Origin of the sequence: Chitinophaga arvensicola (genome assembly GCF_900110835.1) — a bacterium.
Classification (GTDB): domain Bacteria; phylum Bacteroidota; class Bacteroidia; order Chitinophagales; family Chitinophagaceae; genus Chitinophaga; species Chitinophaga arvensicola.
Window position 1 is genome coordinate 2,671,527 of sequence record NZ_FOJG01000001.1, and the last position, 57,671, is coordinate 2,729,197.

At 47.4% G+C, this 57,671-nt stretch carries 46 protein-coding genes (2 of these 46 cut by a window edge); 26 read left to right on the forward strand and 20 right to left on the reverse strand.

The window, feature by feature from the left end; translation table 11 throughout:
* From BMW79_RS11115 to BMW79_RS11125, 3 genes are all read right to left on the reverse strand, one after another.
* A protein-coding gene (locus BMW79_RS11115; RefSeq protein WP_089894592.1) for a SusC/RagA family TonB-linked outer membrane protein crosses the window boundary here: on the reverse strand, nucleotides 1–2,359 show its 5' portion. The gene continues 923 nt to the left of window position 1, outside the view; only the first 2,359 of its 3,282 coding nucleotides appear in the window; the start codon lies at nucleotides 2,357–2,359; the stop codon falls past the left edge of the window.
* Nucleotides 2,360–2,611: 252 nt separating this feature from the next.
* Nucleotides 2,612–3,784 carry a FecR family protein gene (locus tag BMW79_RS11120; protein WP_089894595.1) on the reverse strand — a complete coding sequence of 391 codons (1,173 nt, stop codon included), beginning with the start codon at nucleotides 3,782–3,784 and terminating at the stop codon, nucleotides 2,612–2,614.
* An 88-nt stretch (nucleotides 3,785–3,872) separates the two neighbouring features.
* Nucleotides 3,873–4,472 (reverse strand): RNA polymerase sigma factor, encoded by a 600-nt coding sequence (locus BMW79_RS11125; RefSeq protein ID WP_089894598.1) that lies wholly within the window; start codon nucleotides 4,470–4,472, stop codon nucleotides 3,873–3,875.
* Between BMW79_RS11125 and BMW79_RS11130 the strand changes: the two genes are divergently transcribed.
* The 5 genes from BMW79_RS11130 (at nucleotide 4,466) to BMW79_RS11150 (ending at nucleotide 7,732) form a co-directional block, all read left to right on the forward strand.
* Nucleotides 4,466–5,434 carry an ATP-grasp domain-containing protein gene (locus BMW79_RS11130; RefSeq protein ID WP_143059131.1) on the forward strand — a complete coding sequence of 323 codons (969 nt, stop codon included), beginning with the start codon at nucleotides 4,466–4,468 and terminating at the stop codon, nucleotides 5,432–5,434. The two genes, BMW79_RS11125 and BMW79_RS11130, sit on opposite strands and share 7 nt — an antisense overlap.
* A gap of 82 nt (nucleotides 5,435–5,516) precedes the next feature.
* A complete protein-coding gene (locus BMW79_RS11135) occupies nucleotides 5,517–6,008 on the forward strand; it encodes a DUF4240 domain-containing protein (protein ID WP_089894603.1) in 492 nt (163 codons plus the stop codon).
* Nucleotides 6,009–6,021: 13 nt separating this feature from the next.
* On the forward strand, nucleotides 6,022–6,534 hold the full coding sequence (locus BMW79_RS11140; RefSeq protein ID WP_089894627.1) for a hypothetical protein: 513 nt from the start codon (nucleotides 6,022–6,024) through the stop codon (nucleotides 6,532–6,534).
* Between the two features lie 43 nt (nucleotides 6,535–6,577).
* Nucleotides 6,578–6,943 (forward strand): winged helix-turn-helix transcriptional regulator, encoded by a 366-nt coding sequence (locus BMW79_RS11145; protein ID WP_089894629.1) that lies wholly within the window; start codon nucleotides 6,578–6,580, stop codon nucleotides 6,941–6,943.
* A 90-nt stretch (nucleotides 6,944–7,033) separates the two neighbouring features.
* On the forward strand, nucleotides 7,034–7,732 hold the full coding sequence (locus BMW79_RS11150; protein WP_089894631.1) for a hypothetical protein: 699 nt from the start codon (nucleotides 7,034–7,036) through the stop codon (nucleotides 7,730–7,732).
* 3 nt (nucleotides 7,733–7,735) lie between these two features.
* Here BMW79_RS11150 and BMW79_RS11155 read toward each other — a convergent pair whose 3' ends face one another.
* The 3 genes from BMW79_RS11155 to BMW79_RS11165 form a co-directional block, all read right to left on the reverse strand.
* The gene (locus tag BMW79_RS11155) at nucleotides 7,736–9,691 is read right to left on the reverse strand and encodes a gamma-glutamyltransferase family protein (protein ID WP_089894634.1); all 1,956 of its coding nucleotides are present in this window, start codon (nucleotides 9,689–9,691) and stop codon (nucleotides 7,736–7,738) included.
* 101 nt (nucleotides 9,692–9,792) lie between these two features.
* A complete protein-coding gene (locus BMW79_RS11160; RefSeq protein ID WP_089894637.1) occupies nucleotides 9,793–10,296 on the reverse strand; it encodes a DinB family protein in 504 nt (167 codons plus the stop codon).
* A 35-nt stretch (nucleotides 10,297–10,331) separates the two neighbouring features.
* Entirely contained in the window at nucleotides 10,332–10,742 is a 411-nt protein-coding gene (locus tag BMW79_RS11165) for a Dabb family protein (protein WP_089894641.1), read from the reverse strand.
* 264 nt (nucleotides 10,743–11,006) lie between these two features.
* Here BMW79_RS11165 and BMW79_RS11170 point away from each other — a divergent pair, with 264 nt between their 5' ends.
* From BMW79_RS11170 to BMW79_RS11195, 6 genes are all read left to right on the forward strand, one after another.
* On the forward strand, nucleotides 11,007–12,518 hold the full coding sequence (locus BMW79_RS11170) for a sensor histidine kinase (protein WP_177192122.1): 1,512 nt from the start codon (nucleotides 11,007–11,009) through the stop codon (nucleotides 12,516–12,518).
* Nucleotides 12,519–12,522: 4 nt separating this feature from the next.
* A complete protein-coding gene (locus BMW79_RS11175; RefSeq protein WP_089894647.1) occupies nucleotides 12,523–13,707 on the forward strand; it encodes a DUF4407 domain-containing protein in 1,185 nt (394 codons plus the stop codon).
* Between the two features lie 31 nt (nucleotides 13,708–13,738).
* Entirely contained in the window at nucleotides 13,739–14,443 is a 705-nt protein-coding gene (locus BMW79_RS11180) for a LytR/AlgR family response regulator transcription factor (protein WP_218150301.1), read from the forward strand.
* 82 nt (nucleotides 14,444–14,525) lie between these two features.
* Nucleotides 14,526–15,116: a TetR/AcrR family transcriptional regulator gene (locus BMW79_RS11185; protein WP_089894650.1), complete on the forward strand. Its 591-nt coding sequence runs from the start codon at nucleotides 14,526–14,528 to the stop codon at nucleotides 15,114–15,116.
* 125 nt (nucleotides 15,117–15,241) lie between these two features.
* Nucleotides 15,242–16,117 (forward strand): alpha/beta hydrolase, encoded by an 876-nt coding sequence (locus tag BMW79_RS11190; RefSeq protein ID WP_089894653.1) that lies wholly within the window; start codon nucleotides 15,242–15,244, stop codon nucleotides 16,115–16,117.
* 180 nt (nucleotides 16,118–16,297) lie between these two features.
* Nucleotides 16,298–17,326 carry a sugar phosphate isomerase/epimerase family protein gene (locus BMW79_RS11195; protein ID WP_089894656.1) on the forward strand — a complete coding sequence of 343 codons (1,029 nt, stop codon included), beginning with the start codon at nucleotides 16,298–16,300 and terminating at the stop codon, nucleotides 17,324–17,326.
* A gap of 73 nt (nucleotides 17,327–17,399) precedes the next feature.
* On the opposite strand, the gene BMW79_RS11200 is transcribed toward BMW79_RS11195, so the two are convergent.
* Nucleotides 17,400–18,245, reverse strand: a complete 846-nt coding sequence (locus BMW79_RS11200) for a dienelactone hydrolase family protein (protein WP_089894659.1) — start codon at nucleotides 18,243–18,245, stop codon at nucleotides 17,400–17,402.
* Nucleotides 18,246–18,312: 67 nt separating this feature from the next.
* Here BMW79_RS11200 and BMW79_RS11205 point away from each other — a divergent pair, with 67 nt between their 5' ends.
* Nucleotides 18,313–19,524, forward strand: a complete 1,212-nt coding sequence (locus tag BMW79_RS11205) for an NAD(P)/FAD-dependent oxidoreductase (protein ID WP_089894662.1) — start codon at nucleotides 18,313–18,315, stop codon at nucleotides 19,522–19,524.
* 14 nt (nucleotides 19,525–19,538) lie between these two features.
* Here BMW79_RS11205 and BMW79_RS11210 read toward each other — a convergent pair whose 3' ends face one another.
* Nucleotides 19,539–20,336, reverse strand: coding sequence for a FecR family protein (locus BMW79_RS11210; RefSeq protein ID WP_089894665.1), 798 nt, complete (start codon nucleotides 20,334–20,336; stop codon nucleotides 19,539–19,541).
* A gap of 182 nt (nucleotides 20,337–20,518) precedes the next feature.
* On the opposite strand from BMW79_RS11210, the gene BMW79_RS11215 reads away from it, so the two are divergent.
* Nucleotides 20,519–21,697, forward strand: coding sequence for a proline dehydrogenase family protein (locus BMW79_RS11215; protein WP_089894667.1), 1,179 nt, complete (start codon nucleotides 20,519–20,521; stop codon nucleotides 21,695–21,697).
* A 56-nt stretch (nucleotides 21,698–21,753) separates the two neighbouring features.
* On the opposite strand, the gene BMW79_RS11220 is transcribed toward BMW79_RS11215, so the two are convergent.
* Both BMW79_RS11220 and BMW79_RS11225 read right to left on the reverse strand, forming a co-directional pair.
* The gene (locus BMW79_RS11220) at nucleotides 21,754–23,070 is read right to left on the reverse strand and encodes a RagB/SusD family nutrient uptake outer membrane protein (protein ID WP_089894670.1); all 1,317 of its coding nucleotides are present in this window, start codon (nucleotides 23,068–23,070) and stop codon (nucleotides 21,754–21,756) included.
* Between the two features lie 30 nt (nucleotides 23,071–23,100).
* Complete coding sequence (locus tag BMW79_RS11225; protein ID WP_089894673.1) at nucleotides 23,101–26,097, reverse strand: SusC/RagA family TonB-linked outer membrane protein; 2,997 nt, start codon at nucleotides 26,095–26,097, stop codon at nucleotides 23,101–23,103.
* Nucleotides 26,098–26,417: 320 nt separating this feature from the next.
* Here BMW79_RS11225 and BMW79_RS11230 point away from each other — a divergent pair, with 320 nt between their 5' ends.
* Both BMW79_RS11230 and BMW79_RS11235 read left to right on the forward strand, forming a co-directional pair.
* A complete protein-coding gene (locus tag BMW79_RS11230; RefSeq protein ID WP_089894676.1) occupies nucleotides 26,418–27,239 on the forward strand; it encodes a thymidylate synthase in 822 nt (273 codons plus the stop codon).
* 9 nt (nucleotides 27,240–27,248) lie between these two features.
* Nucleotides 27,249–27,740 carry a dihydrofolate reductase gene (locus BMW79_RS11235; protein WP_089894679.1) on the forward strand — a complete coding sequence of 164 codons (492 nt, stop codon included), beginning with the start codon at nucleotides 27,249–27,251 and terminating at the stop codon, nucleotides 27,738–27,740.
* A 3-nt stretch (nucleotides 27,741–27,743) separates the two neighbouring features.
* Here BMW79_RS11235 and dnaG read toward each other — a convergent pair whose 3' ends face one another.
* Complete coding sequence (gene dnaG, locus BMW79_RS11240) at nucleotides 27,744–29,711, reverse strand: DNA primase (RefSeq protein ID WP_089894681.1); 1,968 nt, start codon at nucleotides 29,709–29,711, stop codon at nucleotides 27,744–27,746.
* 140 nt (nucleotides 29,712–29,851) lie between these two features.
* On the opposite strand from dnaG, the gene BMW79_RS11245 reads away from it, so the two are divergent.
* Both BMW79_RS11245 and BMW79_RS11250 read left to right on the forward strand, forming a co-directional pair.
* A complete protein-coding gene (locus BMW79_RS11245) occupies nucleotides 29,852–34,060 on the forward strand; it encodes a PKD domain-containing protein (protein ID WP_089894684.1) in 4,209 nt (1,402 codons plus the stop codon).
* Nucleotides 34,061–34,180: 120 nt separating this feature from the next.
* Nucleotides 34,181–35,353 carry an acetyl-CoA C-acyltransferase gene (locus BMW79_RS11250; protein ID WP_089894685.1) on the forward strand — a complete coding sequence of 391 codons (1,173 nt, stop codon included), beginning with the start codon at nucleotides 34,181–34,183 and terminating at the stop codon, nucleotides 35,351–35,353.
* 46 nt (nucleotides 35,354–35,399) lie between these two features.
* Here BMW79_RS11250 and BMW79_RS11255 read toward each other — a convergent pair whose 3' ends face one another.
* Nucleotides 35,400–36,011 (reverse strand): hypothetical protein, encoded by a 612-nt coding sequence (locus tag BMW79_RS11255; RefSeq protein ID WP_089894688.1) that lies wholly within the window; start codon nucleotides 36,009–36,011, stop codon nucleotides 35,400–35,402.
* Nucleotides 36,012–36,210: 199 nt separating this feature from the next.
* Between BMW79_RS11255 and BMW79_RS11260 the strand changes: the two genes are divergently transcribed.
* On the forward strand, nucleotides 36,211–37,194 hold the full coding sequence (locus BMW79_RS11260; protein WP_089894692.1) for a pyruvate dehydrogenase complex E1 component subunit beta: 984 nt from the start codon (nucleotides 36,211–36,213) through the stop codon (nucleotides 37,192–37,194).
* Nucleotides 37,195–37,279: 85 nt separating this feature from the next.
* Nucleotides 37,280–40,684, forward strand: coding sequence for a T9SS type A sorting domain-containing protein (locus BMW79_RS11265; protein WP_089894695.1), 3,405 nt, complete (start codon nucleotides 37,280–37,282; stop codon nucleotides 40,682–40,684).
* A gap of 72 nt (nucleotides 40,685–40,756) precedes the next feature.
* Here the strand turns inward: BMW79_RS11265 and cysM are convergent, their stop codons facing one another.
* The 3 genes from cysM to BMW79_RS11280 all read right to left on the reverse strand — a co-directional run bounded on the left by cysM (nucleotide 40,757) and on the right by BMW79_RS11280 (nucleotide 43,094).
* Entirely contained in the window at nucleotides 40,757–41,638 is an 882-nt protein-coding gene (cysM, locus tag BMW79_RS11270) for a cysteine synthase CysM (RefSeq protein WP_089894699.1), read from the reverse strand.
* A 4-nt stretch (nucleotides 41,639–41,642) separates the two neighbouring features.
* The gene (locus BMW79_RS11275) at nucleotides 41,643–42,455 is read right to left on the reverse strand and encodes a serine O-acetyltransferase (protein ID WP_089894702.1); all 813 of its coding nucleotides are present in this window, start codon (nucleotides 42,453–42,455) and stop codon (nucleotides 41,643–41,645) included.
* Between the two features lie 90 nt (nucleotides 42,456–42,545).
* Nucleotides 42,546–43,094, reverse strand: a complete 549-nt coding sequence (locus BMW79_RS11280) for a GrpB family protein (RefSeq protein ID WP_089894705.1) — start codon at nucleotides 43,092–43,094, stop codon at nucleotides 42,546–42,548.
* Nucleotides 43,095–43,197: 103 nt separating this feature from the next.
* On the opposite strand from BMW79_RS11280, the gene BMW79_RS11285 reads away from it, so the two are divergent.
* Together BMW79_RS11285 and BMW79_RS11290 are read left to right on the forward strand one after the other, a co-directional pair.
* The gene (locus tag BMW79_RS11285) at nucleotides 43,198–44,382 is read left to right on the forward strand and encodes a sigma-54-dependent transcriptional regulator (protein ID WP_089894708.1); all 1,185 of its coding nucleotides are present in this window, start codon (nucleotides 43,198–43,200) and stop codon (nucleotides 44,380–44,382) included.
* 1 nt (nucleotide 44,383) lies between these two features.
* Nucleotides 44,384–45,031, forward strand: a complete 648-nt coding sequence (locus BMW79_RS11290; RefSeq protein WP_089894710.1) for an alpha/beta fold hydrolase — start codon at nucleotides 44,384–44,386, stop codon at nucleotides 45,029–45,031.
* On the opposite strand, the gene BMW79_RS11295 is transcribed toward BMW79_RS11290, so the two are convergent.
* Nucleotides 45,032–45,928, reverse strand: coding sequence for a MerR family transcriptional regulator (locus tag BMW79_RS11295; RefSeq protein WP_177192123.1), 897 nt, complete (start codon nucleotides 45,926–45,928; stop codon nucleotides 45,032–45,034).
* Between the two features lie 155 nt (nucleotides 45,929–46,083).
* Between BMW79_RS11295 and lepB the strand changes: the two genes are divergently transcribed.
* From lepB to BMW79_RS11310, 3 genes are all read left to right on the forward strand, one after another.
* On the forward strand, nucleotides 46,084–47,280 hold the full coding sequence (lepB, locus tag BMW79_RS11300) for a signal peptidase I (protein WP_089894716.1): 1,197 nt from the start codon (nucleotides 46,084–46,086) through the stop codon (nucleotides 47,278–47,280).
* 111 nt (nucleotides 47,281–47,391) lie between these two features.
* Nucleotides 47,392–47,880 carry a cytidine deaminase gene (locus BMW79_RS11305; RefSeq protein WP_089894719.1) on the forward strand — a complete coding sequence of 163 codons (489 nt, stop codon included), beginning with the start codon at nucleotides 47,392–47,394 and terminating at the stop codon, nucleotides 47,878–47,880.
* Between the two features lie 137 nt (nucleotides 47,881–48,017).
* The gene (locus BMW79_RS11310) at nucleotides 48,018–48,371 is read left to right on the forward strand and encodes a tetratricopeptide repeat protein (protein ID WP_089894721.1); all 354 of its coding nucleotides are present in this window, start codon (nucleotides 48,018–48,020) and stop codon (nucleotides 48,369–48,371) included.
* Between the two features lie 396 nt (nucleotides 48,372–48,767).
* Here the strand turns inward: BMW79_RS11310 and argS are convergent, their stop codons facing one another.
* The 4 genes from argS to BMW79_RS11330 all read right to left on the reverse strand — a co-directional run bounded on the left by argS (nucleotide 48,768) and on the right by BMW79_RS11330 (nucleotide 53,403).
* Entirely contained in the window at nucleotides 48,768–50,696 is a 1,929-nt protein-coding gene (argS, locus tag BMW79_RS11315; RefSeq protein ID WP_089894723.1) for an arginine--tRNA ligase, read from the reverse strand.
* Nucleotides 50,697–50,804: 108 nt separating this feature from the next.
* A complete protein-coding gene (locus BMW79_RS11320) occupies nucleotides 50,805–51,386 on the reverse strand; it encodes a porin family protein (protein WP_089894726.1) in 582 nt (193 codons plus the stop codon).
* A 103-nt stretch (nucleotides 51,387–51,489) separates the two neighbouring features.
* Nucleotides 51,490–51,975: a GNAT family N-acetyltransferase gene (locus BMW79_RS11325; protein ID WP_089894729.1), complete on the reverse strand. Its 486-nt coding sequence runs from the start codon at nucleotides 51,973–51,975 to the stop codon at nucleotides 51,490–51,492.
* Between the two features lie 66 nt (nucleotides 51,976–52,041).
* Nucleotides 52,042–53,403 carry an OmpA family protein gene (locus tag BMW79_RS11330; protein WP_089894732.1) on the reverse strand — a complete coding sequence of 454 codons (1,362 nt, stop codon included), beginning with the start codon at nucleotides 53,401–53,403 and terminating at the stop codon, nucleotides 52,042–52,044.
* A gap of 259 nt (nucleotides 53,404–53,662) precedes the next feature.
* On the opposite strand from BMW79_RS11330, the gene dnaK reads away from it, so the two are divergent.
* A complete protein-coding gene (gene dnaK / locus BMW79_RS11335; RefSeq protein ID WP_089894735.1) occupies nucleotides 53,663–55,567 on the forward strand; it encodes a molecular chaperone DnaK in 1,905 nt (634 codons plus the stop codon).
* A 153-nt stretch (nucleotides 55,568–55,720) separates the two neighbouring features.
* A protein-coding gene (locus tag BMW79_RS11340; RefSeq protein WP_089894737.1) for a 4-alpha-glucanotransferase crosses the window boundary here: on the forward strand, nucleotides 55,721–57,671 show its 5' portion. The gene runs 653 nt beyond the window's last position; only the first 1,951 of its 2,604 coding nucleotides appear in the window; it begins with the start codon at nucleotides 55,721–55,723; its stop codon lies beyond the right edge, outside the window.

The following is a 57,671-nucleotide window of genomic DNA, read 5'->3' on the forward strand; positions in this document are numbered from 1 at the left end:
CACTCAGACGGCTGTCGAAAAAGCGCCATTCCGTACCCAATTCCAGTGATTTTGTTTTCTCTGGTTTCAGGTTGTTGAAAGGACCAGCCGTTCTCACAGATACATTACCGCCGGTGATCAGCAGGTTATCGGGAGCATTACTCTGGTATGCCAGCGGAGAATTACCTACGATGGCGTATGAACCACGGATCTTACTGTATGTAATAGCAGCAGGCATTTTCAACAGGCTGCTCAGGATCACATTCAAACCTGCAGAAGGGTAGAAGTAGGAAAGCTGGTTGGTAAACGCCAGGTTGGAAGCCCAGTCGTTACGAGCCGTCAGATCCAGGTAAGCCCAGTCTTTATAAGAGATATTCACGCTACCAAATACAGACTGCCACTGACTGTGTTTATTCTGTAAGGTACCGGAATTACGTGCATTGAGTGTTTTGATGTTTTGTATCGTAAAGATATTAGGGAGATATAAGCCTTCCTGTCCTGCTACGATGTAGTCGCCGTTCGTTTTCACATCCCGGATACTTCCACCCACCAGGCCGGTGAAATGGAAGTCATTGGCCGGAATATTGAAGTTGGCAATCAGGTCTCCGTATTGTTGTGTGGTGGTATTGTTGTTGTAGTTGTAACCGCCGTTTTTGGAAGCCAGCGTCGCTTGTGTACCTGCATAGATTTTCTGCTCATACACATCATTGATACGGTCAATGCTTCCTCTTCCCTGTACATTCAACCAGCTATTGATATCATATTTCAGGTTGGCATTCAGGAGTAATCTGTTGCGGCTCAGACTATTGGTATTGCGGTTTAATATCCACCATGGATTCTGCTGAAGATCTTCTGAAAAAGGCCAGTTCTGTACCATCAGGTTATTCCGGGATGGGTCAGGGATTTCAAAATGATCGCGGTATGGGCTGATATCTTTTCCACGTGGGAACAGGTATAAACCGGTGAGTGGGTTGAAATAAAAACCGGATAAAGGCGTATTGTCAATTTTCTGTGTCATGTAATTCACGTCAGCAGAAGCAGTGAGTTTATCATTCAGAAAATGCCCCGTTTCTTTAAAGCTCAGGTTATGACGACCTAATTTATTACCTGCTTCCAGTCCTCTGGCAGAGGTGTTGGCATAGGAGAAATAGCTTTGTGCTTTCTCTGAGCCACCGGCGAGACTGATGGCATTAGTAAAGTTGGTGCCGGTTTGCAGGAAGTCAGATACATTGTCCGCAGCTCCGTTGATCTTGGCGCCCCAGCTTTTGGTAGTGGGATCGGCAGATTGTCCGTAGTTATTCTGGAAATCCGGTTTGTAAGCCGCCTGGCTCATGTTGAAGCCAGAGGAAATATTGATTACGGTACGACCGGCTTTTCCGCTTTTGGTAGTCACAATAATAACCCCATTGGCGCCCTGGCTGCCATATAAAGCAGCAGCAGAAGCTCCTTTCAGCACGGAAATGCTTTCAATATCTTCCGGATTGAGGTTGGAGATCGGATCGCCACCATCGTAGGAACTGCTACCACCGTAGATACTACCGGGTTGCGTGGTGAGGGTGTTATTCATAGGCACACCATCAATCACATACAGGGCCTGGTTGCTACCAAGACCTGATTTGCTACCACGCAGGATTACTTTAGCAGAACCACCTACACCGGAAGCGCTGGAGGAGATAGTCAGACCGGCTACTTTACCATTCAGGGTGTTTACCAGGTTGGCATCTTTCGCTTTGGTCAATTCCAGTCCATCCAGTTGCTGGGTAGAGTAGGTAATGGATTTTTCGGTTCTTTTAATACCGAGGGCTGTTACCACTACAGCGCCCAGCTGGGCGTCCTGTACGGCCAGGGTGATGTTGATATTGGCGTCGCTGCCTACTGTCACCGTTTTGGTTTCGTAGCCAAGGATGCTGACAATCAGTATATCACCAGGATTGGCCTGTAAGGTAAACCCACCTGTTGCATTGGTGAGCGTACCACGGGTAGTGCCCTTTATCTGGATAGACACACCTTGCAGCGGCTGGCCATCATTGCCGGTCACTTTACCCTGTATGGGAGCGGCCTGCACTACGGGAGCAACTGCCGGCTGAGACCTGGGGCTGATCACGATGGTTTTGTCAATGATATTATAGTTATATAATTTATTGTTCAGGCAGGCGTTCAGCACTTCTGTGAGTGTGGCCTGGCTCATGTTAAGATTTACCGGGGGAGCTTTCTCCAGTAATTTCTCGTCATAAACGAATTCGTAACCTGTCTGGCGGCTGATGCTGTTGAAAACATCGTAGAGAGGAAGACGTTTCCCCTTGATGGTAACAGACTGAGAGAATGTTTTGGCGCTCAGATGTAAGGTGAATAACAAAGTCAGTATTGCAGTTAACCGCATAATTAACAGTAATTTTCTTTGCATACGTCCTCCTTTCCCGGGGACTTTGCAAGTACCAAGTAGTTCCATACTTTTGTGTTGTTGGCTTAATAATTCAATTTTCTAAATGATTCAGGGAGTTGGGTTGCCTTCTATAGCCGGGAGCACTGCAATGCTTCCGGTTTTTTTACAACCGGCAGTGGAATTAGTTACGTCTTCATAACCTAAAAAGTTTTAGATGATCAATTCATAAGTGGACAAATAGCGTGTTGATTACTGCGGATCGGTTGGTTTTACGAGGATCCTGTTGTCGTTAATGTCAAAGTGAACCCGTTTTGTTGATGATAAAATCTTTAATAAAGCAGCTGCATTCTCTCTGCGGGAAATGATCCCGGTTAATCGTATATCCGACAGATCGCCTTCGTAGGAGACCTCTATATTATACCATCTGGCCATCTGGCGCATAATGGTTTGTATGCTCGTATTGCGGAACCTGAATTTTCCTTCTTTCCAGGCCAGTGCCTGTTCCATATCTGCCTCTCCGATCTGGAAGTTGTCGTTTCCGGGAGCCAGGCTACCATCAAAGCCGGGTTGCAGGAGACTTTTCACGTTGCCGTGCACCAGTTGAACAGCTCCTGATTCCAGGGTAGTCGTAATCGTTTGTTCATCGGCGTAAGCCATAATATTAAAGCTGGTACCCAGCACCTTTACCTCCATGTCCGACTGGCCTTTTACTTTCACCCGGAATGGTTGCTGTGCATTGGGAGCTACCTGGAAGTACCCTTCTCCGGAAATCTCCACCAGTCTTTCTTTTTCGGCAAAGGCGGTAGGGAAGCGGATACTGCTGGAAGCATTCAGCCATACCTTACTGCCGTCTGCCAGGGTAAGCTGGTATTGGCCTCCCCGGGGGGTGACAACTGTATTATATACCACTGCGGCGCCCGCGCCTTCTGCTTCATACGCCAGCCCCTGACCGGAGTTGGTGATACGGGCATCGCCCTGTTTGGCGAGGTTGCCGGTGTTGGCGCTGTCCAGCGGAATAGTACTGCCATCGGCAAGCACCAGCATGGCCTTGTTACCACCCGGCGCCAGCGGTGGATGCTTTTGCATCGCCACGGGGGCGGAATGCCGTACCCGACTCAGGTAAAATCCGCCTGCCAGTAAAGCGGCGCCCAATATGGCTGCTGCCGCAGCATATTGTTTAAGATACCGGATATGCGTTCTGCGTCCTGGCGATTGGAGGATCCTTTGCAGGATCTCTTCCCCTTCCCCGGTTGCCCAGTTGCTTTGCGGCGCGGTATTATGCAATGTTTGCATAATATCGGCTTTGATCTCCGGTTCGTAGTCATTGCCGGTTACCATTTCCTGTAAACGCAGCAATTCCTCCTGGCTGATCTGGCCATTCTTGTATTTTTCAAGTAATAACTGTACTTCCGTTGTGGACATTATCAGCGTTTTGACAGGTTGATGTAGATAAAGACGAGCGGCGAAATAAAAAGGAGTATCCTGTCTGAAAATTTTTTTTCAAGACGGATTATTTCCGGAAAGTGAGCAGCAGCAACAATATGGGGATAATGTCATTTTGTAAACGGGCCTTTACAAAGGCACGCACGGCATGAAGGGCCAGGCTCATCTGCTTTTTTACGGTGTGCACAGAGATATTCAGTTGCTGCGATACCTCCTCATTGCTCCAGCCCTGTTTCCGGGCGAGGTACACTTTTCTGCGTTCCGGGGGAAGTCCGGATACCGCCTTATGAAGAATATCGTCGTATTCCCGCTGCAGCAGCAGGTGATCGGTATCGTTCTGCGCTTCGGGTTGGTTTTTCAGGTGGAAATCGTAGGCTTTCAGCCTCACTACCTGCTTTTTGAATCCATCGTAGATGTGATTGCGTGTCAGGATAAAGAGATAGTCTTTGAACTGTTTTACCTGGTTCATATCGCCCCGTTTGAGCCAGACTTTCATAAATACTTCCTGCACAATTTCCCGGGCGAGGCTATTGTCTTTCACGTAGAGCATGGCTACTTCATACACCTGCCCGCTGTAATGACGGAACAGGAGGGTATAGGCGTCCCCGTCACCCGTGGCCACTTGTTGCAACAAATCATGTTCATCTATCAGGGAAATGTTTGACAAAGTTCAAAGTTTTGTACCCTTTACAGGGCAATAGACATAGTAAATTTAGGGGACCGGGATTTAATAATAAAATAATTTATACGGGAGGGAGAAGGGAGGAAGGTGTTTTTTTAAGTAAGGAAATTATTGTGTATTTTCAAGGTATGCCAACTTTTAGCCCCGGAATTCAATGGGTGGTTCAGCGGAATCTGACCCACGTCGCAGACTTTAATAATTTACGGTTGTCCTGTGAAGAAGCAGGAATTTATTTTCAGGCTATAGACATTATTCCGTTTTCTCCTGATCTCCCTGTTTTTGATACCAGTCGCAGAAGTATCATTTATGGCTCAACGACTTTTTGCAATTTGGCAGCGACGGACCAGGAATTGAAAACAGGACTTTTTTTTGATGAAGCGCGTTTTTCTATAGGGAATTATTTTCAGCGTTGGGGTAAATATATGTTGAACTACGGTGCAGTGATCACCACTTTTGAGGAGTTGATGAGCCGGGATGTTTTACCTGAGCAACTATTTTTTATCCGGCCGGATGATGACAGCAAATCTTTCTCAGGAGAAATAAAGTCGTTCGGGGAAATCAGCCGATGGTACGAGCAGTTAAAAATGGTGGAAAATACGAACCTCTCGCCTGATAGTGCCATTGTAGTATCGGATCCCTGGCAGATCCGTTATGAATGGCGTTTGTGGATCGTGGAGGGAAAAGTAGTTGCTGCTTCGAAATACCGTACGGATTTTAAGCTGACGAAAGAGCGGGGTTGTCCGGAAGAAGTTATCACGTTTGCAGAAAACCGTTGTGCTGAGTATACACCGCATGATGTTTTTGTAATGGATGTCTGTTTATGCGGTGAGGAGCTTTTTATAGTGGAATGCGGATGTATGAATGCTGAAGGATTTTATCATGCAGATATAGGCGCCATTGTAACGGCTGTCAGCCGCTATTTCGCTGGTTTGGATATAAGGAAATAACAGGGAAATTACTACGCATTTACACTGCGTTTCATGTGCATATATTACACTTAATTCCTGATGATCATTAATTTTTAATCTTATGAATGATTTTAAATTCTGGCAGATTATTGAAGACGCATGGGCAGCTTCTCCGGCTTTACTGGAAATGAGAAACAATGTCCTGAGAACCAATGATGCCATCCTGATTGAAGATCTTACCGGGGAAGTTTATGGTGCTATCACCAATAATATCCGCGATATTTTACGGGGTCTTGACAAGGAGCAGCTGACAGCATTTAATCATATCATGGAACAGAAATTGTTTCAGATAGACCGGAAAGATATCCAGGCCTATACAGACGGATCAGACGATGGTTTTCTTTATTGCAGGTGCTTTATTGTAGGGATGGGGAAAACGTATTATGAGATGATTGAAGAGCATCCTTCCAAAGCTACCTGCGATGCGGAAGCAGAAATTGTAGGGTTTATCGGCTACATCGTTTACCAGGAATTGTTTGCCGAGGAGTTTGAACGGTATACGGTGCACAACATCGAAAGCTGTTCCAATGCCGAAGGCTGGGGGAAAGCGTAGTAAAAACACATATATGGATGAAGAAATTTATGGCATCGATAAAGAACATGCACACCCGAGAGCCATTGCGCTGATCACAGATGACTTTTTCTGGGATTGCGCAGATGAACTGGCGCCCTTCGGGTCAGACGAAGGAGATGAAGCGTTGGCCACTTTCCGCGAATGGCGACGGGCTAATCCTGATACACCCACCATTGAATGTATCAAATGGACCATTATCTCGGTAGGGGAAATGGCGTTCGAAGACTACAATGAAGACCTGCTGGACAGAGACCTGATACGCCAGCTGAAAGAGGACCCCGGCTACGATGATCAACAGTTTATTTTTACGCTGGATGCCTCCATTATTGCCACTGGCTTCGGACAACTGGTAGATGAAGGCACTATCGACGAAGCCAATAAACCACTTATCCACATTGCTCTGGAACGGCAGATTGCCTGGGCGCAGATATCTGAAAGCTGGTCCTATGCAGAACAGCATATCGGCTACCTGAACATCATGAAAAGAGTATTGGACGAAGTATAAGCGGAAATGTTGTTAACTTGTAATGTCTTTACATCCTCCGTTCATGATCACACTCAACGATAAAACATATACCTGCCCGGTAGACGTTACACTCGGATTTATCGGCGGTAAATGGAAATTACTCATTCTTTTCCACCTGCATTATTTTAGCAGGAGAAGCTATGCCGACATCCGGAAAAACCTGCCCGGCGTCTCGGAGAAAATGCTCAGCCAGCAACTCAAAGAATTGGAAAGGGATCACCTGATCGGGAAAAACGTGCTCTCCACAAAACCCTACCGTGTAGAATATTTCCTGGCCCCAGCCGGAAAATCACTCGCACCACTATACGAATTCGCCAGCGAATGGGGTATCAGCTACCTCAAAGAACACGGCATCGATTATATCCAGGATCAGCAGCTGTATAAATAACTGCTCACCGGAATTTCGTATTTTCAGGTAGCGGGGAAGAGCCGTACGATACGGTCTGCTTTATGTCCACCATCATTTAAACCCAACGTTATGAAAAAACTCATCCTGTTATGCACGTTATTCCTGTCCTGCATTGGCTTCATTAAAGCGGAAGACGCTCCGCTGGGCGCCTGGAAATCAGTAGCCGGAGAAGTAACCAGCGTACTTCTAGTAACGCAACACTGGTTTACCATTACCGAATACAATCAGAAAAACTTTATCAGTAGCTACGGCGGTACCTGGAAAGATGCAGGAAACGGGGAAGTGGAAGTCACCATTCATTTCAATACCGAGAACAAATCGCAGGTAGGACAAAATACGAGCACACCCGTAAGCATACAAAACGGGCAACTGATCACCGGTAATCCCGGCGGAGGCACACAGCAATGGACCCGTATTGATGAAGCCACAGGCCCCCTCGCAGGCAGCTGGCAGATCACGTCCCGGGAAAATAACGGCAAAATGAACCCGATCCCCGATGGCGCCAGAAGAACATTAAAGATACTCACCAACACCCGCTTTCAATGGATAGCTATCAACCAGGATACCGGCGAATTCTTTGGCTCCGGCGGTGGTACCTATAAGTTTGAAAACGGTACCTACACGGAAAAAATAGAGTTTTTCTCCCGCGACAACTCCCGCATTGGTGCTTCCCTGTCCTTCAAAGGCAGCGTGTCCGGTAACAACTGGGATCATAGCGGCAAAAGCTCCAAAGGAGATCCCATTCATGAAGTGTGGACCAGGGAATAGGCTTTACCAGCCTATCCCATAGTCTTCCCCATGATTGCTGCTGCCACCCCATAAACTGCCATGTCCGCGATCAATATAAATCGCATTTACAGGCCCGCTGGTGCGTTCACCAAAACTGAGGTGATAACCCATTTGCTCCAGGGCTTTGCGCGTTTTTTCGCTGGTGGTATTATTTAAAAGGATACTTCCGGGTCTTGGCTCCCGGTCTTTGATGGTAGTACCACCGAGAGATAACCATAACTGGTTGGTATTGATGTTGGCAGCCTCAGTCGCCTGTTGAACCGTCATGCCGAATTCCACTACATTCAGGAAAAACTGCAGCAGGTTTTGGTCCTGCGTGTCACCACCCTGCACGCCAAAACATAGATAAGGCTTGCCCTCTTTCAATGCCATGGAAGGGGTCAATGTTACCCGGGGCCGCTTACCCGGCGCAATTACATTAAACGGACATAACGCCGAATCCAGTACAAAGCTTTGCGCCCGCTGACTCATACCAATACCCGTTTTCCCGGCAATACAGGCGGGAAGCCAGCCACCGCTTGGCGTTATAGATACCACCCAGCCGTCTTTATCTGCGGCTTCCACACTGGTGGTACCTCTCCAGAGGCGGTCCATATAAGCACTGTCGGGAATATTGCCGGCATAGAGATTTTCCCCGGTATAAGCTGTTGGCACACCGGCAGGCAGAGAGCCACTACGCATTGCAGCATCGTGTTTAGGTACAAACCCACCCGGCTTCCGCCCGCTGGTAGTGTCTGTCAATGCATTTCGCTCTGTAAGGAAATGCAGGTAGGGATTCGTTTTACCCATAAATGGATACGGATCGCCGGGGCCTGCTGCGGCATCGTTCTGCGCCAGGTTGATCTGTTGGGCCCTTGCCTTCGCATATTCCTTGCTGAGCAAACCTTTGATGGCAGGATCGCGGTTAAACGCAGGATCGCCATAGTAAAAATCGCGGTCCGCGAAAGTAAGGTTCATGGTCTGGTATAGCGTATGAATATAGGCGGTGGAGTTATATCCCATCGATTTGAGATCGAAATTCTCCAGGATGTTTAAGCTTTGCAGTAACATCGGTCCCTGCGTCCATTCCTGCAGTTTGTACACTTCTATGCCTTTGTAATTGACATGAAGCGGCTCTTCTTCCACCGGTTTCCACTTCGCCAGGTCTTCCATAGTGATCAGTCCGCCCTGTTCCTGGCAGCCACGCACAAACTCTTTGGCGATATCGCCCTTGTAAAACCGGTCGTAGGCTGCCATGATGGCCTCTTTGCGTGTTTTGTGTTTACGCAGTGCTTCTTGCTCTGCATCCACCATTTTGGTGAGCGTGGCCAGCAGGTCCCGTTGCACGAATATTTCCCCTGCCTCGGGTGCTTCTCTTTTTTCTCCGGGATGCGTCAGGAACACCGCTTTGCTGTAAGGCCACTCCTGGATATATTTCTTGCCGCGCTCAATGCTGTTGGCAGTTTGTGCTTCTATCGGGTAGCCTGCGGCCATTTCAATGGCCGGGCCCAGTACCTGTTTCAGGCTGAGCGTACCATATTCCGCCAGCATATAGCACAATCCGCCGGCGGTTCCCGGTGTAACGGCGGCCAATGGCCCATATTCCGGAGGAAAATCATATCCTTTCCCTTTGTAAAACGCCGGCGTTGCCCCGGTGGGCGCCACGCCAAGCGCATTGATGGCAATCACTTTCCCGGTTTTGGGATTATAAATCAGCGCTTGCGTTTCTCCTCCCCAGCTCAGCACATCCCACATGGTGCAGGTGGCTGCCAGCATAGCGCAGGCGGCATCTACGGCATTACCGTGCTGCTGAAAAATCATGGCACCGGCAGTGGCAGCCAGCGGCTTGCCCGTAACGGCCATCCAGTTTTTGCCATGTAACGGCGGCTTCTGCGTTTGCTGTGCCTGCATACTGGTGTAACCACCCAGTAAAAGGGAGAGGAAGAATAAGCGTTTCATGGGACTAATGTATAAAAAAGGAGTGTAAAGGAAAGGGGTGGGAAGCGTATTTCACCACAACAGCCGGCAGCGTTGTGCAAAAACGACGGTGAAGCACCTGTTTAACGTCCCTGCTGGTCCAGTATTACTTTTACCGTTACCAGCAATTGACCCGTATGACGCATGGTATGCTCTGCGGCATGAAATAATAATCCAAGTACGGTAGAAGGTAATTGTTTTCTGCCTACGCCCCGGAAGTCGGTCAGGGTGGCTTCTGAAGTAACAGACAACTGCACCAGCGCTTTATGTACCTGTGCATTGAAATGATCCAGTAGTTCATGCAGCGATACACCAGGCTGACCTTCTTCCCCCAGGGCCGCCAGTTGCCGGGCACTCAGCATTTCTCCCCGGGCATAGGTCAGTAAACGGTCCAGTACCCCGCTTACATGCTGGAGGTGAAACCCCGGCGAAGCTACCCCCGCCGGTTTTTCCCAAAGCAATGCCTCCGGGTAGTCCTGCATCAGATCATTTATTTCCAGGTTCGCCTGCAATAACGCATGCGCCACCGGTTGCAGTAATGCCGGTATGTTATCTACCGGCCCGCTCATCCAGTATTCTGTGGCCATAATACTTATTTGTAAACGATCGTAACAGGTAGTATTTATACTTCTACGGCATCATATACTATTACCTTCTCCCATAAATGGCTGCAGTTCTTGATAAACTCCAGGTGAACGGGGTGCGACTGGTAAGTAGCCTGTCCTGCCAGATCGCTGAAAAAGATCAGTTCCGATACGCCCCAGCTGTTATCTACCACATCCCGCTTTTCGGTACTCGCTACCACGCCTACACGCAGCTCCCGTACGGTTTCTATTTTCGACAGGGTTTTTACGCCCGCTACCAGCTTGTCGCGGTCTTCTTTGGAATCCGGATTCTTCAACCAGAAGAATACATGATGTACAATAGGGTATTTCTTTGCCATATTTGTTGAAGGGATTGCTGCGGCAGCGGCTGTACCGGCGGCCAGCGCTGCTGCGGTTCCTAAAAATTTACGTCTGTTGGAAGTGCTCATATTAGCCTGTTAAGGCGATGAAAATAATAAAGATTAGTGATTTATTATAATCGGCCCTTGTCAACCTGACACTTATTAATGCCCGCCACCCGCTCCGCTTTTCCCGGGAGCTGGGCCATGGCCATGCGAACCCCGTTTTTTATGTATTGCCGTCTTTATCTTTGCAGGGATGCCTGGTTTCACACCGTATTCCGGCACATTCGTCCCATTTTATCCCTGCTGCATGGCAACAAATGTTATTATTGCCTTAAATACGTCGTCCTTATGAATCAATTTAAGAAAATTGAATTCGGCATCGTCACCGCCATTTTTGTGTTGCTGCTGTTTTCGCTCCTATATCCCAGTATTGTGTACAATGTATTTGAACTGCAGGATATTTATGGGGCGAAGTTTGCCAGGTATCACCAGGTATTCGATTATTACCTGCATTACCTGCTGCCTTCTATCGGCCGTGTGATGCTGGTATACGTGAGTTTCCTGCTGGTCAATTTTCTGATCGTACCGGAATTCCTGGAAAAAGGCAACTGGGTGAAAGGCGTATTGTTGCTGTTCCCTATCGGGGTGGGCTATTTTATCCTGATGATGGTGGCCGCTTCCTATTATAATGGTTACCTCTTTGGCGTATACGATACGGTGCGGGGTGCTCATACGCATTTCGTAAAGACCGCCTTCATCACCACTATTTTCTCCGCAGTATTGTATGTGGGTTACTATTATTTCCGCAAGGCATTGGTCACATTACTTTATCCGAGGATTAATATTGATCCTGAATTCCGTCGCATGTTAACGGAAATCGCCTGGGCCAGTGGTATTGTAGTGGTATTGTTTTGCCTTTCCTTTAGCGATTCCCGCGACCTGGCCCTGATGATCTTTTTCTTTGGCCCTTCCCAGCTGGCCGTGTTCTTTGTATTGCGTTATAAGGTGTTCCCCACTTTTGTGGACGGACATAAGAATAAAAGCCTGCTGATCAGGGATATTACTTTTATCATTTTAGCCAGCAATGTACTGATGGCGCTGATAGCCCGCGCACTGGTACACCGGCAGGGTGGATGGTTTGCTGCCCTTGCCTTTTGCGGTATCGGTGTGTCTGTACTCGTGGTATTACCCGTGTGCTGGTTACTGTTCCGGTCACAACAGAAGCAGGTAAATACGGTGGTAACCCTGAAAAAGGCATTGGGTCATTCTACTGCCAACCTCGACTTCCTGCGTTCCCAGATCAACCCGCATTTTTTATTCAATGCACTCAACACCCTCTATGGAACTGCTTTGCAGGAAGAGGCCGCCCGTACCAGTGAAGGGATCCAGAAACTGGGCGATATGATGCGGTTTATGCTGCATGACAATCATCTTGAAAAGATTCCGCTGGATAAAGAAGTGGCTTATCTCCAGAATTATATTGCGTTGCAACGTTTAAGGGTATTGTCTTCTCCGGATATCCTGATAGAAGTAAATATTGATGAAAGTCAGTGCCAGCATGAAATTGCACCTATGCTGCTCATCCCTTTTGTAGAGAATGCTTTTAAACACGGAATCAGCTTACGGCACCGCTCCCGTATTGTAATTTCCCTGAGCTGTACGGCCGATCAGATCTTCTTTGACGTGTACAACAGCGTGCATCCCCGGCCGGAGAATGATCCGGAAAGAGAAGGCATGGGTATCGGGTTGAATAATGTGAAAGAAAGATTAACTTTATCCTACCCGCACCGGCATGAATTGAGTATACGACAAACAGCGACCGAATTTTTTATCCATCTGACTATCGACGTTAATAAATAAGTAAATGAAAAAAGAAGCCGAAGTGATACCTGTGCCCGATGGAATGACAAGATTTTTATGGTGGCTGGCCGCCGCCGACGCAGATATCCTGAAAGAATGCAGAACAGAAAAAGAACGGTACCGGATCATCGGGATCTCTGTACTCGTTACCTGGATGTTTGCAACACTGGCCTGGGGATATTTCTTTTCTACCATCGTGAACGATGACATGGTGGTACTCGGACTGGCACTGTTTTTCGGGTTCGCCATCCTGTCGATCGACCGTACCCTCATTGCTGCTATGTCACGCACTAATGGCAACATGAAAGTAATGCCGGTTATTTTTCGTTTAATCCTCGCCATTACTATCGGCTTGTTTATTTCCCAGCCGGTGGTGTTAATGTTGTTTAAGAAAGATATTGATGCCCAGCTGGAACTCAGCAAGCAAACCAAGCTCGATGCTTACCGGGAACAACTGGTAAAGCTCAATGCCGGTCAGATGGCCACGTTACAGCAATCCATGGATCAGGGCAAACAACAGCTGGCACAAAAAGCCGCCGAACTGAAAGTATATAAAGACGGCTACATCAAAGAAACTGACGGCACTGGTGGCTCCGGCAGAATAGGGGAATCGGATATCGCCCGTGTGAAAAAGTCGGCCTATCTCAAATCCGAAGAAGAATACCAGGCCATGCAAAGAGCCTGGGAGCCACAACAGCAACAGCTGCAGGCACAGATGGCAAAAATGCACAGTGTGGACAGTCTCAAGGAAACGGTTTATCTCAGCACCCTTACCAACGGTTTCCTGGCGCAGATAGAAGCCCTGCATGAACTCACAGAAACACATCCTCCTGTAAAGCAACGCTACCGGCTGATTGTATTTATCATTACCCTCATAGAAGTAATGCCTTTGCTCAGTAAAATCCTGATGCCTAAAGGCGAATACGATGAAAAACTGGCTGCCGCCGCCGCTCAGGGCGTGGCCGCTGCCCGCCTGGAAACAGATGCCGGTAAAGAATTGCTGGAACATTACCAGGCCGCCGCACTGGCCGCCGATAAAGAAACGGTCGACCACCTGTTTGAATCTACCCGCGATCTGCGCCGGGAACAGGCCGATGATCTTGTAAAAGACTGGCGTAGCCGGGAAAATGCCCAGTACCAGCAACTCTGGCAGATGGCCAGGAAATTGCTGCTTGGGAAAATCATGTAATCCTCCTCTTACTTACAAGTAAAATAACCATATGAAGCTGACTGCTATAGCTATAGACGATGAACCAGTGGCGTTGGCGGTTATAAAAAATCACGCAGCCATGGTTCCCTTCCTGGAAATGAAGGGCTTTTTCACCAACGCATTTGATGCGATCGACTTTTTGAGCAAAGAAAAAGTAGACCTGCTGTTTCTCGATATCAAAATGCCCGATATCTCCGGACTGGATTTTTTATCAAGTCTGCCACAGCCGCCCATGACCGTATTCACAACCGCCTATTCCGAACATGCGGTGAAAAGCTTTGAACTGGATGCCATCGACTACCTGCTGAAACCTTTTTCCCTGATACGCTTCATGAAGGCCTGCAACAAAGCCAACAGCCTCCTGCAGCTGAAACAGCAGAACGGTTCGCCGGTCAGCAAGGAGCAGCCGGACTATATTTTTGTAAAAAGCGGGTATGAACAGTTCCGCATCGTACTGGAAGATATTCTCTACCTCGAAAGCGCAGGTAACTATGTTAATTTTATCCTGACCGATCGTAAACTCATTTCGCGCCTTTCTATGCAGGAAGCGGTAGATCTGCTTCCCATGGGGGCTTTCACGAGGGTACACCGCTCTTATATCGTGGCCAATAATAAAATAGAGCGGGCCGACCGGAATTCCCTGTACATCAAAAATATTCCCATTCCTATCGGAGCTGCCTATGCGCCCGCCATTGAAAGGATCTTTAATTTTTAAGAATGCTTTTTGAAAGCAATACTTCCTCCCCCGGAATAAATAATTTGTCAAAATAAACCAATTGGTCTAATTTAGTATACCCATGGGCAAAGCAGAAAAAACGCGTCAATTCATCATCGAGCAGGCAGCTCCTCTTTTTAATAAACAAGGAGTGGCCGGCACGGCTATCAGCGATATAATAAAGGCTACAAATCTGGCCAAGGGAGGGATCTACGGTAACTTTTCCTCCAAAGAGGAAATTGTGATGGAAGTGTTTGACTATATCGCAGAAGAAGAAAAGCTGAACCTGCGAAAGGTAACTGCCACGGCCAGTACCTCGGTCGGAAAATTTGAAGCACTGTTTAAATATTACAGCCGTTTTCCCCGGGATCAGCGGGTAGCGGGTGGTTGCCCCATGCTGAATTTCGGCGTGGAAGCAGATGATACCAATCCGGGCCTGAAGAAAAAGGTAAGCGAGCTGGTATTGTACTACGAATCCCGCATCGCTAAAATGGTGCAATACGGAAAAGATAACGGCGAGTTTGAACAGGACTGGGACGAAAGAAAGTTTGCTATAAAGATGTTTACCATGCTGGAAGGCGCTATCCTGGTCAGCAGTGTACTCGGACATAATAAACAGATGCTTGTAGTGCTGGAGGCGTTGAGGGAGGAGATAAAGCAGCATTCGCTGTAAAGAACGGTGCAGCTGACGGAGATGGCTGTTGAAAGACTGGCAAAGTTTTTTTGTCAACCCATTTTTTGAAACCAATCACATGATGTGATTTTTTTTATGACTAATAATAAACCAATCGGTCTAAAATGCAACACCAGGTTTTACCCATGTCATTACGTATGGCCGGCATGATGTTGTCCGCCATGAGTCGTCCGTTTCCGGGCCTTACCGCAAAATTGTTTTACCGGCTGTACTGTACGCCACCCGCATTGAAGCTTCGTGCTGCACATGAGCAGCTACGGCAACAGGCAAGCATGTCCTCCCTGCAGGTAAGCAGTTATCCTTTTGATTACACACCGCTGAAAGTAACCACCTACCGCTGGGGCACTACAGGCCCAAAAATATTATTGCTGCATGGATGGGGTGGAAGCCCGCTTCACTTCAAACAACTCATTGCCTCGCTGGTAGCACAGGGGTACCAGGTGATTTCCTATGATGCACCGGCTCACGGCCTTTCCGGTGGAAAACGCACCAACCTGGTACAATGGATCCATGTACTGGAACAGGTCATACAACGGGAAGGGGAGCTGCATGCTATTGTAGGACATTCCTTCGGCGGACTCAGTGCCGCGCTTACCCTTGCCCGCAGGAATGTGCGTGTACCCCGCCTGCTGATGCTGGGTACGGCATTGAGCGCTCCCGTATTCTTCGACGAGACATTACGCCTCTTCCGCATACATCCGGTAGTTATGCCGGAATTAATGCTGCTGATCAGGCAACGTCTCCGGGAAGACCTCGCAGAAATGGATATGCATCGTTACATCGATCACATCAAGGCAGATAAGATCTGGATGGCATACGATACGACTGATACCCTTGCAAAGGCAACGGAAATAGATGATTATTTACAGTCATATCCCGCCATTCAATCCCTCCGCATCACCGGCGATGGCCACTTCCGCATAATGCGTCACGAAGCCGTGCTGGAAGGCATCCTGGAGGTACTGGCTGCCAAAATTTGAAACGTGCAATAAGTGTCATTATTGATAGGTTTTCCTGCAGCGAAAAATGGGAAGAGTGCCATGCTATTCAGTGCAGGAATCAGTAACATTCCCCTTCTCCCTAAAATATTTCTCTCCTAAACTTGCTTTCCCACATGTAAATGAATATTTTAGAAGAATGAATTCTAAAAACCCACGTATATGAGTAATATGAACAACCGCAGGCAGTTCCTGCGTCAAATGGGATTGTACACCATGGGAATGGGAATGTTGCCCGCTGTACTGGCTGCCTGTAATGAAGGAAAATCTACCCGTAGCAAGGAAGAAGCAGATAGCTCTCATGCATCTAAAGGTGCAGAAGCTGCTGCAAAAGAACTCTTCTTCAAGATTTCACTGGCAGAGTGGTCGTTCCATAAAGCCCTTTTCGCAGGGAAAATGAATCACCTGGATTTTGCTTCCCGTGCAAAGAACGAATTCGGTATTGAAGGTATTGAATATGTAAACCAGTTCTTCAAAGACAAAGCAAAAGACCAGACCTACCTGGCAGAAATGAAAAAACGTGCAGATGACCTCGGTGTACGCAGCGTACTCATCATGTGCGATGGAGAAGGTGAAATGGGCGATCTGGATGTAAAGAAAAGAATGAAAGCGGTAGAAAATCACTATAAATGGATTGAAGCTGCCAAATTCCTGGGTTGTCACTCTATCCGTGTAAACGCAGCAGGAGAAGGTGATCCGGCGGAAGTTGCGAAGGCCGCAGCAGATGGACTCACCAAACTGGCCACTTTTGGAAAGGACCACGACATCGGCGTTATTGTGGAAAACCACGGCGGCATGTCTTCCAACGGCAAATGGCTGAGCAGTATCATGAAAACTGTCAACATGCCTAACTGTGGCACCCTGCCTGATCTGGGCAACTTCTGTATCAAAAGAAGCAAACCCGAAAATAATACCCCCGAAGCATGGGCAAAAACTACCTGCATCGAGGAGTACGACCGCTACCAGGGTGTATCGGAACTGATGCCTTTTGCGAAAGGCGTAAGTGCCAAAACATACGATTTCGACGCCAGTGGCAATGAAGTAACCATCGACTACCAACGCATCCTCAAAATCGTGAAAGACGCAGGATTCACCGGCTTTATGGGTATCGAGTATGAAGGAGAAAAACTGTCGGAAGAAGAAGGCATCAAAAAAACAAAAGAGCTGCTGCTGAAACTCGGCGGAAAGTAATAAACGATAAAATGAGCGGGGAGATAAAACGGCCATGCCGTTTTATCTCCCCGCTATTATTTAAAAAACAGGATTATAATCCAAATGCCTTCTTAAGAAACGGTACTACCAGTCCATAAGCATCCGCTGTAGCCGCACTGTCGAAAATGGGATTACTTGGATTCGCAAATCCATGATCCGCATCATAACGTTTAACCGTGAGCGTTTTCCCTGCTGCTTTCATATTCTTTTCAAATTCATCCACCGTTTGCGGCGTAATGCCTTTGTCTTTATTGGCGAAGAAACCCAACACCGGCGCCTGTAAGGTGGCGAGTTTTGACACATCCTTTTCAGGCATGCCGTAATACATTACTACACCCGCATTTTGCGCGCCTTCCAGTAATCCTGATTGCAAGGATAGTCCGCCACCAAAACACCAGCCTACAGAGGCTATTTTAGCCGTTTTTCCGGCATATTGGATGGCGCCCTGTGTTATAGCGCCCAATCTATCTCTGGAAGCCCCCTGCATCAGCTTTGCCGCATCTTCACGATTGGTGGCTACTTTCTGATCGTACATATCCAGTGCCAGTACATTCACCTCTCCTCCGAGATCGTTGTACAGCTTTTCCGATTGCTTTTTGATATAGTCGTTCAGACCGTACCATTCCTGGTAAACAAACAGGTACTTATCCGATGCTTTTTTTGCTTTGAACAGAAAGCCATGCGCAGGTGTTCCATCTGTGGTGGGAAAAGTGATATCCGCTCCGGCAGTTCCCTGGTACACATAAGGCAGCGGATCTTTGTGCGCCATACGGAAGTCTTCGCGATTAGCCAGCGTAGCAAATTCGGTAATCGCATCGGTATGACAACAAGATGCTGTCTGCGAAAAAACGCGCAGCCCCGTCAGTAGGCAAATAGTGAAGAAGGAAAGTGTTTTCATAGCAGTGATGATTTTTGCTGACAGAAGATACGAATTTTCTGGTGCAGCTTTTGTAAAAATACGATTTATGGATCTTCAGTCAGGTTACCCTTATTCACTCATCCGGCATGGGCTTCCCTGCAACTACCCGTGGCTGGAACAGGATATTCGTACAGATGTAGCCGTTATCGGCGGTGGTATTTCAGGCGCTTTAACGGCCTATGCACTTACACAGGCGGGGATTTCCACCGTGGTGCTCGATGCCCGTACCATCGGCCTGGGGAGCACAGCCGCCAGCACCTCTTTATTGCAGTACGAAATTGATACCCCTTTAACGGAGCTGCGGGAAAAGAGCGGCATAGCAGCGGCTAACAGGGCCTACGAACTCTGTGCGGATGCGATCAGTTCCCTGGAAAGCATCTGCAAAAAACTACACTTCCCGCTTTTTGAAAAAAAGAAAAGTCTTTACCTGGCCTCTTATCAGAAAGATGTAAAGATGCTGGAAGCAGAATTTAAAGCGCGGCAGGAGTTGGGACTGAAAATGGAATGGTGGGAAAGCGCCGGCATAAAAGAGAAGATGGGCTTCGATGCACCGGCAGCGATCTATTCCCATACCGCTGCACAAACAGATGCCTATATGCTCACCCATGCACTGCATCAGCATAATATACAAAGCGGCGCGCAGGTGTTTGACCGTACTGCGGTAGTGGATATGGATTTCCGGCCACGCAGTGTGGTGTTGAAAACATCACAGGGCCACCAGGTGAGTGCCCGGCACCTGGTGATAGCTACCGGTTATGAAGTACTGCAATACATCAAGGCGCCATTGCTGAAACTGAATTCAACATATGCAGTGGTGAGTGAACCCAATCATGCAGTGGAACAATGGTACCAGGATTGCCTCATCTGGGAAACAAAATCCCCGTATCTGTACCTGCGTACCACCAGCGATCATCGTGTGCTGATTGGCGGCCGTGATGAACCTTTTTATAATCCTGCCAAACGGGATAAACTGATCCATCAGAAAGCCGCCGCCCTCGAAAAAGACCTGCGTAAAAAGTTCCCGGCATTACGCTTCAAACCAGAATTCAAATGGACGGGTACCTTCGGGTCTACGGAAGACGGACTGCCCTTCATCGGCGCTTTTGCTCCTATGCCCCATACGTACTTCGCACTGGGCTTTGGTGGCAACGGCATTACTTTCAGCCAGATCGCCGCAGATATTATTGCCGACCTGGTACAGGGAAAGAAAAATCCCGATGCCACCATCTTTTCATTTAACAGGAAAATCCGGAACTAACGGTAAAGGATATACTAAAAAGTGATCACTACTTTGTTGTCGCTGATCTTGTACTTAAACCGCTGTTGTGTAGCCAGGTTGCTGAGCACATCTTCCAGGGAAGCATGATAATAAGCGGCATCTGTGATCAGGGGCGACTTAGATCCATCTCCCTTCATTTCCACCTCTACGCCAAACCATTCTTCCAGGGTACGGGACAACACCATCGGGTTCGCATTTTTGATATGCAGCGTATCCGACAGCCAGTTCTCCAGTTCTTCCGGGTGATAGGTTTCCTTTTCCATCAGATCTATTTCATTGTTGGCCAGGATCATCTGCCCGCGTTCCAGTATTTCCGGCTGGTTGTCGGTAGAAGAGTGATAGGATTTGCCCACACGGATTTTACCATGAAGCAGATATACCGTAGCGCCATGCTGACTCGCAAAAGACCGCATCTTAAACGAGGTACCTAATACAGTAGCTCTTAATTTATCGCTGGTTACCGTGAAGCTATCGGTAGATGGGACTACGTCAAAGAAAGCATCTCCATCCAGGATCACCGCACGGCCCCCCTGGCCGTAATTGGCCGGCACTTCCAGTACAGAAGCGGAGTTGAGGATTACATGAGAACTATCCGGCAGCGTAATATAGGTCCGGTGGCCGGTAGTGCCTTTATAGGTCTGGTATTGAATACCCGGTGTTTTCAGGTTGACCGTCGTATTTTCAGGCGCCTTTGGCTGGCAGCCGTTGATCACTATTCCCCCCGTTAATAACAATAACAGTGTATAAGGTCTGGTAAGGGAGCGGGAAATAGTATCAGCTTTAAATTGCATATTCCGGGAATTTTGTATGTAACCAAAAAGACCTAAAAGTAATAAAATAAACAGCGGCAAAAGAGTATGCTTAAACAATTTCTGAGAAGCAATAGACAATATCTGTTAACGCTGTTAAAAAGATATACTGATATTATAATGATTTTTGTTTAAAAGCCGGACGCACCCTAACTTTGCGGCCCATGGAAAAGCAGCTACCTTTATCGTTTGATAATACGGCTATTGCGTTTGAGGCAAAGACCGACAAAGCACTGAAAAAAGCCAACTTTCTCTTTAGCAATATCGGGAAACCCTGGTTGGTAAAATTTGGTGCAGTGATGACACCGATCGCATTTAAACTCAGATTGCCCATTAAAGGCATCATCAAAAATACCATCTTCTCCCAATTCTGTGGTGGGGAAACCCTCGAAGAAGCAGCTACTACTGCCTTACAACTGGGCAACTACCACGTAGGCGTAGCACTGGATTACGGAGTGGAAGCCATGGAAGGAGAACATAGCTACGACGCCGCTGTTCCCGAATTTATCCGTGCTATTCAATACGCTGCCTCCAGACCCGATATTCCATTCATCGCCATCAAGATAACCGGCTTCGCCCGCTTCGAACTGCTCGAAAAAGTACACCGCAAAGAAACCTTAACCGCCGCCGAACAGGAAGAATATACCCGCGTACGTAACCGCGTATTCTCCATCGCAGAGGCAGGCGCCAAACATAATGTAGCTATCCTGGTAGACGCAGAAGAATCCTGGATCCAGGATCCTGTAGATGCGCTCACCGATGAAATGATGTCGCTCTTCAACAAACAAAACGTCATTGTTTACAATACCTTCCAGATGTATTGCCACGACCGTTATCCTTTTCTGCAGGTATCTCTGGAGAAAGCAGTAAAGAACGGTTACCTGCTGGGCGCCAAACTGGTGCGCGGCGCATACATGGAAAAGGAAAACAAACGCGCTGCCGAAAATAATTATCCCACCCCGATCCAGCCCAGCAAAGCGGCTACCGATAAGGATTATGACGCCGCCGTAAAATTCTGCATCGACCACCTGGATCAACTGGCCGTTTTCATTGGCACACACAACGAAAACAGCTGTATGCTGGCCGCCCGTATGCTGCATGAAAAAGATCTCCCTCATAACCACCCGCACGTGAGCTTTTCACAGCTGCTGGGTATGAGCGATAATATTACTTTCAACCTGGCACACGCCGGCTATAACGTCAGCAAATACCTGCCTTATGGCCCCGTGAAAGAAGTAATGCCTTACCTGATCCGAAGGGCGCAGGAAAATACTTCTATCGCCGGACAAATGGGTCGCGAACTCGCACTCATCAGAAAAGAAATGAAAAGAAGGGCCATGTAAAAAGGGCCGTCAGCACTAAAAAAAAGCAGCGAAGATATTTCTTCGCTGCTTTTTTTTTAGATGTTGCTTTCACTCTGAGGCAATGGATACCTCGGCCATACATCATCATCGGGCCGGTCTTTCGGCAATGTATTGAGTAAGTTATATCTCCTCGCATCAATCCACCGGTGTCCTTCCATAAACAGGGAATAGCGCCGGTTATACAGCAGTTCCGTCGTCAATGCGGCCGTTGTAGTAGCCCCTGCATAAGGAGAAAGATTATGCGCTACCCGGATTCTGTTCAGCGCCACAATCGCATCAGGAAAAGCGCCGCTCTGGATCTTTGCTTCCGCATACAACAGGATCAGCTCTTCATTCCGGATAATAGTGATAGGAGCGTTGAAGGAACTCCAGATCACTACATCACGGTCGCCCGTAAGGCCGGACTGGCTTGCAGAAGATGTACGTAATGCGGTTTTATTGCGCCGGTCGTCACCTGGTAAAATATCTGTGATAAAAGACGGATGCGATACCCGTATCTCACCATTCCCATTTGGCGCCAGGTACATGGTGTTGGCCAGATCACCGCCATTGGTAGAGAAGTAGTGATAAATACCGGTACTGAAAGCGCCATTCAGGTCGAAGAAAGATTCATTCAGCGCGGTCAGCGCCGCAGGCCAGTTCTTGCGGTACACATATACCCTGGCTGCAATAGCCCGGTTGAATTTAAGCAGACCCGCAGCATCCTTGAAGCCCAGGAAGCCGTCGGATAAAGGGAAAATAACTTCCGATCCGGTAAGATCTGCTTTTCCTTCATCCAGGAATTTTAATACGGAATCCATCACCACCGCAGGATCAGTGATTACAGGTCCGGGGGTGGCGCCATTGGCAACCGGGATACGCGCACCATTTGCATCGGTCATATTGATGTTCAGTAACAACTGATAACCGATCAGCGTTTTTGCAAAACCTGTAAAGGCTTTCTTCTGCACGTCCGACGCCACTTCTGTACGGGTATTGCTGATGGCGTCCAGCAGAATAAAACACTCCCTCGCTACCTGGTATCGGGATGCCCAGGGATTGGTAATGTAGAAGGTGTTATTGTCCAGCGTTTTGGTACCGCCACCGAGCAAATCGGTGGTGTAGCGGGGTTCCGAACCGGAGAAACGATAAATTTCCCGGCCAATAATCCCTGTGCCATCCAGGTAGGCGGCAAAGTTGTTGCGCATGCCGGATTCCGCCCCGGTAACAAGATTGAACAGATCACTTTTGGATGGGTTCTTGGTGATCTCGCTGACCACCGGTGTATTCAGACTGTTGATTTCTCCCTTCTGACAGGCATGCAGTGCCAGCAGCAAAAAGACAAATACTATAATGGGAAGGTACTTTTTCATATGTAATGATTTTAAGCAGATAGAAAATGATCAGAAATCGATGCCAACATGAAAGCTCGCACGTTTGGATGCGGGGAATGGCGTTACATCCACCCCTGTTGATAATCCGTTGCTGCCACGGCTTTGAGAGGTAGTGATGGTATTACTGCCGAAGTTGGATACTTCCGGATCATAGCCCACGTATTTCGTCCAGGTGAAGAAGTTATTCGCAGCAATGCCCAGGCGGATGCCTTTGATATTCTTTGTATTCTTTAACGGAATACTGTAGTAAAGCCCTATTTCACGGATACGCACATACGAAGCATCCTGCACATAGAGCGAGGCATCGCCGGCATTTGGCCGGTAAACGCCTGCCTTGGTCCCTTTGATGTCGTCGTCATAATCAAATGAAGTGGCGCCCAGGTCGGTCAGCAGCTGCGTGAGATTGATATTATCACCTCCTTTTTTCCAGTGGATCAGGAACCGCAGGGAGAAGTTTTTGAAGACGGTTAATTCATTGAAGAAACTCATCTGGAAATCAGGTTCTGAATTACCGATCAGCTTCAGATCCGAGCCTACGGTGCCTTTGATCTGTGTGGCAGGCTCACCTTCTTCCAGGTAGAAAGTACCCAGTGAATTACCAAATGCCCCAATCGCATAAGGAGGAATGATCAGCTTCGTTACTTTGGACCGGTTGCGCCACCAGTTGATACTGCTGTTCCAGCGAACGTTGGGCAGGTTTACCGGGATCAGGTTCAGGCCCAGTTCTATTCCCTGGTTTTTCAGGTCGCCGCTGTTTTTCCATTCATTCGCATAGCCGGAAGATCCCGGCAAAGCATGACGCAGCAATACATCATAGATATTTTTGTTGTAGTAGGTGGCCTCCAGGCTGATACGGCCATTGAGCACACTTACATCCAGACCGGCTTCAAACTCGGCCTGCCGCTCCGGCTTTATGTCGGGGTTACCTTTGAGGTTATCTACCAGTACACCCGGGAACCCACCGATATTACTTCCGAGCATCTGGGTAAACTTACTGCTGTAAGGCGGTACGTTGCCGGATTGCCCGTAAGCCGCCCGCAGTTTCAGGTTATCCACACCCGTTACATGCCAGAAATTCATTTTGGCAATGTTCCAGGAAAGTGATCCTTTGGGAAAGACATAATATTTCAGGTAGTCGCCGTTGTTGGTAGACCGGTCGAAACGTACGCCCGCACTCAGTGTAATGGCATCAATCAATGAAAGGTCTTCCTGTATAAACATCCCGTTGTCGCGGTATTTCTGCCGGAACTGCCGCGTATTGGTATTGGCGCTGGCATCAAGGTTACTCTGACCGGATACCAGGTTGGTGGCCACGGTAACGATGTTGTCCATGTAACCGGTTTCCAGTGTGGCACCGGCGGTACTGGTTAAACTTAAGCGATCATTGGGCGTGAAGGTGTTCACAATAAAGCCACCGATATTGGTATTGGTGTTGTTGGTATTACCCTGGATGGAATGTCCCTGCAGGCCGGCTTCTTCAAACTGGAGCGTGCGGGGAAACAGGGCTGCGGTTTTAAAGTTAAAATAGTCAACGCCTCCACGGCCTACCAGCCGGGTGGTGGAGCGGTCGCTCTGTTGCAGACGTATATCAATATTGGCGCCGCCTACAAAACGATTGGTATGCTCGTTGTTGATCATATTATCGCGTGTTTCAAGCGGATTGGAGGCTGCAAAAGGGTTGCGCGGATATTCTCCCAGCGCATTGGGGTGGAGGTCCACAAAGTCGGGTGTGGAAGATAATGCCACGCCATAAGATACCCCGTTGTTGTCGTTGTTCGTTAAGCCTCTGTCGGCCGAAGAATTGATATAGTTAGTCGTAACACCGATGCTGACACGATCATTGAGTTTGTGATCTACATTCAGCCGGATGGAGTTGTTAAAGTAACCGGTACCTTTCACAATACCATCTTCCTGTCTTCTGTTTCCGGAGAGATAAAAGGTGGTCTTTTCTCCTCCGCCGCTGAGAGAGATGCCCGTGTTCAGCACCAGGCCTGTTTCTCCATACATTTCTTTTTCGTAATCAAAGATTTTTCCTGCGCTCTGTGCATCGGTAAATTGCTTTTTGTAAGCAGCGCGCTTGGCCTGTACGGTTGGTGAAGGATTATCTGCGGCGCCTGCGAGATCTGCGGCTGTTTCAGCAGTAAAGGTGCGTACACCCATCAGATGCCGGGCTTGTGTAAAGCCCACTTCCTGGTTGAACGAAAGCTTTGTTTTTCCCGACTTACCTTTTTTGGTGGTGATGATAATTACGCCGGCAGCTGCTTTTGCGCCATACATAGCTGCGGCAGAAGCGCCTTTCAATATTTCAATGTTCTCAATATCTTCCGGGTTCAGGTCTGCAATACGGCTGGAAGGATTATCCTGGTTGTTGGGATTGCCCGCAGTAGCGGCGCCGGTAACATCATTCAGGCCGGCAGGAATGCTACTGTTATTGAAGAAAATACCATCTACTACATAGAGTGGTTGTGAGTTGCCGAATACAGAGGTGATCCCGCGCATTTTTACGGAGATACCTCCGCCTGGAGCCCCGGAGTTGGCGGTGATCAGGGCGCCGGGTACTTTGCCACTGAGTGCGGCATCGAAGGTTTGTGCAGGCGCCACGCCATTGAGTTCCCTGCCGGAGATAGTGGCCACGGCATTGGCCAGGTTACTTCGCTTTACGGTGGTAGCCAGACCGGTGACGACAATTTCATCCAGGCGGGCGAAATCTTCTTCCAGGGTAAGATTCACCACGTTGCTGCCCGGTGTAAGGTTCACCGTCCTTGTTTTGTAGCCGGTGTAACTCACCAGTAAACTGCTGGTGCCGGCGGTAATGCCCAGGGTATAATTACCTTCGGAATCGGTAATGGTGCCCTTGTTCGTATTGGGAATACGGACGGTAACACCTGGAATGGGTTTGCCGCTGACGGCGTCCCTTATTTTTCCCGTAATGTTTTGTTGCGCAAATAGTGCCAGGGTACTGCATAGGCATAGCAGTACCAGCAAGCTGGATTTTGGTAGAAGCATAGCTTGTGATGGTTTAGATAATGAATGATTGACAAAACGCGGTTACAATATCATCATGCAGATGTTGTTTTTTGGTTTGTGGAAATTACAGTTCTGATCTTGGTTGCTTAATACTTGCTAACTTCGTTGTGATCTCCTGCCGCATGGGGTGCTACGGGTTTTTCATCATTGTCTCTGATGCGCAGGGAATTCTTACAGGCCATTCTTTGTTGTAACGTAAAATACCATAGCAGATTACGAAATTTTAAGGCTACTTGCGTTTTTTTTCTTTGACTTAATTATGTTATATTTTTCATCTGGTCTTCGTAAATTGCGGCCTTATGGAGCAGTACTTATCTTTATTACAACATATTATCCGGGAAGGCGCTGTGAAAACAGACCGCACCGGCACTGGCACTACCAGCTGTTTTGGCTATCAGATGCGTTTCAACTTACAGGAAGGCTTTCCGGTGGTAACCACCAAAAAGCTGCATCTCAAATCCATCATATATGAACTGCTCTGGTTTTTAAGAGGAGATACCAATACCGCCTGGCTTAAAGAGCACGGCGTGAGTATATGGGACGAATGGGCCGATGCCAATGGTGATCTCGGGCCTGTTTACGGCAAACAATGGCGTAGCTGGGAAACCCGCGACGGAAAAGTGATAGACCAGATCACAGAAGCTGTAAATACTATTAAAAATAACCCGGACTCCCGTCGTATTATTGTGAACGCATGGAATGTAGGCGAGTTGTCTGAAATGGCACTCAGCCCCTGCCACTGCCTGTTCCAGTTTTATGTAACCCCGGCAGATCCGGCAAAAAACGAAACCCGTGGTAAACTCAGCTGCCAGCTATACCAGCGCAGCGCAGATGTATTTCTCGGCGTTCCCTTTAATATCGCTTCCTACGCATTGCTGACCATGATGATGGCGCAGGTGTGTAACCTCGATGCAGGCGATTTTATCCATACCTTCGGTGATGTACACCTGTACAGTAATCACGTGGAACAGGCACAACTGCAATTAAGCAGAACACCATTCCCGCTGCCTGTGATGAAAATCAATCCGGACGTAAAAGATATTTTCTCCTTTACCTACGAAGATTTTGAACTGGTAAACTATCAGTTTCATCCGGCCATAAAAGCACCGGTAGCTATATAATTTCCCCATATGCGTATATCCATTATCGTAGCCGCTTCTGATAACGATGTGATCGGCATTAATAATATGCTGCCCTGGCGACTGCCTACGGATCTCAAATATTTTAAGGCCACTACCCTGGGGAAACCTATTGTAATGGGTCGTAAAACATTTGAATCCCTCGGCAAACCACTGCCTGGTCGCCCCAATATTGTGATTACCCGTCAGGCCGACTTTGCCCCGGAAGGTGCTTATGTGGTGCGTTCTATCGAAGAAGGTATCGAAAAGGCCCGCTCTTTTGGCGGCGATGAATTATTCATTACCGGCGGCTCGCAGATTTTCGAGCAGGCGTGGCCGTTAGTAGAGCGCATCTACCTGACCCGCGTTTATGCAGTGGTACACGGAGATGCTTTTTTCCCGCACATTGATGGAGGTGAATTTGAACTGGTAAGCGACGAACGTCATGAACCGGACGAGAAAAATCAACACGCTTTTTCTTTCCAGGTCTGGGAACGGATTTAATGCTTACTTGAAAATAACGGTGCCCATACCGTTGGTCAGTTCTTTTTCGAGGGAGTTGAGATGTTTCTGCATTTCAAGGCAGCTAAGGATCTGATCCATCTCCGTTGCCTTTTTGGCTTCTTCCTGGTTCTCATGGATCAGCTTCTTGATCTTACGCAGAATAAGATAATTGGTGGTGGAAATGGTATCACTCAAATAGGCATTGTCGCCATAAACGGTATCTATTTCAAATTGGTCTTTCCACTTACTGCTCAGATCCGCTTCTTTATCTTCCAGGATATTGGCAATCTGTTTAGAGAATTGCTGGTCTTCATGATAAAGAAACCACCGCTTGTCCTGGAGGTTACCAGCATCATACAATGCTTTGTATTCCCTTAAAATCCTTTTCACCAGTTCACTTTCTGCCAGCGCTTCAAAATCATAGGGGAGGTGGAACACATAATCGGCTACCGTGCTGTGTTCTTCTTCACTGAAAGGCATATCGCCAAAGCGCAGCAGGATCTTTACCAGCGCCTTTTCCTGCATTTCATGTCCGCTGATCAGTGAATCCACAGAAATACCGGTTTCGGCTGCTTCCATGGCGGCAATGGCCTCGTCGCTCAGGCCGTCATCATCCGGCTGGGGATTGTTGCGGGCATGGGCCTGCTCGCGTTTTACCAGGCGGTCACGGATAAACTTATTCACCAGCTGGATCAACCCCTGTTCATCGATATGCAGCAACTGGCTGCACTGACGGATATAATCCTGTTGCCGGGTGAAATCTTCCGCCTTATCAATTTTAGAAATCGTTTCAGCGATCTCGTTTACCAGCTGTGATTTTTTATTACTGTCCGTACCGGCTTCCTGCATGCTGAGCTGCAGTTTAAACAGTACGAAATCCTGTTTGTGTTCCTTGATGAACTCCCGGAAGGCTTCCGCACCGATCTTTTGCACATAACTGTCCGGATCTTCCTTATCGGGCAGTAATACGAGTTTTACGTTCAGGCCTTCTTCAATGGCCATGTCCAGTCCCCGGAGGGCTGCCTTTACGCCGGCGCTGTCACCATCATAGAGGATGGTGAGGTTGTTGGTGTATTTCTTGATCAGCCGCAGCTGGTCCTGCGTAAGGGAGGTACCACTGGAAGCCACCACGTTTTCCACACCGGCCTGGTGCAGTGAAATCACGTCTGTATAGCCTTCTACAAGCAAACACTCATTGAGTTTATCAATGGCATGTCGCGCAAAGTAGGTACCATACAGTACCCGGCTTTTTACATAGATTTCGTTTTCGGGAGAATTGATGTATTTGGGTGCACGGTCTGATTTTACCAGGATACGTGCCCCGAAGCCCAGTATTTTACCGGACTGGTTATGAATAGGAAAGATAACCCTGCCACGATAGTTGTCTGCCGGCTGGTCGTTACGGATAGTTACCAAACCTGTTTTTTGCAGGTATTCCAGGTTGTAGCCCTTGTCCAGTGCCGATTTGGCAAAGGAATCAAAGGTGTTCAGGCAGTAGCCCAGCTGGAACTTTTTGATAGTTTCTTCCGTAAATCCCCTTTCTTCAAAATAACTCAGGCCCACATTCTGGCCTTCAGGTTTATTGAACAAGGTATCTGTAAAGTATTCACGGGCGTAGTTGTTGATGATAAACAAACTATCGGCCATGAGCTGGTGCTGTTTCAGCTCCGGACTTACTTCCGTTTCTTCCAGTTCTACCTGGTAGCGCTGTGCCAGCCAGCGTAATGCTTCTACATAGGAGTATTTCTCATGCTCCATGATAAAGCTGATGGAATTGCCGCTGGCGCCGCAACCAAAGCATTTATAGATCTCTTTGCCGGGAGATACGGTGAAGGATGGCGACTTTTCGTTGTGAAACGGGCACAGGCCTAAATAGTTGGCCCCCCTTTTTTTCAGTTTAACGAAGGAGCCCACAATTTCCACAATATCAATGCGGCTGAGGATCTGTTGTATGGAGTTTTGAGATATCACGGTTACGCAACTGCAAACATACGCAAAATTGGATTAGGGGAGAAAGGTTGCCGCAATGATGACATATTTGGTTAAATTAAACAAAAAACATATAATTTTAAATCAACCTAAAGATCCCTGATTCTGATAACTCGCTATCTATGAATAGACTTTTACTATTGTTTGTTTTGCTGATCTCCTCTTATGGGCTTCGTGCAACACCATTTTTGACCAACAAGATAAGTACCGGGGAGCATCCCGGAGATTTTAAGAAGGCAGATACTACACAGTGTACCGAGCGTTTAGAACTTGGACCAGACATTTACCTTCATTCAGATGGAGATGTGGCATTCAAGGCGCCAGGCAACTGGGCAACTTATCTCTGGTCCAATGGCGCTACAACTGCTTCGACAGTACTGGCCACGAAGGGGAAATATTGGTTAAGAGTAACGGATCAGTGTGGAAATGTATTTTCAGATACGTTGATCCTGAGGGAGTACGAATATTGCACGCGGTTCCGGGACAATACGGTAATTGGCTGCGACAGTACCATTCATAACCTGTTTTTTTCGGAGTGCATACCTATGGTCTATAAACCTGGTGCCTTTTATCCGGTAAGCTGGCATTTCTCTGATGGCAGCGTGATTACAGGACCTACCTGTACCCGTGTTACAAAATCTGACGAAGTGGGAAATGTAATGATCTATTTGCATAATCCCAGTACAGGTGAGGATATCCGGTATTATAAAACAATAAGGAATGCTAGCATTTCCATCGCTTATTTTGATAAGATCTTGGTTCCGCTGAATAAAGACACCGTACTCAAAACGGTTTTTCCCGATCGGGAAAGCATGAGGTTCGATCCGGCGGAGCCGCTCATGGGGAAATGGTCAACCGGCGACACCACCCAGGGGTTGAAAGTGACGCAGTCCGGAAAGTATACCTATACTCTAAGCATCCGCCGTTGTCCGAAAAGATTAGAGTATGTTCAGTATTACGCAGTAGGAAATGCTATTTTAAACCCAATTATGAAGGCTACCAGCGAAGGAGGCCTTACTTATAACTTTGAAGATTCCGTGTTGAACTCCTATTATCCAGTCCTGAAGTGGGAATTCGGGGATGGGGAAACTGCGGAAGGAAGGGAAGTGACGCATACTTATGCCGAACCCGGTTATTATAGCGTAAAGTTGACCGGCGTTAATGGCAACATAGAGGATGCAGAGGAAACAGGTTTGGAAGTTGGCCCAAATATAAAGCCTGATCTTGGCCCGGATGCATTACTCTGTCCGGGAGATTCGCTGAATCTTTATTCTTATAACACTGTCGCCGGCGCAAAATATCACTGGAACACCGGTGATACCACCTACACTTTAAAAGTGAAGCAACCTGGCCAGTATATTCTGGAAGTTGTTGTTGGAGATCGCTTTTCCACTGATACCATCAACATCACAGCTGGTTGCAAACTCGCCGCAGGATTCTTTTATAAAAGAGCCAACGATGGGAAATTAACAATGGTATTCACAGAAACTCCGACCCATGTTACCAACGCAGTCACCAACCGCCACTGGGATTTCGGCGATGGAAACACATCAGTAACCGAAAATCCTTCGCATACATACGCGGCTCCCGGAAATTATAACGTACGGTTATGGATACACGATTCAATTGCACATCAGCAAGATAGTATTGTTCGATCTGTTTATATTATGCCACCTGTAAAAGTGGCGTTAGGTAAAGATACCACCATCGCAGCAGGACAAACCTTAACACTCGATGCCTCTGCCGCTATTGGTTTCTGGCATGGAGACGCCACCTATCGCTGGTCTACCGGCGACACCAGCAGATTACTCAACATCAATAAGCCCGGTTTCTATACCTTGACGGTAAAGATGTATGGCTACAGCTCTACTGATACTATCAAGGTAACATGGAATCCTCCGCCAGTGGAGCAAAATGTAACGATGCTTTACAGCAATAACGGGGCAAATCCGAAAAGAGTATTTTTTCAGAATACGTCGTCGCTGCCGGATATTATCAGAACAACCTGGTATACCGGCGATGGAAACAGTGTGGTCCTGGAGGGCAACAATAGTAACTATGTCTTCTACAATTATGCGCAGGAAGGCGTTTACCAGGTAAGAATGGAGGTACTGACATCAGATAACCTCATTCACACGGCGTTCGAACAGGTGACTGTGTGGCCGGCATTTAATGCAGGCAGCGATACGACCTACACCGGATCTCCGATGTTGTTTAAAATTAATGAACCATTTTACAGTGACACTACTGCTGTAGTAACCTGGTATCCCGGCGGCATTAAAGCACGTCAGTTACTGGTTACAGGACCGGGAGAATATTCCGCGTATTTAAATACGCCCAATTTTTCTGCGGCAGATACTTTCTACGTATATCCACCGCTGCATGTGGATATTGGTCCGGATACCACACTCACCGGTAATTCGCTGGTCTTAAAGATCAATGCTCCTTATTTTGGAGACCGGAGCGTGAAATGTACGTGGTACCCGGGCGCTATCAGCGGCCAGCAGATCACTGTACAATCACCGGGGACTTATACCGTGAGCGCTTCGCGCTTTGGATCTGTGTCTGTGGACAGTATTGTTGTGAAAGATGGTCGTCCAAAACCTGCCGACTTCAGCTACGTCCGCGCCAACAATGGGCAATACACGATGAACTTTAGCGGTATCCCCTCCGCCGATATACTGAATGCAACCTATAGTTGGGATTTCGGGGATAATGGCTTCGCAACCGGCAAAAATGTAGCACATACCTACAACCAGGCCGGTGTTTACAACGTGTGGCTGTTTGTAACAGATAGCCTGCAACGTACCGATACTGTCCGTAAACTGGTGACTGTTGTTCCGTTCGTATCTGTGAACCTGGGCCCCGATACTACTGTAGAAGCAGGAACACCGTTCCGCCTCGATGGTATTACCGCTATCGGCGGCATAAGACCGGATAACATTACATTCCAGTGGTCTACCGGAGATACCAGCAGCGCCATCACGGTAACGCAACCAGGCAGCTATGGCCTGTCAGTGAGCCAGTATGGCCGCATCACAACAGACAGCATCCGTATTTATCACCGCGTTACACCGCCGTTAAAAGCTAATTTCACTTATGGCCGCGCCAATAATGGCCAGCTGACCGTGAACTTTGCCGCCACGCCTACACCACGTGCCGTTAAATACAGCTGGAATTTCGGGGATAATACTTCTGATAGTGGTGTCACGGTATCGCACACTTATCATGCTGCTAATAGCTTCATCGTACGCCTGACCGTTAGCGATAACAGTAATGGAAGGGACACTATGCAGCAAACGGTAACTGTAGCAGCACCTATCCGCATCAACCTCGGACCGGATACCACCTACTATGGTACTCCATTGGTATTACGTATCAATGCGCCTTATGACAAGGATTCCACTGTTACAGTGAAGTGGATGCCGGGTAATATCAGCGGCAAACAGATCACGGTAAACGCACCGGGTACTTACTATGCTACTGCTACCCAATACGGCTTCTCCTTTACAGATACTATTGTGGTGGCAAGTCCGCCGCAGGTGCCGCCGGTGATCGATAGCAGCGCTGCTGTGGTGACGGTAAAAGACAGCATCCCGGTAACTTATACTTTCCCGCATCCGTTGAACCAGGATAATATCTTTACTGTGCAACTGATACAGTCCTCCTCTTCAACAGGTGGTCGTTCCTCAGCACCGGAAGTGATTAATATCAATAGCTTCAAGGGTACAGATCCACGTGTATCCCTCAACGTTAAATTACCGGAATCGGTACCATGTGGTAAAAACTATCGTATCCGCGTGATCTCCAGTTCTCCGGCAGATACATCGATCTGGTCACAGGGCTTTGAAGTATTGAATCCGCCGCCGGTACCAGTGCTTACCCAGCGTGGCGATTCGCTGGAATCTACCGAAGGTTTTGCCTACCAGTGGTTCCGGAATAATCAACCTGTAAATGGTGCAACCAGTCGCACGATCAGGGCGAAAGTAAATGGTTCGTACCAGGTACAGGTGTTCTCTTCCGGCGATTGCAGTACCATGTCAGCGCCGCTGTCGATGGTGATCACAGGGTTAACGGATCTCAGCTTAACTATCAGCAAACTCACTGTATATCCGAATCCTACTGCAGGAGCCGTGTATGTGGAAGTAGAGAAAGTGCCGGCCAAACCAGTGCAGGCAGATGTGTATAACAGTAAGGGTGGTATTGTATACACCTTCCTGATAAAAGAAAAGAAAACAGTACTGGATTTAAGTACACAACCACGGGGTATCTACTACATCGTACCAAGAGGGGCCGGTAAGCAGAAAGCCGCAACAGTAGTGATACAATAATCATTTATAATAAGGCAGTAATGGCGCAGCAGATCTGATCTCCTGCGCCATTACTGTTCCCGGCAACTTTTCCTTATATTTGGTAGATTATAAACTAGCCAAATCAATCTTATTTATCAGATGAAAGAAGTATTTATAGTAGCTACGGCCCGCACCCCTATAGGTTCATTCAATGGCGCGCTGGCAGGCATTCCGGCCACGCAGCTGGGTGCTACCGTTATCAAAGCGGCACTGGAAAGAGCGGGTATTGCACCAGCCGAAGTAAATGAAGTATACATGGGCAATGTGCTCAGCGCCAACCTCGGACAGGCCCCTGCCAATCAGGCCAGTCTCGCCGCAGGCGTACCCAATAACGTGCCCTGCACTACTGTTAACAAAGTATGTGCCTCCGGCATGAAAGCAATTATGCTGGCCGCACAAAGTATCATGCTGGGAGATAATGAAGTAGTAGTAGCCGGTGGCATGGAAAATATGAGCGCCACACCTTACTACCTGGATAAAGCCCGCACCGGGTATAAACTGGGACATGGCAGCATCACCGATGGTATTATCCGCGATGGCCTCTGGGATCCTTACAAAGATTTCCACATGGGCAATGCGGCAGAACTGTGTGCTACAGAATACCACATCACCCGGGAAGACCAGGACGCATACGCTATTGAAAGTTATAAAAGAGCCGCTGCCGCCTGGGAAAAAGGGTATTTCAAAGAAGAAGTAGTACCGGTAACCGTACCGGGGAAACAGGTGGTGACCGTAGCAGAAGACGAAGATTATAAAAAAGTGATCTTCGATAAAGTGCCAACCCTGAAACCAAGCTTCCAGAAAGATGGTACCATCACAGCTGCCAACGCTTCCAATATCAACGACGGCGCTGCCGCAGTAGTGCTGGTGAGCGGCGAAAAACTGAAAGCCCTGGGCTTAAAACCACTGGCGAAGATCATCAGCTTTGCAGATGCTTCCCAGGCGCCGGAATGGTTTACCACCACCCCGGTAAAAGCCATCAATAACGCGCTGACAAAGGCCGGCATGAAAATCAGCGATATGGACGTAGCGGAAGTAAATGAAGCATTCTCCTGTGTACCTATTGCCAATGCAAAAGACCTGGGCCTGTCGCTCGATAAAGTAAATGTATGGGGTGGAGCAGTAGCTATGGGGCATCCGATTGGTTGCAGTGGCGCCCGTATCGTAGTCACCCTCAATTCGATCCTGCATCAGCAGCAGGCCCGTTACGGTGTGGCAGGAATCTGTAACGGCGGTGGCGGCGCCAGCGCTATCATTATAGAAAGAGTCTAACATATTTACAGCCTTCGGCAATTCCAATTGCTGAAGGCTGTTCCATTTAATTGCGGAGTGCTACTACCGTATCGATGTTGTTCACCTGTATCCTCACACTATCTTTCCCCGTTTTTATCAGCTTTAGCAAACGTGGCGGCGCCTGCGGTGTCACTATATCAGGCGTTACTTTCTCAAATAACCCGTATTTATCTTCTACCAGGCTATAAACCGGGTAACTCGATAAGATGCCCGTGCTTTTTGTTTGCAGGGCATAGTCATTGTCTATTTCATAGCGGTGAAAATCGCTGTCAGACAACAGGGTAATGGTGGCCACCAGTGTCATGGTGCGCAGCGGCGGCAGGAGTAAACCCAGCAACAGCAGGAACGGAAACCCAAAAAATGCCAGGAGGTAGGCATAACGGGCGTCGTTATCCGGTTTGGTGAGGCCATACAGCAGCATGCCGGTACCGGCGTACAAACTGAAAAATATCCGCTCTGTCTGGGTTCCTTTGAATCCGTAGTTATTCAGCATCAGCAGCAGGCAGATGATGGCTATACAGCCAAATACCAGGTGCAGGTACCAGAGCAGGGCCTGTATTTCAGGCGCTTTGGCTTTCTTGATTTTACAGGAAAGGGCGGCTAAAAAGCATAAGGTCAGGATAGTGATGGTAATCATGTCAGTGGACAGAATTGTTGGCAGGTCTCAATAAAGTTTAAAATATAAATATATGTATTTAATTTAATTAATCACCATCAGAGTGACTGTCAGCGGGATAATAATTATTAATCCGACGTTTGCTTTGCTTTTTCGTTAACAAACAATATTTTTGCCCTGCCTTTCGATAAAGGCATTTAAACTTTCAATTAAGAATAGCATGCGTCAGATAGCTTTCAGACAAGCCTTAAGAGAAGCCCTGCAGGAGGAATTTCGCCGTGATGAACGGGTATTCCTTATGGGGGAGGAAGTAGCCGAATACAATGGTGCTTATAAAGTGAGCCAGGGAATGCTGGATGAGTTTGGTCCAAAACGCGTTATTGATACGCCGATCGCTGAACTTGGATTTACTGCTATCGGAGTAGGTGCTGCTCAGAACGGCCTGCGTCCGGTGCTTGAATTCATGACCTGGAACTTCGCTGTACTGGCCCTGGATCAGATCCTTAATACTGCCTCCAAAATGCTCGCGATGAGTGGTGGACAGGTGGGTTGCCCGATTGTTTTCCGTGGACCTAATGGTTCTGCCGGACAGCTGGGTGCTCAGCACTCTACTGCTTTCGAAAGCTACTATGCCAATATCCCCGGACTGAAAGTAATATCAGTTTCTAACCCTTATGATGCAAAAGGTTTGCTCAAAGCGGCTATCCGCGACGACGATCCGGTTGTTTTCATGGAAAGTGAGTTGATGTATGGTGATATGGGTGAAGTACCTGAAGAAGAATATATCATTCCAATCGGTAAAGCAGATATCAAACGTGCTGGTAAAGATGTAACCATCGTATCTTTCAACAAAATGATGAAAGTAGCCCTGGGTGCAGCAGAAGAACTGGCAAAAGAAGGTATCGAAGCAGAAGTAATCGATTTGCGTACTATCCGTCCGCTCGATTGGTTCACCATCCTGGAATCAGTAAAGAAAACCAACCGCCTGGTAATCGTTGAAGAACAATGGCCATTTGCCAGCATCTCTTCCGAAATCAGCTACCGTATCCAGAAGGAAGGTTTCGACTACCTGGATGCACCTATCCGCCGTATCACTGCACAGGATGCTCCTATGCACTACGCGCCAAACCTGGTGAAATTATACCTGCCGGATATTGAGCGTACCGTGAAACTGGTGAAAGAAGTAATGTACATGAAGAAATAGCAATAGCTATCATATAAAACAGAAAAGCCGTCTGCATAAGACGGCTTTTCTGTTTTATATGATACTGTAAAACGCATGGATTATTTTGTTAATTTTATCCCCATCTTACAATTTTACCTATACCCGTGTAATGAAAGTTTATCCCAATCAACTACTAATCGTATTATCATTTTTTATTCCATCCGTACTGGCAGCACAAGGCAAAATGAATTTTTTTGCAGATACTGTTTGGCAAAGTGTCTGCGGCCCGGCCAATATTGCAAAACTGGATAAGCAATTCCTGTACATTGGCTCCTCTGCCTTCGATACAAAGGAACAGGCTCCGAATCAGCCCATACCAGTGCTTCTCAAACTGGACACAGCTGGTAATACTATCTGGACGTATACCCCGAATAAAGAAATTGACAGCGACGAACGTAATTCAGCAGGAGGGTCTGCCTATAATGACGCCGTTTTCATAGATATCCATGTAGACAGTAATGACGTATTTGTTCAACGATATGCCAGTCATGCCGGATTACTGGAACTGTTATCGGTCAATAATACCACCGGAGAATTGAATTGGAGAAAGGAGGTACCCGATGCCCGCGATATCCAGATGGCCAATGCTACCCAGTTAGCTTACAGCTATATCAATGATAACGTGTATGTATATGAACTGGCAGACCGGACAACAGGTAAAACTACCTTCTCTAGGTCATTTCCCTCCAAAATGAACTTCAAAAATGATCAGGACCATTCCGTTTACTTTTTTAAGGAAGATAGCATTTTTAAATATGACTCCCCTTTACTGGATAAGCTGGTGTGGAGTGCACGTATCCCATATAATGTCACTATTACCACGGTCGACCCCCGGGACGACGGATACCTCTATTTCTTTGGTGATCATGGGAACGTGTTTGCTGGCAGGGTCAGTAAAAGTAGCGGCACAATTGGCTGGATCGCCAGGTCAGACAAAATGGATCTGAATATAGTGAGTAGTTATCAGCTGAATAACGATTTCATATATGTAGCAGGAAGACATGCACATGTGGGAAATGTTTACACCGCCTATCAGTTGATGAAAATAGAACGGCTGTCCGGAAAAGTCATTTGGGATAAGGAATATAATGCCTCAGGACAGGAGCAAAGCACATTAGGGGGGGCCTATATGGGGATCAGCTCCATTGATATAGATAATCTGGGAAATGTGTTTGCCAGCGGTTTCGAGGCGGCCAATGATTTGGGAACCGGTCGATGGACTGTATTGAAATTTAATCCGGCCGGCATATTGGAGTACAAAAATGTAGTATCCGACGGTACGCCGTACCCCGGTGATGATGCAGGCATTTTAACTTTCGTAAAAAATAACAACGTTTTTCATATTGGTAACCTGAATAAAAACGGGCAGGTACAATGCTATTTGCTGGCCGCCGATACCGGGAAGAATTTCCAGCCCTATACCAAAAAACCGGGAAAGGCCGGTTTCCAGTATGCAAGTACGGTGAAATCGATGCTGACTTTCTCTTCTTCAAAATATGTTGTATTCAAACAAACAGGTAACCGCGCTATCGTAGAATTAAAAAACGCCGCAGATAACAGTTTGATCTGGTCAAAAAAAATCGGGACAAATGTGTATACTGCTGCAGATAAATTATGCATTACCGCTGATAAGCAGATTGCTCTTACCACCCTTACGCATACGCCCTATAAAATGAAATTCGATTATCACCGGAAACCGGACAGTATCAATTTTATTAAATTGGATTCTACCGGAAAACAGGTGTCGGAAAAGAAGTTCTATATAGGCGACCGCACGGATTTTAAATCCGTGCAATTATATCCCAGCCCGGATACCAATACGGTGCTGTTGTTCTCACAAGTAAGTATGTACGCAACGCCTATGCAACTTCACCTCTTTAATGTGGATAAAGCAACCGAAAAACCTGGTACCGGAAATGGCTATATGAGAAGTACATATGCCCCTGTTCCAGGTCAGCAACAACTGTTGCTGCCAAACGCCAAAGATTCAACCCTTCATTTCATATATTTTGAGAATGACCCTCCTTCCACATCAATGGCGCAATACGGTATTTATACTTTTAAAACAGCTGGATACGGCGCAGGTTTCGAACAACCTTTTTTCAAATTGACCCATGAAAATTTCCAGGCACATAACCTGATTAAAGGAGATAGTAACGCCGTTATTATTTTAGCCAGAGATTACAGGAATCAATATTTTGTCAAGCGGTACAGTCTCAGCGGATTGAATACCGTATGGACCAATGCACTCAGTAACGGTATCACCATTAATATGGGCAGCCTGTCAGGAGGTAACATTTACGGAACAGGTACCCATGATGAAAAACTCTTTATCCAGCAATTGAGGCACCAGGATGGCGCAGAAAACTGGAGAAAAGAATTGACGCCTCCTGCTGCCAATCAGTATTATGTGCCATTGGATCAGCAGTTTAACAAGGAGAAGCAACAATATGTTATATGTGGTTATATTGCTGATACCACCACTTTCCCCTTGAAGCAACGGCCTTTTTATCTGATCCTGGATGCTGCCGGGAAAACCATCGATCAATGGACCGGAACCCCTGATTATCAGCAACAGAATCAGTTGAATGCGATCGCTATTACCCAATCTGGTCAGACTTTGATCGGAGGAGCTTTATACCAGCTGGCCCAGGGGCGGGCCGGCGTTATTATAGAAGCCGGCAAGGCAATTTCATCAGGACCGGAAGAGATACTTACTTATTGTGAAGGAGGTAATCTCCGTATGGAGACTGGCATTACAGACCAATCCTATCAATGGCAGCAATATTCAGATAATGGTTTTGTGAACATGTTGAATAATGAGCATGTTAGCGGTGTGGATGGGCAGGTGTTACTACTGCATAACATTCCTGCAACCTGGCATGATGCCCGGTTCCGTTGCCTGGCCAGCAATGGAAACAGTCATGAGTTCCGGATTAAACTGTCTGACGCTGTAGCACCTGCTATTTCCATTACCGCTTCTGATAGTATCCTTACTGCTGCGGCCACTTTTACCTTCACTGCGCAGGTCACTAACGCACAAACACCAGCTTATCAGTGGAAAGTAAACGGGGTGGAAACGGGTACTGATAACCCGGTTTTTATCAGTTCAACTTTAACCGACAATGCGAAAATACAGGTGGTGGTAACCAGCACAGGTGCCTGTTCCAGAAAGTTTATTACACCCAGTAATATCATCACCATGCATGCAGCGCAGGTGTCCACTGCTGTCAGTTTATCACCTAATCCGGTTGCCGGCATGCTGATACTGGATAACCTGCAACTGGCCGATGGATGGCAGACATTGGAAATCCTTAGCCTGAATGGTGAGCGCCGGCTGGTAATAGCTAATGTAAAGAATCAGACAAAACTCCGTATTCAGGTAGATAAATTGTCGCCAGGTATGTACCTGGTGGTGCTGCGTGGGGATAACGGGAAAAGTAGTACGATCCGGTTTGTTAAGATATAATACCTGGCATATACACATAAAAAAGCCGGCTTTTGTTTTTACAAGCCGGCTTTTTTATGTGTATAAAAGTTGTCAGGAGAAAAGATCACTCGATAAATACCGGTCGCCCCGGTCGCAGATGATACTAACAATAATGCCACTACGTAGTTCCTGCGATACCCTCACCGCCGCCGCTACGGCGCCGCCACTGCTCATACCACAGAATACGGCTTCCTCTTTTGCCAGCCTTTTGGTCATGATACGGGCTTCTTCTTCCGAAATATCCATGATCCGGTCTACCCTGGGCTTTTCGAATATTTTAGGGAGATATGCCTCCGGCCACTTACGGATGCCGGGAATCTTTGAGCCGTCTGTAGGTTGACAACCAACAATCTGCACAGCAGAATTTTGTTCCTTCAGAAAGCGGGATACCCCCATGATAGTGCCGGTAGTACCCATCGCACTTACAAAATGTGTTACCTGTCCTTCGGTATCTTTCCATATTTCCGGACCGGTGGTTTTATAGTGCATGCCGTAATTGTCGGGATTGGCAAACTGGTTCAGCATGAAATAGCCACCCTGTGCTACTTTCTCGTTGGCGTAATCGATAGAGCCTTCCATCGATAACTCCCTGGGAGTCAGCGTTACCTTAGCGCCATATACTTCCATCGTGAGCACCCGTTCCCGGGTGGCGTCTGCCGGCATCACCAGCTCTATTTCCAGTCCGAAAAGACTGGAAATCATCGCCAGTGCAATACCCGTATTACCGCTGGTAGCTTCTATCAGTTTCATACCGGGTTTGATATCGCCCCTGTCCAGCGCGCCTTTGATCATGCCATAGGCTGCGCGGTCTTTCACACTGCCGGCCGGGTTATTCCCTTCCAGCTTGGCGAAAATTTTAACTGCCGGATTAACGGATATTTTTTTTAATTCTACCATCGGCGTATTGCCGATCAGATCTATGATGGAAGCCATTGTACTAGTCCTGGTTTGTATCTGAAAATTTATGTTCTGCTTTGTAATAGATCCGGGAGAAAGGCTCCACACTTTTAATCAGCCACACATTTCCACCTATCACGCTGTGATGACCGATCACCGTATCGCCGCCAAGGATGGTAGCGCCGGCATAAATCACCACATGCTCTTCAATGGTCGGATGACGCTTGCTCCGCGCCATACTTTTTTCAATGCTCAGCGCACCCAGTGTTACACCCTGGTACAGCTTTACATGCGGCCCGATGATGGTGGTTTCCCCGATCACGATACCCGTACCATGATCAATACAACACCATGGCGCTATCACTGCTCCCGGATGAATATCCACTCCCGTGCGGGAATGCGCGAGTTCCGTAATCATGCGGGGTAATACCGGTATCTTCAACTGGTGTAATGCATGCGCAATGCGGTAAAAAGCAATGGCATAAAACCCGGGATAGGCACGGATTACCTCGTATAAACAAGACGCTGCCGGATCGCCCTGGTAAATAGCGGCAGCATCTTTGGTCAGTTCATCATAGATCACCGGGACTTTATCTATAAAGTTCCGGCTCAGGGATACTGCATTGACCGGCAATTGCCGCTCCATAGATTGCAGTAGTTGCTGCAACTGGGCTTCCAGCTGATGACTGTATTGCTCCAGTGCAACAGGATCGGCTATCACCTGTCCGGTGTGTTCAGGGAATAACCAGTTTAACAGGTTGCTGACAAAGTCATCTACTGCACCGGTTGCAGGATAAGCATTTGCCGCTGCCAGCTGGTGCCGCCGCTTCAACTCTTCCAGAAAATCATTCATATGCGGATCGAATTACAGGTATATTGGCACTTTTATAGTTGCTGAAATTACGCATAAATCCTGTAAAGTTAGTAGACTGTTTGCTTATTGTCAAGCCTTCCTTTCCGCCCATATATAGGCTCCTTCCATTAATATATCAAATACAGGATCTTTGATATCGTAATAGGCATCTGCATTATCCGGGAAATATTTTGCCAGCTGCTGCTTCACTTCCGCATAAGCTGCCGCCGCATGCGGATGCGTGCGCAGATAATCCCGGCACAGCAACGCATACTGCTGGTTAAACCTCCCGGCCACCCGCACATGCAGGTTCACCCGGGGATGAGCGTTGAAATAAAAATGCTTTTCCAGTTCCTCCACCGCCAGATCATCCCTGCCCGGCGGACGATGATCCGTCAGGTGTAATTTACGTTGATACCCCAGTTGTTCCAGCGCAGTTTGCAAAGGCGCTTCCAGCGAAGCTACCGTTACCTGGATGTCAATTACATCTTTGGCAGGCAGGCCCGGCACACTGGTAGAACCAATGTGATCAACAGCCAGCGCGTATTCTCCGATAGCCTCCTGCAATTGTGTCGCCAATCCATTGAATATTTCCGGCCATTGCACGTTATAGGGTAATATCTCAATTGTTTCTGACATGTTAAATGATCACTGATATAATGCAATTTTAAGGGATTAATCTTTATTTTTGCCCGTTGTATAAAAGGCAGGTATTGCCGGTCATACATAACTAAACCTGATTATGGCTAACATTTTAATAATAGACGACGAAAAAAGTATCCGTAAAACACTCTCGGAAATTCTAAGTTATGAAGGGTATAAGGTAGAAGAGGCCGCCGACGGCGTAGAAGGATTTAAAATGTTCCAGGCAAAGTCATATGATGCCGTGCTTTGCGACATCAAAATGCCCAAAATGGACGGACTGGAGTTCCTGGAGAAAGCCCGCGAAGTAAATGGCGATGTTCCCATTATCATGGTTTCCGGCCATGGTAATATCGATACAGCAGTAGATGCCGTGAAAAAAGGCGCCTACGATTATATTTCCAAACCACCGGATCTGAACCGCTTACTGATCACACTGCGGAATGCGCTGGATAAAACTACCCTGGTTACCGAAACTAAAACCCTGCGTCGCAAGGTGAATAAGGTACCGGAAATGATAGGACAATCCCAGCCAATTCTGAAAATCAAAGAAACAATAGAAAAAGTAGCTCCTACCGATGCCCGCGTGCTGGTTACCGGCGATAACGGCGTAGGAAAGGAACTGGTGGCCAGATGGCTGCACGAACGTAGTAACCGCGCTGCCGGCCCTATGGTGGAAGTAAACTGTGCGGCTATCCCGGGAGAACTGATTGAAAGTGAGCTGTTCGGCCACGAAAAAGGCTCCTTTACATCTGCCGTGAAACAGCGCATCGGTAAATTCGAACAAGCCAGCGGAGGTACCCTTTTCCTGGATGAAATCGGCGATATGAGCCTCAGCGCCCAGGCAAAAGTATTACGCGCTTTACAGGAAGGCAAAATCACCCGCGTGGGCGGCGATAAGGAAATCAGCGTGGATGTACGTGTAGTAGCCGCTACCAATAAAGATCTCCTCCAGGAAGTAGAAAGTAAAAACTTCCGCCTCGATCTCTATCACCGGTTAAGCGTAATCCTGATCCATGTGCCTTCCCTGAACGATCGCCGCGAAGATGTACCATTACTGGTAGATAGCTTCCTCGACAGCGTTTGTAATGAATACGGTATCTCCCGTAAAGCCATCGATAAAGACGCTATGAAAGCGCTGCAAAACCATAACTGGACCGGTAATATCCGTGAACTCCGGAACGTGGTGGAAAGACTTGTCATCTTATCCGGTAAGACCATTACTGTGGAAGATGTAGACGATTTTGTAGTGCCTGCCCGCGATAAGAAGAAAATAAGCTCTTAACATGCAAAAACACCTGTATCTGATCAGTGGTCTTGGTGCGGATGAACGCATTTTCAATAACCTGCGTTTTCCCGCCGGCTACCAGGTACATTACCTGCATTGGATCCCTCCTTTGCCGGAAGAACCCATCAGCCGCTATGCCGCCCGCATGGCGGAAAGCATTACGGCTGATGGACCTGTTACCCTTATGGGTGTTTCCTTTGGCGGCATTATGAGCCTGGAAATAGCCCGTCACATCCCCGTTGAAAAGAATATCCTGCTATCCAGCATCAAGCGCAGCTCCGAGAAGCCGCCTTACTATAACTGGGTGAAAAAACTGGGGCTGCATAAACTGCCGGACCAGTTGCTATACCAGCGCAGAAATGTTATTGTCCGGAAGTTCCTCAATATTGAAACCCCGGAAGAACGGGCACTGGTCAATGAATATCTCGCGAAGCGGGATTATACTTATATGAGATGGGCCGTGAATGCCATTCTACACTGGGAAAATGACCACATACCAGAAGGATTGGTGCATATTCATGGAGCGCGCGACATGCCTTTCCCGGTGAAATACCTGCAACCTACTCACCTCATCCCTGATGGAGGCCACTTTATGGTGCTTAACCGGTCGGCGGTCATTAATCGTATCCTGGAAGAAGTACTCTGATCAGCGTCTTCCTGCTTCCAACAGCTTATCCAGCTGTCTTACCACGAACACATTGGCCGGTAACGGCTGTTTCAATTGCCAGGTCTGGGGGCCCGACAGCAGTATGCTGACATCCGGAAACTGCGTACTGAGATCCGTAATAAAGCGTTGCATAGCCTGCTGCGTTACATTAGTAAGCAAATGGGTATACAGATGGGTTACTTTTTTGCGCGTAATAAAGGGCTGTAAATCAGGTAGTGGTACATTGGCGCCAAAACTGGTCACCAGTTGCCCGTGTTTTTTCAACAGGTATTGTACAAACAACAGTGGTATTTCATGAAATTCCCCTTCCGGGAGAAATAAAAGGTAATGTGCTTTTGCATCCCCGTTCATTGGCAGGCCATCTATGGCAGTCATGATTTTCGTCCGGATGATGTTGGAAGAAAAGTGCTCCTGTGCCGGAATCACATTCCCGGTAAGCCATAATACGCCGATCCGCTCCAGGTAAGGGTAAATAACCTGGGTAATACATCTTTCAAACCCCAGGTGTAATACCTGGCTGGAAAAAATCCGCTCAAAATGCAGGTGGTCGTAGTCGAGCGTGGCGGCTATCAGCTCATGGATAGGGAGCATGGGAGAGGCGCCTTTAGACGCAATTTCCAGTGACAGCTCATTTTGTTGCGGCTCCGACAATGCGGCTATGCGCGAGATTTTCACCCCGTGATGGTATAAATAGGCAATCCGCAACAGGGTTTTCAGATCATCGCCATCGTAAATGCGATGATTCGTGTCCTTGCGCCGGGCCTGGAATAACTGGAACCTTTGCTCCCAGATCCGGATGGTGTGTGCCTTTATACCCGTAAAGTTTTCAATATCCTTAATCGTAAATGTATTCAACGCAGGTATAGTAAACGCCAAATTTAGACAATTCGGCGCTGGATGTTCCATATATCTGAAAATTATAATAAATAATGTTTTAATCGATTTTTAAGAAAACTTTTGTAAAGTAAAAGCGACAGGCTAGCAACAGAATATTATATTTGCCTTTTTAAGCATCTAATAAGCGTAACTGAATGAACCTGGCATTTTGGAAAAAAAACAAAGACAGTCAGCCAAAGAAAAAGAAATCTGCGGTTAGAGAATGGTTAGACGCTGCGATCTTCGCTATTATAGCCGCCACGCTTATCCGCACTTTTATTTTTGAGGCCTATACGATCCCGACGCCTTCCATGGAAAAGACTTTACTTGTGAACGACTTCCTGTTTGTGAGCAAGATCAGTTACGGACCACGTATCCCCATGACCCCACTGGCAGTGCCTTTTGTACATCACACCCTGCCATTTACCAAATCTGCCAAGGCGTATTCAGAAGCCGTAAAATGGAAATACAGACGTTTACCCGGTTTCTCCGATATCAAAAGGTATGATGTAGTGGTATTCAACTTCCCCGAAGGAGATACTGTGGCCATCGATTCCCCGGATCCGAGTTACTACAACATGGTAAGACAAAATGGCTGGCAGGCAGTCCAGAATTCTTTCCAGATCATTCAACGTCCGGTAGATAAAAGAGAAAACTATATCAAACGTTGCATGGCCGAAGCAGGTGATACCATCAAAATTGTGCACGGCGCCGTTTATATCAACGGACAGGCAGCCCCGGTTCCCGCCGGCAGTCAGCATAAATACATCGTGGAAACTACCGGTGACCAGCTGAATGGCAGCAGACTGGAAGAACTGGGTATCGCTACTACTGCTCCTGATTTTTACCAGATCGATAACAACAAATTCCTCTATAACCTCACGCCAGCTAATGTAGCGGCGCTGAAACAGTTCCAGATCGTAAAAAACATTACGGTATACCAGGAATCAGATTATTCAGAGTTTAATTACAACAACGTTTTCCCGCATGATACTGCACATTTCAAGTGGTCAGAAGAAAACTTCGGACCGATGTATGTGCCTAAAAAAGGAGCAACCGTTAAACTGGAAGACAGCAATATCGCTTTATACGACCGCATTATCCGCGTGTATGAAGGCAATACACTGGAAAGAAAAGATGGTAAGTTTATCATCAACGGACAACCGGCCGATAGCTATACTTTTAAAATGAACTACTACTGGATGATGGGGGATAACCGTAATAATTCCCTGGATTCGCGCTTCTGGGGCTTTGTACCGGAAGATCACGTAGTAGGGAAGGCCTGGCTGATCTGGATGAGTTATGGCGAAGGTGGTATCCGTTGGAGCCGTATCTTTAGAAATATCAGATAAGGATAATTGCCCGAAATATAATTTGAAGTAAATTACGGACCGGCAACACGCCGGTCCGTAGTTGTCTTACCCCGACAAGGACTATACGAAGCACCCTTTTCAACTGTTGTTATGGAGAAACAATCGCTGCATATTGAATACGAAGTATACGAGGATCTTACTGGTCTTTCTGATGCGGATGCCTGGTTATTGAAAGAAGCAAGGGAAGTAACTGCCTACGCTTATGCGCCTTATTCCCGTTTCCAGGTGGGCGCTGTGATCCGCCTGGCCAATGGTGAAATCATTGCCGGCTCCAACCAGGAGAATGCCTCTTACCCGATTGGTTTATGTGCAGAAAGAGTGGCGCTGGCCTCCGCTGCTTCCGTGTATCCTAATATCGATATAGATACCATTGCGGTGAGTTATGATAATCTCAGCGGGGAAAGCACCCATCCCATTTCGCCCTGCGGCATCTGCCGGCAAACGCTGTCGGAATATGAAAGGAAACAAAACAGTCCTATCCGGGTGATTATGGGCGGTTTAAGTGGAAAAGTTTATGTGATCAGTCGTGCCAACGATCTGCTTCCACTCTCCTTCAGTGGGGAGGAGCTGGGATTATAAACCCGATCCATTGCATATAAACTTATTTTCATTTAAAAAATATTCTTTATAAGTTATTAATTTTTATATTTGTCGTACACCCCCGGGTGTTGCGACCTATGAAACCCTTTCAGCTATTAGTTAATGTATGTTGTATTGTGCTGCTTACTGCAGTGTATAGTGAACCGGGAGCCTGTTACTTTGATAAAAAAGGAGCAGCAGCGGTCAACTATCCCTTAAGCATATACGTTGTAAAGGATACGGTGAAAACAGTGAACCGTTGTGAGCGCCAGGCGCACGACTTTTACGGAAGGGGACTTTTCAAAAAGGCAATCATACAGTGGAAGAAAGTGCTGCATTTGCAACCAGACAACGCATTTGCGATGTTCATGCTCGGAAAATCGTATATGGGTGCGGGTGAGAAAGAGAAAGGGGAATACCTGTGCGACCAGGCAATTGCTATAGGAGAACAATCCGATAAAAATATTTGCCACAGTGTAGAGGGATTTTAAACAGCGCATTAAGGATAGGCAAGCTCCTTTTTCGCTGCGCTGCTTACTGTGGTATTTTCTTCGGCAGCTTCGGCCACGGTGGCTGCAAGCTGCTAACGCTGCGATCCGCAAGGGCCGCAGCGTTTTTTTATGTCTTGTAGAAATGATATGGATGGTACCGGCCGGAACAACTCCGGCTATTTTTATGCGTATATCCTTTCCCGATAACAGGAAGTCTGGTAATATCCGATACCGGGATCACCTATAGATAACAGCTATCTTATAGGTAAGGGTTATATGGCGCTGAACTATATTTTGGATAGGGCTTATATAGGGCTGGGCGCATAGGAATATGGCCATAAAAAAGGCCGGAAGCATCGCGCTTCCGGCCTTTAACTGTTTTATCTTACATACCTGTTACATACGTTCAGGTACCCGGATACCGAGTAATCTCATGCTTTGCGCAATGGTATGCGCGGTGAGCAGGATAATTTGCAGACGTAATTTTTTCTTCTCTTCACTGGTAGCCCGGATAATGGAATAGGTAGGTACACCTTCCACTTTCTCTGCATAGAAGGAATTGAACAGCTGCGCCAGCTGGAACGCGTAATTCGCAATCACGGAAGGGCTTAACTCGCGGTAAGCGTCTGCCAGTATGCCCGGGAATTGCTCATTCAGAATGATGAGTTCTTTTTCCAGTGGTAACAATTCGCCTTCATAAGTATAAGACTCCAGGCCTTCTACGGAACCGGCATCTCTCAGGATGGATTTGATACGTGCGTAGGCGTATTGGATAAATGGCGCTGTAAAGCCGTGCAAATCGATCGATTCTTCCGGGTTGAAGATCATTTTCTTTTTCGGATCTACCCGCAGAAGAAAGAACTTCATGGCGCCAAGGCCTACTGTGTTATACAATTCGGCAAGTTGTTCGTCGGAGAATGAATCCAGGTTTTTACCGGATTGTTTTGTTTTTTCTGCCGCCGTACTCACCATTTCCGTAATCATATCATCGGCATCTACCACAGTACCTTCCCGGCTTTTCATCCGGCCATGCGGTAACTCCACCATGCCGTAGCTGAGGTGGTGAATACCTTTGGCAGAAGGTTCGCCCAGTTTTTCCATGATGAGTTGCAGCACTTTGAAGTGGTAGTTCTGCTCATCTGCCACTACATATACGCTCTGGTCCATCTGGTACTGCTCATATTTTAAACGTGCGGTACCCATGTCCTGCGTCATGTATACGGAGGTGCCATCGCCACGGAGCAGCAGCTTCTGATCCAGTCCGTCGGCGGTGAGGTCTATCCAGACAGAGTTATCTTCTTTTTTGAACAACACGCCTTTTTCCAGTCCTTCTGCTACGAGGTTTTTTCCTAACAGGTAGGTTTCACTTTCGTAGTACATCTGGTCGAAATCGATGCCGAGGCGTTTGTAGGTTTCGTCAAAGCCTTCATACACCCAGCCGTTCATGGTAGCCCACAGTTCCCTTACTTCGTGATTGCCGGCTTCCCATTGCTGCAGCATGATTTTGGCCTGCTGCATGATCTCTGTTTTATTACGGGACATCTCTTTGATGTCGTCCATAATTTTGGCGGTCTTTTCTTTATCTTCTTTTACTTCCGGTTTATGCAGGGCAGTGACCAGCTTCTCCAGCTTTTCGGTATCTGCGCTTTCGAAATCACGGAAATCATTTTCCAGGACGCGGTCAATGATAATCTCCGCCTGTTCTTTTACAACAGATTCAAATTTCACGTAGTAATCGCCTACCAGGTGATCGCCTTTAATACCGGTAGATTGCGGGGTATCGCCATGTGCAAACATCTGCCAGGCCAGCATGGATTTGCAGATGTGGATACCACGGTCATTTACCAGGTTGGCTTTGATCACTTCATAGCCGTTGGCTTTCATGATTTCTGCAATGGAATAACCAAGGAAGTTATTACGGAGGTGACCCAGGTGCAACGGTTTATTGGTATTGGGAGAGGAGTACTCTACCATGATCTTTTTACCGTTGGCAGGCTGTAAGCCGATGTTTACATCTGAATAATGCTGATGCAGGAACTTTGTCCAGTAAGTATCGTTGATGCTCAGGTTGAGAAAGCCTTTTACTACGTTAAACCGGGCAATCAGTTCCGGGTTGTGGGTAGTCAGGTATTCACCGATGCGCTGTGCAGTTTCTTCCGGTTTTTGGCGGCTGAATTTAGTAAAAGAGAAAACGACAATGGTATACTCACCTTCGAACTCAGGCTTGGTGGTATTGATAGCAATGTCTGCTTCAGTTACCTGCTGTCCGTAAAGTGATTGGATGGCGGCCACGGCGGCCGTTCTGATGGATTGTACAACACTCATGCTGAAAATGATTAATGCGAGGGGCAAAGATAGTTAATTAGCCGAAAGCAGCGAAGGTTGTCTCATAAAGACAACCTTCGCTGATATAATCATTTTATCTGCCTTTGATTAAAAGGTATAGAACAGCCCGATCTGTGCAACAGAGTTTTTGCTATCCTGGTTATCATTGTCATATACGTTGGTTAAACCAAAGTTATAACGGCCGCTGACACCAAGTCCCATGTCGAATTTATAGCCAAAACCAAAGCCGATACCGAAATCCACAGATTTCATTCCGTCTTTTACATCTTTGTTGATGCTGCCATATTTAAGATGTGCCGCTGTCAGAAAGCCCACCTGCGGACCTGCTTCCAGGTAAAACGCGGGTACTATGGAGTATTGTACCATCACCGGAACGTTGATATAGTTAAGTTTCAGTGAGGCCTCGGAAGGGAGTAATCCCCAGGCGCCAAAAGTCTTTGCTTTTGAGCCCTGTGTGGAGTATAATACTTCCGGTTGAATGGCCCAGCTTTCGTTAAGCCCGATGTTCACCAAACCACCAGCATTGAATCCGGCGAGGGTTTTGGAATCGTCGGTGTTTGTCAGTTTAGAGATATTCAGACCACCTTTCACACCGAATTTTACCGTTTGTGCTTGTACTGCCAGCATAGTTCCAATGGCCAATACACCAGACAGAATAAGTTTTTTCATGATACGTTATTTTGTAAGCCTCAGCAGACAAGAAGTATGCCGGTTTACAACAGGATAAAAAAAACAGCAGTTGTGGAAAAAACGGGGGGCGGTTTGTCAACAGCTATAAATCCTTCAACATCCAGCTGTCACAGCCAAAATGACCGGTATTACCCATCGGGCCTGTCAGGTACCTGAATCCGAATTGTTCGTATACCTTTCTGGCTCTGGCCAGTTCCGGGCTGGTTTCCAGGTAGCAATGCGTATAGCCGTTTTGTTTAGCAAAATCCAGGCACATGGTAATCAGTTTACCCGCCAGTCCTTTGCCCCTGGCTTCGGGCAGCAGGTACATTTTCTGTAATTCACAGATATGCGCGTCGCCCCCATCCAGCGGGTGGATACCGGCGCCGCCGATTACCCTGTCGTTGGCCACTGCTACATAATAAATGGCCCGGGGCTTGTCAAAAAGTTGTGATAAATGATCTGTCGTCGGATCGGAAAAGGCGGTGCCTTCCTTGTTCATACCAAATTCCGTGAGGGTGGTCTTTACAATGCTGGCAATGACTGGGTCGTCTGCAGCTACTATCGTTCTGATGAAGTATGGTTCCATCAAATGAAAATAGGGATTTTTTGATTTTTACATCAAAAAATCCCTATGTACTCTATAGTAAGCCGGTTAGAATATGGTAAACTCTACTCTTCTGTTTTTCTGTCTGCCTGCCGCTGTTTTATTGCTGGCGATAGGTTGTGTCATGCCATAACCTACGGCTTCAATTTTAGAGGCATTCACACCTTTGTCGACCAGGTAAGCTTTCACGGATTCGGCTCTTTCCCTTGACAGGGCGAGGTTCCGCTCTTTACTACCTACGTTGTCGGTGTGGCCGGCCAGTTTCAGGTTCAGGTTTTTACGTTTCAGCAGTTCTGCCACCCTGTCCAGTGCAGGATAGGAGTGAGGCTTGATGCTGGATTTTGCGAAATCAAACTCCAGGTTCTGAATGGCTTCTTTTACAATACGGGTGTCTTCTTCTGTAATCACTACTTTCTCTTCTTTCACTACTTCAGGCACCGGTAACGGGCAACCCGCACCATCTACCTTTGTATTGGCAGGAGTGCCGGGGCATTTATCAAAGAAGTCGGAAACGCCGTCTCCGTCGCTATCTTTTGTCAGTTTATCCACGTCGGCCGTCAACCTGGCATTGTTCTGATTGGCAGCGTCCAATGAAGCCGCCAGCGTAGCTTTCTGAGCTTCCAGTTCGTCGTACATCACCTTGGCAGGATTAGACCATTGCAGCTGTTTCTTGCCTTTTTTACCAAAGGCAAATTCCAGACCTGCATAGCCATAGGAGTATTTATCCTTGTTGGGGCCATGCACATAGCCGTCGAGGTTATCGCCATCTGTATAATACATCGTATAGCCGAGGTCGAGGTTGATAAATTCAGACAGCCTGAATTTAAGTCCGGCTCCTACGGGAATGATCAGCTCTTTAATGGCTTTGTCGCCTGGCTTATAGAGAACGGAGGTATTGTTATTCAGGGTCAGGGTTGGTTTATAGCCTGCCAAACCGCCACCCACAGAGGCATACAGCGATACGAAGTTTTCCCTCGATAACCAGTTGACTGTTGTGATATTAAATACGGCGTTTAAGGTTCCGGACCAGTTCAACTTGGTTTCATAAGATTTGTAGGGGCTCACCAGTGCCGAGCCGTTACCCAGATTTTTACTGTTATCTGCCTGTAGTTTACCTCCCACATAGTCTGCCCGCAGGGCCAGGAAATGAAGGATCTGATACTTGACATAGCCACCATAACCGAAAGATCCTTTCCATTTGGTAAAGTCATTGCTGCCACCAGTAGGCACTACAGGCGCCAGTACGCCGCCGTTGATACCGATAGACCATGTTTTATAGTCACTGGGTCCGCTGAATAGTTTGGCAGTAGGCCGTGTAGAAACGGCAGATGGTTGATCCTGAGCCTGGCTCAGCATTGGGGTGGTTGCTAACAACAAGCACGCAGCCCTCCATAGAATGGATGTGTTCATAAGAATAACGGTTAGGTTACACAATTTGTAAAAAACAGCAGGTCAGGAATAAAATAGCTGGTAGGAGGCGAGGCTATGAACAAATTTAATCGCTCAGTTATTTAGTTAAACAGGTATTCACAAACAGGCTAACTGAGATCGATGATCAAATATAGGGTACCTGACTGACATAATTTCATATTTTTTTGCTTGGCATAATCATTGACAAACCAACGACAAACACGAAAATACTTACAACTAAAGGATAATCTTTAATACTATGGGAAAAATAATAGGCATTGACTTAGGAACTACCAATTCATGCGTTGCCGTAATGGAAGGTAACGAACCGGTAGTGATTGCCAATGATGAGGGAAGGAGAACAACCCCATCTGTAGTGGCTTTTTTGAAGAACGGAGAAAGGAAAGTAGGTGACCCTGCAAAGCGTCAGGCTATTACCAACCCCGTAAACACTATTATGTCAGTGAAGCGTTTCATGGGCCGTCATTTTGACGAAGTTGCCAGTGAAGTAAGCCACGTTACATATAAAGTGGTAAAAGGGGACAACAACACCACAAGAATCGACATCGACGGCAGATTATATACTCCGCAGGAGATTTCAGCGATGACCCTGCAGAAAATGAAGAAAACGGCTGAAGATTACTTAGGCCAGGAAGTAACGGAAGCGGTGATCACCGTGCCTGCTTACTTTAATGATGCACAACGTCAGGCTACCAAAGAAGCTGGTGAAATTGCCGGTTTAACGGTTCGCCGTATCATCAACGAGCCTACTGCTGCGGCACTGGCTTATGGTATGGATAAAAAACACCAGGATAGCAAAATCGCTGTATTTGACCTCGGTGGTGGTACCTTTGATATCTCCATCCTGGAATTAGGAGACGGTGTATTTGAAGTGAAATCTACCAACGGTGATACCCACCTCGGTGGTGATGACTTTGATAAAGTGATCATGGACTGGCTGGCAGACGAATTCAAGAAAGATGAAGCAGTAGATTTACACAAAGATCCGATGTCATGGCAGCGTTTGAAAGAAGCTGCTGAAAAGGCAAAGATTGAATTGTCTTCTTCTCAGGAAACTGAAATCAATCTCCCTTATATCACTGCAGTGGATGGCGTTCCTAAACACTTAGTGAAAAAATTAACCCGTGCTAAATTTGAGCAGCTGAGCGATAGCCTGGTGGAAAGAACACTGGAGCCATGCCGCAAAGCCCTGAAAGATGCCGGTATGAATACTTCCGAAATCGATGAAATCATATTGGTAGGTGGTTCTACCCGTATTCCAAAGATCCAGGAAGTAGTAGAGAAATTCTTCGGTAAAAAACCTAATAAAGGTGTAAACCCGGATGAAGTAGTAGCCGTAGGTGCTGCTATCCAGGGTGGTGTACTGACAGGTGAAGTAAAAGACGTACTGTTACTGGACGTTACTCCGCTGTCACTCGGTATCGAAACAATGGGTGGTGTAATGACCAAACTGATCGAATCCAATACCACGATCCCTACCAAGAAATCTGAAACTTTCTCTACTGCAGCAGACAGCCAACCTAGCGTTGAAATCAATGTACTGCAGGGTGAAAGACCAATGGCTAACCAGAACAGAACACTGGGCCGCTTTATCTTAGGTGATATTCCTCCGGCTCCGCGTGGCGTTCCACAGATCGAAGTAACATTCGATATCGATGCCAACGGTATCCTGCACGTAACTGCAAAAGATAAAGGCACCGGAAAAACACAGAACATCAAGATCGAAGCTGGTAGCGGTTTGAGCAAGGAAGAAATCGAAAAGATGAAAGCCGAAGCAAAAGCCAACGAATCTTCAGATAAAGAACAGCGCGAAAAAATCGAAAAGCTGAATAAAGCAGACAGCCTGATATTCCAAACCGAAAAACAGGTAAAAGAATATGGCGATAAACTGCCTGCTGATAAGAAAGCTACCATCGAAGCTGCACTGGAAAAACTGAAAGAAGCACATAAAACTCAGGACGGCGCGCAACTGGATACTGCTACTGCAGAACTGGAAGCTGCCTGGACTGCTGCTTCTGAAGAGCTGTACAAAGCTTCTCAGGGTCAGCCGGAAGGTGCTCAGCCTAATGGCGGTCAGCAACAGGGTCAACCTAACGCTGCCAACGATGGCGTAACGGATGCAGAATTCGAAGAAGTAAAATAAGGTGATTGCATCTTTCTGATGCCATTATCGTAGCATACTAAAATTGTTTCGGGGAGATAGAAGCGTATTATCGCTTTTATCTCCCCGATCTTTTTTACCATTCCTTTGCCTGCTAAATTTTGCTTACTTTGTTCCGGCTTAGCCGGGAACCCGATGAATTACAGATTACGCTTTTATCTCCGTTACCATACTTATTACGGGCAGGATCTTTACCTGCTTGGGAATGTACCCGTATTGGGTAATGATGTGCCTAAACATGCCCACCGCATGCAATGGCTGAATGAAGAATGGTGGTACGCAGATATACAGCTGCCCCCCGGAGAACCCTTTATCCTCCGGTATCAGTACCTGGTAAAAGAACTGGAAGAAATTACTTACGAAGGCGCTGTACGCGAATGGGCAGTTACACCCGGACTTTCTCCCGACACCATTTTTACAGATACCTGGAACGATGCTACCCTTACAGAAAATGCCTGGCTCACCGCGCCATTTACCCGCGTTTTTTATAAGCGACCTGCGGTATCACTAACGTCGGTATCAACAGCCACGCACATCTTCCGGGTACAGGCACCTCTGTTGGATACCCATACCACCGTTTGTTTACTGGGGAGTCAACTGCCTGCCGGCAACTGGGATACTACCCGGCCGGTATTGCTGCAATATGATGAACAAGGCTGGTTTTCCGTTGCACTGGACCTATCCGGTTGCCCGGTGCCGCTCTCTTATAAATATGGGATCTATGATCTGACACGCCAGGAATTTGTGCAGTATGAAAATGGACTTAACCGCGAACTGCATACCGCTGCAGTGGCCGGCCGGCAGGTGATCCTGCACGATGGCCTGCTGCGCGTTTCCCACACCCCCTGGAAAGGTGCCGGTGTGGCCGTTCCTGTATTCAGCCTGCGCAGTTCCGAAGGATTTGGTACCGGTGAATTTGCCGATCTGCCACGTCTGGCACAGTGGGCACAGCAACAGGGGCTGCAACTCATACAGCTGCTGCCAGTGAATGATACCATTCAAACCCATACCTGGACCGATTCTTATCCATACGCGGCCATTTCCTCCTTTGCCCTGCATCCACAGTATATCCGGCTGCAGGACGTAGGTACACTGCCGGAACAGCATCCGCTGCAAAAACAGTTTACCCGCATACGGCAATGGCTCAACGAAAAAGACGCAGTAGATTATGAAGAAGTAATGGCCTTTAAGCTGGCATATCTCCGCGCACTCTATGAGGCCAAAGGAGAGCAGTTGCAAACCCGCGACTACTGGCAGTGGTTTGCTTCCAATGAACACTGGCTGCTGCCTTACGCTATTTATTGCTTCCTGCGCGACCGCTATAAAACAGGCGATTTCTCCCAATGGCCGGTATATAACGTATATGACTATACGGCTATAAACCGGCTTGTGGTGGCCGACGAAAATGCCGCTGCTGCTGCTCATTATCATTTCTTTGTACAATATCACCTGCACCGCCAACTCGCCGCTGCCAGAACAGCTGTGCATCACTATAACGTGGCATTGAAGGGAGATATTCCCATCGGCGTGGCCCGTTACAGTGCAGATACCTGGATGAATCCCGGTCACTATCACCTGGATATGCAGGCAGGCGCACCACCGGATAGTTTTACCACCACCGGGCAAAACTGGGGATTTCCCACCTATAACTGGAAAGAGATGGCAGGAGATGGCCTGGAATGGTGGCAGCAAAGGCTGCGGCATCTGTCCGTTTATTTCGATGCTTTCCGTATTGACCATATCCTTGGCTTCTTCCGTATCTGGCAGATTCCACGGGAATCCATCCAGGGCATCCTGGGGTATTTTCATCCAGCCGTTCCCGTTAGCCGGGAAGAAATGCGGCAACGCGGTATCGATTTTGATGAATCGCGTTACTGCCTGCCCTATATCACCGACAGCATCCTGGAAGAATGCTTTGGTAATTATGCCGGTGTGATGAAGGATCAGCTGCTGCAACCGCTTGGTGATGGCCGGTATGAGTTGTTGCCCGACTACAATACCCAACAGAAAGTAGCGGCATCTGCCCTGCCGGAAGCGGTGAAAACGATCCTGTATGCCTTACAGGCAGACGTATTGTTTATCCGTG

What these genes read in the sequence shown, in the direction of transcription:
- BMW79_RS11155 (WP_089894634.1), bottom strand. Translation starts at nt 9,691, where the DNA reads ATGAAACGCTTATTCTTCCTCTCCCTTTTACTGGGTGGTTACACCAGT.
- BMW79_RS11230 (WP_089894676.1), top strand. Translation starts at nt 26,418, where the DNA reads ATGGAGCAGTACTTATCTTTATTACAACATATTATCCGGGAAGGCGCT.
- BMW79_RS11140 (WP_089894627.1), top strand. Translation starts at nt 6,022, where the DNA reads ATGGATGAAGAAATTTATGGCATCGATAAAGAACATGCACACCCGAGA.
- BMW79_RS11290 (WP_089894710.1), top strand. Translation starts at nt 44,384, where the DNA reads ATGCAAAAACACCTGTATCTGATCAGTGGTCTTGGTGCGGATGAACGC.
- dnaK (WP_089894735.1), top strand. Translation starts at nt 53,663, where the DNA reads ATGGGAAAAATAATAGGCATTGACTTAGGAACTACCAATTCATGCGTT.
- BMW79_RS11320 (WP_089894726.1), bottom strand. Translation starts at nt 51,386, where the DNA reads ATGAAAAAACTTATTCTGTCTGGTGTATTGGCCATTGGAACTATGCTG.
- argS (WP_089894723.1), bottom strand. Translation starts at nt 50,696, where the DNA reads ATGAGTGTTGTACAATCCATCAGAACGGCCGCCGTGGCCGCCATCCAA.
- BMW79_RS11170 (WP_177192122.1), top strand. Translation starts at nt 11,007, where the DNA reads ATGAATCAATTTAAGAAAATTGAATTCGGCATCGTCACCGCCATTTTT.
- BMW79_RS11120 (WP_089894595.1), bottom strand. Translation starts at nt 3,784, where the DNA reads ATGTCCACAACGGAAGTACAGTTATTACTTGAAAAATACAAGAATGGC.
- BMW79_RS11255 (WP_089894688.1), bottom strand. Translation starts at nt 36,011, where the DNA reads ATGATTACCATCACTATCCTGACCTTATGCTTTTTAGCCGCCCTTTCC.
- cysM (WP_089894699.1), bottom strand. Translation starts at nt 41,638, where the DNA reads ATGGCTTCCATCATAGATCTGATCGGCAATACGCCGATGGTAGAATTA.
- BMW79_RS11200 (WP_089894659.1), bottom strand. Translation starts at nt 18,245, where the DNA reads ATGAAAACACTTTCCTTCTTCACTATTTGCCTACTGACGGGGCTGCGC.
- BMW79_RS11135 (WP_089894603.1), top strand. Translation starts at nt 5,517, where the DNA reads ATGAATGATTTTAAATTCTGGCAGATTATTGAAGACGCATGGGCAGCT.
- BMW79_RS11195 (WP_089894656.1), top strand. Translation starts at nt 16,298, where the DNA reads ATGAGTAATATGAACAACCGCAGGCAGTTCCTGCGTCAAATGGGATTG.
- BMW79_RS11145 (WP_089894629.1), top strand. Translation starts at nt 6,578, where the DNA reads ATGATCACACTCAACGATAAAACATATACCTGCCCGGTAGACGTTACA.
- BMW79_RS11220 (WP_089894670.1), bottom strand. Translation starts at nt 23,070, where the DNA reads ATGAAAAAGTACCTTCCCATTATAGTATTTGTCTTTTTGCTGCTGGCA.
- BMW79_RS11330 (WP_089894732.1), bottom strand. Translation starts at nt 53,403, where the DNA reads ATGAACACATCCATTCTATGGAGGGCTGCGTGCTTGTTGTTAGCAACC.
- BMW79_RS11250 (WP_089894685.1), top strand. Translation starts at nt 34,181, where the DNA reads ATGAAAGAAGTATTTATAGTAGCTACGGCCCGCACCCCTATAGGTTCA.
- BMW79_RS11305 (WP_089894719.1), top strand. Translation starts at nt 47,392, where the DNA reads ATGGAGAAACAATCGCTGCATATTGAATACGAAGTATACGAGGATCTT.
- BMW79_RS11165 (WP_089894641.1), bottom strand. Translation starts at nt 10,742, where the DNA reads ATGAGCACTTCCAACAGACGTAAATTTTTAGGAACCGCAGCAGCGCTG.
- lepB (WP_089894716.1), top strand. Translation starts at nt 46,084, where the DNA reads ATGAACCTGGCATTTTGGAAAAAAAACAAAGACAGTCAGCCAAAGAAA.
- BMW79_RS11285 (WP_089894708.1), top strand. Translation starts at nt 43,198, where the DNA reads ATGGCTAACATTTTAATAATAGACGACGAAAAAAGTATCCGTAAAACA.
- BMW79_RS11260 (WP_089894692.1), top strand. Translation starts at nt 36,211, where the DNA reads ATGCGTCAGATAGCTTTCAGACAAGCCTTAAGAGAAGCCCTGCAGGAG.
- BMW79_RS11325 (WP_089894729.1), bottom strand. Translation starts at nt 51,975, where the DNA reads ATGGAACCATACTTCATCAGAACGATAGTAGCTGCAGACGACCCAGTC.
- BMW79_RS11180 (WP_218150301.1), top strand. Translation starts at nt 13,739, where the DNA reads ATGAAGCTGACTGCTATAGCTATAGACGATGAACCAGTGGCGTTGGCG.
- BMW79_RS11280 (WP_089894705.1), bottom strand. Translation starts at nt 43,094, where the DNA reads ATGTCAGAAACAATTGAGATATTACCCTATAACGTGCAATGGCCGGAA.
- BMW79_RS11215 (WP_089894667.1), top strand. Translation starts at nt 20,519, where the DNA reads ATGGAAAAGCAGCTACCTTTATCGTTTGATAATACGGCTATTGCGTTT.
- BMW79_RS11275 (WP_089894702.1), bottom strand. Translation starts at nt 42,455, where the DNA reads ATGAATGATTTTCTGGAAGAGTTGAAGCGGCGGCACCAGCTGGCAGCG.
- BMW79_RS11210 (WP_089894665.1), bottom strand. Translation starts at nt 20,336, where the DNA reads ATGCAATTTAAAGCTGATACTATTTCCCGCTCCCTTACCAGACCTTAT.
- BMW79_RS11235 (WP_089894679.1), top strand. Translation starts at nt 27,249, where the DNA reads ATGCGTATATCCATTATCGTAGCCGCTTCTGATAACGATGTGATCGGC.
- BMW79_RS11190 (WP_089894653.1), top strand. Translation starts at nt 15,242, where the DNA reads ATGCAACACCAGGTTTTACCCATGTCATTACGTATGGCCGGCATGATG.
- BMW79_RS11205 (WP_089894662.1), top strand. Translation starts at nt 18,313, where the DNA reads ATGGATCTTCAGTCAGGTTACCCTTATTCACTCATCCGGCATGGGCTT.
- BMW79_RS11225 (WP_089894673.1), bottom strand. Translation starts at nt 26,097, where the DNA reads ATGCTTCTACCAAAATCCAGCTTGCTGGTACTGCTATGCCTATGCAGT.
- BMW79_RS11175 (WP_089894647.1), top strand. Translation starts at nt 12,523, where the DNA reads ATGAAAAAAGAAGCCGAAGTGATACCTGTGCCCGATGGAATGACAAGA.
- BMW79_RS11160 (WP_089894637.1), bottom strand. Translation starts at nt 10,296, where the DNA reads ATGGCCACAGAATACTGGATGAGCGGGCCGGTAGATAACATACCGGCA.
- BMW79_RS11150 (WP_089894631.1), top strand. Translation starts at nt 7,034, where the DNA reads ATGAAAAAACTCATCCTGTTATGCACGTTATTCCTGTCCTGCATTGGC.
- BMW79_RS11185 (WP_089894650.1), top strand. Translation starts at nt 14,526, where the DNA reads ATGGGCAAAGCAGAAAAAACGCGTCAATTCATCATCGAGCAGGCAGCT.
- BMW79_RS11245 (WP_089894684.1), top strand. Translation starts at nt 29,852, where the DNA reads ATGAATAGACTTTTACTATTGTTTGTTTTGCTGATCTCCTCTTATGGG.